Here is a 57,671-nt window from a genome sequence, read left to right as displayed (position 1 = left end):
GGACACGGCGAAACACACCCCAGGCGAAGAAGGCGACGGCGACGAGTGCGAGCACGTACATCAGCGCGCCACCGACGATGTTCCAATAGATCTCGCGCGTGGGCTCCATCGCGGTTCCTTCTCGCTCCTACGGGAGGGGATCGCAAGCTAACGGCCGGTACGGTACGCCGCTGCTCGGTCGTCGTCGCACAGCAAGGCTCGAAGCTGCTCCCCCTGGGGGAATCCCGTCGCTCGGGTGGAGGAACGAGCTTGACTCGTGCTAACTCTCGAGTAAGCTACTTTCTTGTGAGTTAATAGCGGGGCGACAGTACCTCCCATGTCGATCCAGATCGAGGAGACCTTCCAGGTCTCGGTTCCCATCGAGACCGTCTGGCAATTCCTGCTGGACCCGCACCGCGTCGTCACCTGCATGCCGGGCGCCGTGCTGGAGGAAGTGGTCGATGAACGCACCTTCAATGGCGCGGTGAAGATCAAGCTCGGCGCGATCACCACCAAGTACCGTGGGCGGGTGCATCTCAGCGATGTCGATGAACAGGCACGGCGCGTGTGCATGGTGGCCGAGGGGCGAGAGACCGGCGGCGGCACCGCCAAGGGCACGGTCACGGCCGAGCTGTCGACCCTCCCGGACGGGCAGACCGAAGTGGTCACCTCGGCCGAAGTGGACCTTACCGGTCGCGTGATGCAGGTCGGACGCGGAATGATCCAGGGCGTCTCGAGCCAACTCTTCGGGCAATTCGTTACCCGGACGCGGCAGGCGCTGGAAGTGACCGCGTCGGACGCTTCGCCCGAGGCCCCGGTCGCGGACGATTCTGTTCCCCTGCTGCGCGTGATCCTTGGCGTCATCTGGGCACCCGTTGCACGCTTCTTCCGCCGGCTCTTCGGTCGGCAGACGGGCTGAGAGAGGGACGAGCGATGCCCCGCTACCGGGTTGCTTGTGAGGCGGCGGCCCCCGTCGGATGGGGTGGTGTTCAGGGATCCGGCGTAGGAACCGATCGCGGCCCGGCCGGGCTAGCCCCGGCGAGGTTGGCATGAGCGGTGCGCTTCAGGATGTCGTCGTCATCGAGACGACCCGAGAGTTCTATGCCTCATTGGCCGGAGCGCTGTTGGGTGATTTCGGCGCGACCGTGATCCGAGTCGTGGATATCTCCGACGCCCGAACGGTCGATCACGGCCGGGACGGCATGCATCCACCGGAGCGCTGGAACTCCCTCGACGAACTCGCTCATCGCAACAAGCAGAGCCTCGCCGTGAACCTCGCTGAGCCTGCGGGTCGCGAGATCCTGGAGAAGCTCGTTGCGGGGGCGGATGTCTTCCTGACGGACGCACCGTCGGCGACCTTGGACAACGAGGGCTGCGACTACGAGAGCCTATGTGCCCTCAAGCCGGACATCGTGCTCACCCGGGCGAGCGGCTTCGGCCCGAAGGGGCCGGATCGCGATCTGCCCGCCTACGATGAGTTGGCGGCGGCCCGTACCGGTGTGATGCCGACCCTGCCCCAGCCGGGACAGCCTCCCGTCTACACCGGTGTCGGCCAGATGCACACGGCCGTGATGCTCGCGCTCGGCACGATGATTGCCCTTCACCACCGCGAAGAGTGCGGGGAAGGGCAGGTGGTCGACGCGTCCCTCTTCGGCGGGAACATGTATTCGCAGAGCCTCGACATGCAGGCCTATCTCGCGATCCGCGACGATCGCTTCCTCGAACCGCTCTCACGTCTCGATTCCGGCAACCCCATGAGCGGTCCGATGTATCCGAGTTCCGACGGCCGCTGGGTCACGCTGGCGATGCCGGATACGGACAAGTACTGGCCCGCCTTCGCCGAGATCATGGGCCTCGACGTCACCGACCCCCGCTTCGACAGCCACGAGAAACGCTGCGGGGAGAGTCGGCTCGAGATGATGCAGGTCCTCGACGAGCGTTTCCGAACCAGGCCGGGCTCCCATTGGAAGCAGGCGCTCGATGAGAAACAGCTTCCCGCCGACGTCATCGAGAAGTACGACTACCCGGCCGCGGATTCCAACGCCGAAGCCAATCGCTACATCCTGAACCTGGAACACCCCACCCACGGCGCGGTCCAGAGCCTGGGCTTCCCGATCCACATGAGCGAGAGCCCGGCACGTCTTCGCCGCATGGCTCCCTGCGTGGGGCAGCACACCGCGGAGATCCTGCAGGAACGGCTGGGCTATGCGGATGCCCGGATCCAGGAACTCGAAGCCGAGGGGATCCTGGGCGCGGAGCCTTTGGCATGAAGCAGGCACTCGAAGGCATCCGTGTTCTCGATCTGAGCCAGTGGCTGCAGGGGCCGGTCTGCGCGCAATATCTTGCGGACTTCGGTGCCGAGGTCATCCACGTCGAGCGTCCCAAGGGCGGCGACGGTGCGCGCGGCGTGCGTAGCATCAAGGCCTTGGCCATCGGCGATTGGAACCAATACTTCCTGGTCATCAACCGCAACAAGAAGAGCCTCGCGGTCGACCTCAAGAAGCCGGAAGGGCAGGAACTTTTCTACGAGTTGGTGCGCAAGTCGGATGTCTTCCTGTCGAACTTCCAGCGCCAGAATCTCGATGCCTGGGGGCTCACCTGGGAGAAGCTCCGGGATATCAATCCCCGCCTCATCTTCGCCACCAACAGTGGCTACGGCCATGCTCGCGAGATCAACCGGCCATCCTACGACATCAACGTTCAGGCGCTGACCGGCTTGATGACCCGGCAGGGCGAGCCTGGCGAGCCTCCGATCTATCTCGGCATGGGCTCCGGGGATACCTACGGTGGCCTCATGTCGGCTCTGGGAATCATGCTGGCGCTTCACGAGCGTCGGCGAACGGGCCGCGGACAATTCCTCGACGCGTCTCTCTACGGCGCACAGCTCTTCATGGCCGCCCCGACACTCCAGCCCTTCCTGGCTTCGGCGAACTCGCTCTACTCGGAGCAGCAGGCGAGGAGTCAGGCCGGGAATCCGCTCTGGAACCGCTACCAGGTAAAGGACAAGTGGGTCTTCCTGTGCCTCGAAGACACCGACGAGAATTGGGCTGCGCTATGCGAGAGCTTCGAACGGCCGGAACTGGCTAGCGACGTGAGGTTCGATAGCGCGGCGAAGCGGACGGAGCACAATGCCGAGTTGGTTGCGGTCCTCGACAGCATCCTGCAGGAGCAGGACTCGGAGGAGTGGATCGGTCGCTGCAGGTCGTCCGGCATCCCCGCTGCCCCGATCCAGAACCTGAAGGATGTTTCCGGGGACGCCCAGGCCTGGGAAAACGACTACCTGCTCAAGGTGCACTGCGGCGAGGTGAATCGTGAGGTGGACGTTCGCGGGCTGCCCATCACGCTGAGCAAGACCCCGGGACGGGTCGAGAGCCTCGGCCCTGAACTGGGCCAGGACACTGAACTCATCCTCATGGACCTGCTCGAGATGGAATGGGATCGCATCAGCGAACTCAAGGAGCAGGGAGTCATCCCGTGAGCGAAACCACGAAGGGCCCGCTCGCGGGAATTCGCGTACTCGACATGGCCACCATGCTGGCGGGGCCCTATGGCGCGACGCTGATGGGGGATCTCGGTGCGGATGTGATCAAGGTGGAATCCCATCGGGGTGACGACAGCCGCCATCTGGGTCCCGAACGCGACGGAGAGCATTCGCCCTTTCTCAGCCTCAACCGGAGTAAGAGGGCGATGGTCCTCGAGCTGAAGACTGAAGCAGGCCGAGCGGTCTTCGCGCGCCTCGCAGCGACGACGGACGTCCTGATCACGAACATCCGGGAGCCCGCGCTCTCCAAGCTGGGCCTCGACTACGAGCAGGTGCGGAAGCACCGCCCGGACATCATCTGGATCGGCGTCACGGCCTTCGGTGCCGACGGGCCCTACGCGGGCCGTCCCGGGATCGACTTCCTGGCCCAGGGCTTCGGCGGGCTGCTGGCGCTGAACGGAGAGCGCACGGGAGAACCGGTGAGGGTCACCGTTCCCATGATCGACGTGATGACCTCCCTGCTCGTCAGCACGGCCGCGCTCACGGCACTCCGAACACGGGATGAGACAGGCGAGGGGCAGCGCATTGACATCTCGCTCCTCGACGCGCTCCTCCACGCCCAGGCCAGCTCCCTGGGCACCTATCTCATCGCCCGGGAGCCGACGCCGCGAACGGGAAACCGCAGCCTCTATTTCGCGCCTTCGGGCATCTACACCTGCGGTGACGATCGCAAGGCGGTCATCACGTGTCCCTCGGAGAAGTTCTTCCGCAACCTGTGTACGGCCCTGGACGTCGAGTGGGCGGAGGATGCGCGCTTCGAGAGCATCGACCAACGCCTCGCCAACGAGGATGAGCTGGATCGCTTGATCGATGCGCGCTGCAAGGACTTCACGGTCGATGAATTGCAGAAACGGCTGGTCGCTGCGGACGTGCTCTGCGCCCCGGTCAACGGGGCGGTCGAGGTTGCGGAGGACCCTCAGGTCCGGCACAACCGGATGATCGTCAGCGTGGACCACCCCAAGCTCGGGCCCGTGGACGTCACCGGAGTGCCGATTCACTTCCACGGGACGCCCTGCGAGGTCCGCCAGCCGCCGCCGCTTCAGGGCGAGCACAGCGAGGAGTTGTTGCGCGAGCTGGGCTACGCGTCGGGTGAGATCGAGGATCTCGTCTCGAACGACGTCGTCGCTACCCATGTGGAGATCGAGGAGGCGCGAAGGCGGTGACGCATTTCCACCCTCACGATCGGGCGGTCGCCTTCCGCCTAATCTTTCTCTCCCTCGTAGTCATCGATGAGCTGTTGACGCGCCTTGCTTTCGTTCTTGCGAAGGCTCCAGAAGCGGGGAGGGCGTTTCTCGGTGAAGGAGGCCCCGCCTTCCTTCCCTTCAGGCATGTCGAACCAGTCCGGGTAGAACTGGCTGGAGATCACTCCCATCTCGGCGTACCCGTCCATTTCCTGGTCGAAGCTCGCCTTGAGGATCTCGAGGCAGCCGGGGCTCACGGAGAGGAGTTCCTCGCACCAGCCGTCGATCTCCTCCTCCATGCTGTCGAGAGGAACGACCTTGTTGACCAATCCCATTTCGAGGGCCTGTTCTGCGGGATAGCGCCGGCAGAGCATCCACATCTCGCGCGCCCGTTTGGCGCCGACCACCTTGGTGAGATACGGCACGAAGAAGCCGTCCGCGGGGCTCGACACCTTGGGCCCGGCCTGGCCGAACTTGGCGTTGTCCGCAGCGATGGTGAAGTCGCAGCAGTAGGCCATGTGGTTATGCCCGCCCAGGCAGTAGCCCTGCACGGCGGCGAGGATCGGCTTGCGGGACAGACGGATCAATCGGTTGTGGGGATATCGGTTGTAGAAGGCCTCGCGCAGGCCCCACTTCTCCCAATCGACATCTCCCCCAACGCCGAAATGCTTCCCTTTGCCGGCAACCACGATCACACCGATCGACGTGTCATGGTTGGCGTCGTAGAAAGCGCGGAACATTTCGTCGACCGTGGCGAGGGTCATGACGTTGTACTTCTCGGGCTTGTTGATGGTGACCCGAGCCACGCCTCCTTCCAGCTCCTCATGCCACTTCTTCTCGTAGAGGATCTCGTCGAACTCGAGCCCTTCGCCCTCGACCTCCTGCCAGTTGCTCCAACTCATGTGGAATCGTTCTCCTCGCTCCGTGCTCGCGATCGCTGCCAGCTTCGGGGAGACCATCATACGCTACGGCCGGAGAGGGGGCCCGCGAGTCCCGCTCCCGTCGTGGCGGAGGCGTTTGCATGAAGCCCGCTCGCTTCGAATACGCGGCTCCGGACACGCTCGGCGAGGCGGTCTCTCTGCTGGAGCGCCACGCGGACGACGACGTCAAGATCCTTGCGGGCGGCCAGAGCCTGGTTCCGTTGCTGAACATGCGCATGGCACGTCCCGAGTTGCTGGTCGATCTGAGCCGGGTCGCCGAGCTTCAGTACATCCGGGAGGAAGGCGACTGGCTGGCCATCGGCGCGATGACCACCAAGCGCGCAGTGGAGAAATCGGACCTCGTGCGAGGGCGCCAACCGGCCCTGCTCGCCGCAACCCAGCTCGTGGGGCACCCGCAGATCCGCAACCGCGGCACCGTGGGAGGCTCGATGGCCCATGCCGATCCGGCCGCGGAATACCCGGCGCTGGCCCTCGTGCTTGGCGCAGAGCTACGGGTGGTGGGTCCCGGCGGAGAGCGCACGATTGGCGCGGATGATTTCTTCATGGGTTACCTGATGACGGCCCTGGAACCCACTGAAGTTCTTACTGAAGTGCGGGTTCCAGTTCTTGCTCCGGGCACCGGCTGGTCGTTCGTGGAGGTGGCGCGCCGACATGGGGATTTCGCATTGGGCGGCGCGGCGGCCACCGTCCGACTCGACGGGAGCGGAAACTTCTCGGAGGTACGCATCGTGTTGTTCGGCATCAGCGGAGCCGCGGCTCGGCTCGGTGCGGTCGAACAACAGCTCGTCGGGCAGGGCCCGGGCGAGGCGGTCTTCCAGGAGGCCGGCGCTTGCGCCAGCCAGGACATCGAGGATCCCCTGTCGGACGTTCATGCTTCCGCGGAGTACCGGCGCAATCTGGCAGGGGTCCTGACGGTGCGAGCCCTGGGTGAAGCCGTGACGAGGGCTGGAGGCCGCGAGCCGGGCCAGGAGGAACGATGATGACGACGCCGCAGAAGATCACGCTGACGGTCAACGGCACCACGCACGAAGCGCAGGTCGAGCCGCGCACGACCCTGGCCGACCTCCTGCGCGGCGAACTCGCGTTGACCGGGACGCATGTGGGTTGCGAGCACGGCGTGTGCGGAGCGTGCACCGTGTTGCTGGAGGGCCGAGCCGTGCGCTCGTGCCTGACATTGGCAGTGCAGGTCGACGGGGCAAACTTGACCACAGTGGAAGGCCTGGAGCAGGACGGAGAACTCCACCCGATCCAGCAGGCCTTCGTGGAAGAGCACGGCCTCCAATGCGGCTTCTGCACACCCGGCTTCCTGATGACCGTCCACGAGTTGCTCCGCGAGAGCCCGGACCCGAGCGAGGACGAGATCCGAGACGCGCTCGGAGGGCAGCTCTGTCGCTGCACCGGCTACCAGTCGATCCTGCGTTCGGTGAGGTTGGCGGCGACCAAGCTCCGGAATGCGCACGTCGCAGGCACCCCCCAGCACTCCTAGATGCCTTCCGACCCTGGAGACCGCATGTCCATCCAGATTCCCAAGTCCCTCGAAGATCTTCCCAACAGCGCGCCGCGCTGGGTGGGCCGTGGCGTCCCGCGTGTGGAGGATCCGCATCTCGTCACCGGGCGCACGGAGTTCATCGACAACGTGGTCCTGCCAGGAATGCTGCACGCCGCCATCCTGCGCAGTCCGGTAGCCCACGCTCGGATCGCCTCGATCGACACCAGCGAAGCCGAGAAGCTGCCTGGCGTCTTCGCGGTAGTGACGGGAGACGACGCGAAGAGATGGAGTCATCCCGGGCCCACGGCGCCCGAGGAATGGGGCACCCTCTGCATGGCGGGTGACAAGGTGCGCTACGTGGGTGAGCCCGTGGCCGCGGTGGCGGCGGTGAACCGCTATGTCGCCGAGGATGCCATCGAGCTGATCGCTGTCGACTACGAGCCTCTCGAGGCCGTGGTCGACGCTGCGAAGGCGAAGGAGCCGGACAGCCCCCTCGTGATCGAGGAGAAGGGCACCAACGTCATGCTCCAACGGGTCTTCACCTGGGGCGATGTCGAGGAGGCGTTCGACGGCGCGGATCGTGTCTTCAAGGAAAAGTTCCGTTGGAATCGCCTGGGCGCCAATCCTCTCGAGACGTTCGGGGTGATCGCCCAATGGGATCCGATGGAGGAAAGCATCACGTTCCGGGCGAGTGTCCAATCCGCCACCCACTTCGGGCTGGGCCGGGCCGCCGTTCTGGGGCTTCCGTCCAACAAGGTGCGCGTGATCGCCCATCCCCATGGCGGGAGTTTTGGCGGTAAAGGCGGCACGCGAGGTACCGATGTAGCGGCGCTCCTCAGCCGCAAGGCCGGCGGTCGGCCGGTGAAGTGGATCGAGGATCGCGCGGAGTATCTGACGGGCGGTGGAAGCCAATCCTGGGATCGCCACTACGAAGTTTCCCTTGCGGTGAAGAACGACGGCCGCGTCACGGGCCTCGACGTCAAGCTGCTCGACGACATGGGGGCCACGGGTGAGGCCTTCGGCGCCATCAACACGGCGAAGCCGCTGGCTTCGTTCACCGGGCCTTATGCGATCCCGGTTGCACGCTACGACCTGACGATCGTTGCTACCAACAAGCTTCCCCAGGGTCCGTACCGTGGAATGGGGCCGCCGCCGCACAACTGCGTGCTGGAACAGATGATGGACATCGCGGCACGCGAACTCGACATCGACCCCGCGGAGATCCGACGCACGAACTTCATTCCGAAGGATGCCTTCCCCTACACGATCGCCAGCGGCAACGAGTACGACAGCGGCGACTACGAGGCCGTGCTCGACAAGGCGCTTGCGCTCGCGGACTACGGGAAGCTCCGCGAACGGCAAGAGCAGGCCCGGGCAGAGGGACGTTGCGTCGGCATTGGCGTGGTAAGCGCGATCGAGCCCGGTGTCTTCGACTGGAACGCTTACGCGATCGTGGGAATGCAGGGGACCGGAGTGCCGGAGGGCGCCACCGTCAGTATCGACATCATGGGGAAGATCAGCGTGCGGGTGGGCTTCGCCCTGGAGGGGCAGGGCCAGTACACCCTGGCCACCCAACTGGTGGCCGACTACTTCAACGTGGGGTTCGAGGACATCACGATCGTCCCCCTGGATACGCATTCGGCGCCCCCGGCATTCGGACCGGGTGGAAGCCGTCTGGGTGTCGCACTCACGGGTGCGGTGCTAGGCGCTTGCGAGAAGCTCAGGCTGAAACTCGCCAAGGTGGCAGCCGGGCTCTTCCAGATGGACCCTGAGCAGGTCGATCTCGTGGACGGGAAGCTCGTGGCAAGAGGGGTGCCTGGCGTCGAGATGCCGATGGCTCAAGTCGCCGGCACCATGCTGGCGCGAAGTGACCTCCTGCCTCCCGACATGGACCCGCGCCCCGAGGCAACCCATGTCTGGACGGCGCCCGGCCGCACGGAGGCGGACGAAGAGGGCAGGGCGAAGAGCTACCTCACCGCCGCCCAGGCCGTGCACATCGTGATGCTGGAGGTGGATCCCGACACGGGCCTCGTGGAGATCCTCGAGTACTGCGTCGTGGACGATTGCGGGACGCGTCTCAATCCCGCCACGGTGGAGGGGCAGACCGAGGGTAGCATCGCCCAGGGCATCGGCGCAGCGCTCCTCGAGGAGTATGTCTACGACGAGCAGGGGCAGATCCTCACCTCGAGCTTCATGGACTACCTGCTCCCGACCGTCTACGAGGTGCCGGCCACGAAGAAGGATATCGTCGTGACGCCTTCGCCCTTCACGCCACTCGGTGCCAAGGGTTGCGGCGAGGGTGCGATGCACACGACCCCCGCCGCCATTCTCTCGGCGATCAACGACGCCCTGGCCCCCATGGGTGCCCTAGCAACCGAGGTGCCGGCGAGCCCGAACCGGCTATGGACGCTGATCCGCAACGCGCAGCAACCCGCTGCGAGCGAATGAACCCGTCACAAGGAGGACGACATGGCGAGTGATGATTATTTCGTAGCGCTATCCGAGTGCCATTTCATGAATCCGGTCACCATGGCCGAAATCAGCTACTACCCGAACACCCAACGCTGGTGGGCGAGTGTCGATGGTGTGATGCGCGCCTGGTCGGGTCGCGATCTCCAGGGCGAGTGGCCCCATCCGATCGCGAGCGAGCTGATCAAGTACATGGACGAGGCGGGCGTCGACGTCTGCTTTGCTCTGCGCGAAGGGATGATGGACATCAGCGGGCACACGGTCGCCATGTCCACCAACGCGTTCATGATGCAGCAGATCGAGCCGTACCCGGATCGCATGTACCTCGAAGCCATGGTGGGCCCCATCATCCGGCGCGGCCTCGACAACGCCATCTGGGAGCTCGAGTACCTGGTCAAGGAGGGCAACGCCAAGCTTTGCAAGGTGTATCAGCCCGAGGACGACGGGCCCCTCGACGACCGGCGGATGTGGCCGTTCTACGAGAAGGCCTGCGAGCTGGACATCGCATTGACCATGCACACCGGCATGTCCTACGTGGTGCCGCAGCCCAACAACCACACCCTCCCGGGCACCCTCGATCGGGTGCTGCTCGATTTTCCCGAGCTGAAGATCATCGCCTACCACATGGGTTGGCCGAATACCGAGGAACTGATCGGACTCGCGGGCAAACATCAGAACCTGTACCTGAGCATGTCGGGGATTGCGGGTTGGTACGAGCGTTCCAGGTATCGGGGCTACCACGCAATCGGTACCGCGCTCCAGTGGGTGGATCCGAGCAAGATCGTGATGGGCCTCGACTTGCCCTTCGACGACACCAAGCGGGTGGTCGACTGGGCTCGCAACCTGCAGATCCCCGAGGAGTTGCAGAAGAACTACGGCTACCCGGAGATCACCGATGAGATGCGGGCAGGCTTCCTCGGTCTGAACCTGGCGCGGCTTGCGAAGATCGAGCCCACAAAACGGGTGTAGTGGGGGGAGGATTGGGCGCCATGGACGAGGCCTGCATCGTCGGGATCGGGGAGACCGCCTACGTGCGGAAGCCCGGCTCGGGGCTGAGCGCGCTGGGAATCCAGCTGCAGGCCGCGGTGCGCGCCATCGAGGACGCGGGGCTCACGGGCCGGCAGATCGACGGGATCATGCCGTTCCCGAACCTGGGCCACGCCGAGAGCTTCGCCGCCAATCTCGGCTGCGAGAACCTGCGCTTCCAGTCCATCGTCTGGATGGGCGGCGCCGCCCCCGTGGCTTCGCTTCGGGTGGCCGGTGCCGCCGTCCGGCAAGGCCTCGCCAACTACGTGTTGATCCCGGCCGGTTGGAATGGCTACTCGGGGGCACGGGCGCGCCAGACGGTCGCCGAGGATGTTTCGTCGCTCCCCGGCGGGGCCATCGCACGCGATTTCTATCTGCCCTTCGGCTTCTCCGCTCCGCCCCAGTGGTACTCGGTGATGGCCCGCCGGCACATGCACGAGTTCGGGACACGGCCCGAGCAACTCGGGTGCATCGCCGTGGCGATGCGCAAGCATGCCCAGACGAATCCCAACGCAGTGATGAAGGGTCGCGCCATGACCCTCGAGGATTACATGGCCTCGCCGATGCTGGCGGATCCCTACCGCTTGTTCGACTGCTGTCTCGAGACCGATGGGGCGGCGGCCGTCGTGGTGACCACGCCCGAGCGGGCGCGCGATCTCGGCAAGGAGCCGGTCTTCATCATGGGTGCAGCATCCGGACAACCTCGGCCCGCCGATGAGATCACCAACCGGAAGGACATCTTCCAGACGGGCCTGAGCCTCGCTGCACCCGAAGCCTTCGGACAGGCCGGGATTTCACCCGGCGACGTGGATTTCGCCCAGATCTACGATTGCTTCACGTTCGAGGTGCTGCAGCAGTTGGAGGAGGCTGGCTTCTGCAAACGCGGCGAGGGCGGTGCCTTCGTCGAAGGAGGCCGCATCGAACTCGGCGGCGAGCTGCCGGTCAACACCCACGGCGGGCTTCTTTCGGAGGCGCACGTCCTGGGCATGAACCACATCGTCGAGGCGGTTCGACAGCTGCGCGGCGATGCAGGCCAGCGCCAGGTTGCCGACGCCGAGATCGGCGTCGTGACGGGTTGGGGCGATTTCGGCGATGGCAGCATCGCGATCCTGCGGCGCGCGTGAGGAGCGGGAATCCATGAGTCAGGCCGAAACCGCCGTTCCCATGCCGCTCCCCGAACTCGAGGGCCTTGCCGGCGAGTTCTACGGGTATTGCAGGAAGGGCGAGCTTCGTTTCCAGCGCTGCAGCGATTGCGGTAGCTGGCGACACGTGCCCAGGGAGATGTGCGCCGACTGCGGCTCGTGGAATTGGGAGTGGGAGCGCTCTTCCGGCCGGGGAAGGGTGTTCACCTGGACCGTGGTCACGCGTGCGCTTCACCCGGCTTTCCAGGATGCGTGTCCTTACGCACCGGCCGTGATCGAGATGGATGAGGGCGTCCGGATCCTGAGCCAGGTGACGGATTGTTCGCCCGACCAGTTGCAGATCGACATGCCTGTCGAGGTGGTATTCGAAGACGCGAGCGAGGAAGTCGCGCTGCCCAAGTTCCGGCGCAGTACGTCCTGATCCGGACCGGTATGCAAGACGTCAGCAACAGCGAGGGAGTCAATCCATTGGAGTTACCTTCCACCCTTTCCTTCGAGCGCAAGGACCACGTCGCGGTCATCACCATCGACCGTGCCGATGCGCTCAACTCGCTCACTGCGGAGATGCTCACCGGCATCGAGGATGCGATGCGTGCGTTCCAGGACGATCCCGATCTCTGGGTGGCCGTCTTCACCGCGTCTGGCGATAAGGCCTTCTCCTCGGGGCTCGACCTGAAGGAGGCCGCACCCATGTTGACGGGTGGCGACACCCTCGGATTCGATGACACGACCAAGCGCCAGTTCTCCGATGTCTTCAAGCCGATCATTTGCGCGGTCAACGGTTTCTGTATTGCGGGCGGTATGGAAATGCTCCTGGGGACAGACCTCCGGATCGCCGCCGAGCACGCCACCTTCGGCCTGGGAGAAGTCCGTTGGGGCCTCGTGCCGCTCGGTGGCACTCATATCCGGCTTCCACGCCAGATCCCCTGGGCCATCTCGATGCAGCTCCTGCTGACCGGCAAACCGATCAGTGCGCAACGCGCCTACGAAGTGGGGCTGATCAACGAGGTCGTGCCTTCGGATCAACTCATGCCCACGGCGATGAAGTGGGCGGAGAATCTCTGCAGGAACGGACCGCTCGCGATGCGCACGGCCAAGGAGATTGCCGTTCGCGGCCTGGAGCTCGAGTCGGGATTCGTGTTGGAGAAGGCCCTCGGCGCTCGCGTGCTCGGGTCCGAGGACGCGAAAGAGGGACCGGCCGCCTTCGCCGAAAAACGCAAGCCGCGCTTCAAGGGAAGCTGAGATGGAAACCGACGTCGACCGCGCGCGAACTCCAGGCATCAATCGAAGGGAGTTTCTCTGGGGATCCGCAGCGACCGTCGTGCTCGCTCTCACCCAGCTCCGCTGTCGAGATTCGGAACTCGTCGATTCCGTTTCTCCCGCGGTGCCGACCCCCACGCCGAAGTACGGGGACTGGCGGGATCTCTACCGCGAGCGTTGGACCTGGGATTCCATCTCCAAGAGCACCCACTACGTGAACTGCGCCTACCAGCGAGGCTGCGCGTGGAATGTCTACGTCAAGGAGGGTGTGGTCTGGCGCGAAGAGCAGGTAGGTGACTATCCGCAGACCAACTCCGAAGTGCCCGATTTCAACCCGCGCGGTTGCCAGAAGGGGGCGTGTTATAGCGACCGCATGCACGATCCGTCGCGCATGCTGCACCCGCTGAAGCGCGTCGGGGAGCGTGGCGAGGGGCGCTGGAAGCGCATCTCCTGGGAGGAGGGGCTGCGCGAGGTGGCCGATTCCGCCATCGACGCCCTGATCGAGGATGGGCCCGGCTCCTTGATCTGGGACATGGGAAGCGCCGTCACCAACGGTTGCCATGGTCTCGGACTGACGCGCACGGTTTCCGTGCTCGACACGCCGATGCTCGAGACGAACACGGAGATCGGCGATCACTATCCCGGCGCCACCGTCACGACCGGGAAGATCTGCTTCACGGGTTCCTTCGACGATCTCTTCTACTCCGATCTGATCCTGATCTGGGGCGGCAATCCCAACTACACCCAGATCCCGAACGTCCACTTCATCAACGAGGCGCGCTACCACGGTGCGCGTGTCGTAGCGATCACACCGGACTACAACGCCTCCTGTGTCCACACGGACGAGTGGGTCCCGGTGCAGATGGGAACGGACGCAGCCCTGGGGATGGCGTTGGCGCAGGTGATGGTCGAGGAAGGGATCTACGACCGTCGTTTCGTCGTCGAGCAATCCGACCTCCCGTTCCTGGTTCGCCAGGACACCGGCCTCTTCCTGCGCGAGAGCGATCTGGAGGAGGGCGGCCGGGAAGACGCCTTCTACCTCTTCGATCAGAAGGCGGGAAAGGTGGTGCCGGCACCGCGATCGAGCCTGTCTCTCGGCGAACTCGAGCCCAGCCTCGACGGGGAATACCGGGTGCAGACGCCGGCAGGTGAGGTCGGTGTGACGCCGGTCTTCGCGTTACTGAAGAAACGCCTCGCGGAGTACACCCCGGAGGCCGCATCGAAGATCACCGGGACGCCTCCGAAGCAGATCCGCAAACTGGCGCGGGCGTTGGCGAAGGCCAAGGCGGCCAGCGCCATCACCCAGACGAATTTCTCCAAGTACTACCACGGCATGGAAATGGAACGCGGCTTGATCCTGGCCTTCACCCTGGCGGGCCAGATCGGGAAGAAGGGCGCCGGAATCGCCGCCTTTCCCTACCTCTCCATTGCGGGCCCGGATGCGCTCGCCGTGGCGGACGGCAGGCTTCCTCCAAAGCTCGGCCTCGCCGCACTCGGCCTTCAATCGCTTCCGGCGATGGCGAGGATGAAGCTGGACGGCTTCTCGGAGGAGATGATGATCTCCGCCTTGAGCCGGCTGGAGTACAAATCCGGGCGTTATCTCGCCACTCCGCTGTGGCTCTACAAGTATGGGGGGCTCGAAGAACTCTACGGAAGCGCCAAACGTTGGGATTCCTCGCTACCCCGGGAGTTCAAGGAGTACTTCGACGAAGCCGTGGAAAAGGGATGGCAGGTGGTCCCCACCACGCCCCCGCGCATCGTCTTTGAAGTCGGTGGCAATCTGCTGCGTCGCGTGCGGGGCTACGATCGGATGGTCGACGGGCTCCTGCCGAAGCTCGATCTGCTCGTGACGGTCGATTGGCGGATGAGCAACACGGCGCGCTTCAGCGACTACGTGTTCCCGGCGGCGGGCTGGTACGAGAAGGACGATCTCACCTGGGGCTCCCCCATCACTCCCTTCTGTCACGTGACCACCCGCGCGGTCGAGCCGCTCGGCGAGTCGAAGCCGGACTGGGAATTCCACTGCCTCTTCCTGAAGACGCTGCAACAGCGCGCGATCGAGCGGGGTATCTCGGAATTCGTGGACCGCGCCGGAAAGACCCGGCGTCTCGATCAGGTATACGACGAGTTCACGTTCGGCGGACGTTTCACGGAGGAGAACACCGAGGAGTTTCTCGACGAGATGCTCGGCGTGACCACGAACCTGGGTGGCGTGGGATGGGAGGAGATCAAGGAGAAGGGCTATGCGCGCTACACGGGCGTGGGCATGAGCCCCTCCCAGATCAACCACGCCACCGATATCGAACCGGACCAGACCATCACGGCGAACACCTGGCAGGTTCAGAAGAAGCAGCCCTGGCCGACACTCACGCGAAGGATGCAGTTCTACATCGATCATCCGTATTTCCTGGAGATGGGGGAGGAGCTGCCCATCCACAAGGACAACCCGAAGCTCGGTGGGGAGTACCCGCTGGAGATGACCGGGGGCCACGATCGTTGGTCCATTCACGCCTCATGGCGGGACAACAAACCCCTGCTTCAGTTGCAGCGCGGTGAGCCGCTCATCTTCCTCGGCGAGGAGGATGCTGCCGAGCGCGGAATCCAGGACGGCAACTCGGTGCGTGTCCACAATGACGTGGGCTCGTTCGAGATCCAGGCCAAGGTCACGCCGTCCGTGCGCTCGGGACAGGTGGTGGTCTACCACGGCTGGGAGCCCTTCCAGTTCAAACGTGGCAAGTCCCATCAGTCACTGATTCCGAGTCCCATGAACCCGATCCACCTGGCAGGCGGCTACTTCCAGCTTCAACCCACGCTGCTGATGGGAGAGCCCGGCTGCCCCGACCGCGGAACCCGTGTAGAAGTCGAGCGCCTGCCGGACGGCCCCGGGCACACAGGAGAACCCGCGTGACGGTTTCGTTCCGCGAGGAGTAGTCGAATGCGCGATCGAAATCCCTTCATCCTGGCAGACCTGGTGCAGACCCGCGCCGAGGAGAAGCCGGATCTGGATGTACTGACCTTCGAGCATTTCAGCCTCGACGGCGGCGCGACACCGGACGCGGTGCGCACCTATGCGGACCTCCAGATCAACGCCAACCGGATCGCTGCGAAACTGGTCAAAGGCGGTATGGAGCCGGGCGATCGCTTCGCGATCATGATGCGCAACCATCCCGAATTCGTCGAAGCCATGATCGCTGCCTCGATCACCGGCTGCATCTTCGTCCCGATCGATCCTCGGACCCGGGGCGAAAAGCTGGCCTTCCTGATGCGCAACTCGGGTTGCCGTGGCGTGATCTGTGCGGATTACAGCGCGCCCGCGCTGCAGGAGGTGCGCGGGCAGGCTGGGAACCTGGAGTGGCTGCTCGTACTGGAAGCTGGCGGTGAGGGCGCAGCACCGCTTTCGGATCTGCCGGACGCGGAATCGCTCGACGCCGTCCTGTCGATGCCTGCGGACACTGTGAAGACGCGAGTCGAGGACGTCTCGCAACCGCTCCAGATCATCTACACCTCGGGGACGACCGGGGATCCGAAGGGGATCGTAGGCGATCACATGCGTTTCGGTGGAACCGGCATGTTGGGAGGGATCTTCGGTTATGGCGAAGACGAGCGTCCCTACACCGGGCTTTCCTTCACCCACAACAACGCGCAGGCGACGGCCCTGGCTCCGGCACTGATGTCCGGCTACCGGGCCGTGTTCAGTCGGCGCTTCAGCAAGTCGAAGCTATGGGAGGTCTGTCGCAGGTACGGCTGCACGAGCTTCTCCCTGGTCGGCGGCATGGCCACGGCGATCTACAGCGAGCCGCCGCGAGAAGATGATGCGGACAACCCGGTGCGCCTGGTGGTGAGTGGCGGCATGCCCGCCGCGATCTGGGAGGCCTTCGAGCGTCGCTTCGGCGTCCAGATCTTCGAGTTCTACGGCGCCAGCGACGGCGGTGGCATGGCCTACAAGCCGCCCGGCGTCGGTCCGGTAGGCTCTTTTGGAAAACCGATGAGCGGTCTCGACATGCGCGTGCTCGATGAGCATGGCAAGGAGTGCGCACCCGGCGAAATCGGTGAGATCTGCTGTCGACCCGAAGGTGCAGGGGAGGCGAGCGTCGAGTACTTCGAGAATCCGGATGCGTCGCGCAAGAAGATCCGGGACGGCTGGAACCGCAGCGGAGACATGGGACACCGGGACGCCGAGGGTTGGCTCTACTTCGATTATCGAGCCGGCGGCGGGATCCGGCACAACGGTGATTTCGTGAATCCCGGGTTCGTGGAGAAGCTGATCGCCGAAGACGCTCAGGTGTCCGACGTATTCGTCTATGGCGTGCCCGCCGCCTCTCAGGCTCCCGGCGAGAAGGATGTCGTCGCTGCGATCGTGCCGGGGAATGCGGAGGCCTTCGACCCGGCCGCGTTGTTTGCCCATTGCCGTGCCGGCCTGGAGCCCAACTTCGTCCCCAGCTATTTCCAACTCGTGGACGAGATTCCGAAGACCGCATCCGAGAAGCCCCAGGAACGCATTCTGCTCGATCGCTTCGAGCCGCACGCTGCGGGCGTCTGCCGTCGGGATCCGTGAAACGGCGTCGGCGACCTTCAGATTTCAACCCACGAACTGCAGAACTGAACGGAACACGACAGAGGTCAACATGGAAACGCATGCGCCGATTGCAGATGCACGAATGGAAGGAACGATCGAAGTAGGTGATGGCCGCTCGATCGGAGTGGCCGAGTACGGCGACCCGGAAGGCGAAGCCATCTTCTGGTTTCACGGCACGCCGGGCGGGCGCCGACAGGTTCCGCCGCGCGCACGTGAACTCGCCTCGGAGCGCGGTGTCCGTTTGATCGGTGTGGAACGCCCGGGCGTGGGAAGCTCGACACCCCATCTGCACGGAAGCGTCGCCGAAGGTGCCCGCGACATCGAACACATCGCCGACCGGCTCAACATCGACCGCTTCGGCGCGATCGGTTTGTCCGGGGGTGGTCCCTACGTGTTGGCTTGCGCACACGAGCTTCCGGAGCGGGTCGTCGCGGGGGCCGTGCTGGGCGGCGTCGCGCCCGTCTGTGGTGATGAGGCTCCCTCCGGTGGGGCGGTGGCTCTCGCCGGCCGTTTCGCCCCGTTGTTGGAGGCGCTCCATCAACCGCTAGGTCACCTGGTCTGGGCCACCGCCTTCGCCCTCCGTCCGCTGGCTTCCCAGGCCTTCGAACTATTCATCGGCACCATGCCCGAAGGCGACCAGGAGGTCATGAGCCGCCCCGAGATGAAGCAGATGTTTCTCGACGACATGCTTCGCGCCGGGCAATCGCAGCTGCACGCTCCGATCTACGATGCGGTGCTCTTCTCGAGGCCGTGGGGTTTCTCGCTGCGGGACATCCAGGTGCCGATCCGGTTCTGGCACGGTGACGCCGACCACCTCGTGCCGTTGGATCACGGCGAGCACCAGGCGGAACTCGTTCCCGATTCGGAACTCAGGGTCCGTCCGCGGGAGGGCCATATGGGAAGCCTGGACGCAGCGGATGAGATCCTCGATGCGATTCTCGGCCTGTGGCCGAACCGCAAAGCGAGTTGAACGCCTAGATGAGCCGACGACGGGACATGGGACGCGCCGCAGCCGTTCGGCCGCTGCGCGACATACCCGCGTGGGACGACGAGGCCGACGTCATCGTGGTGGGGCTCGGTGCCGCCGGGGCCTGTGCGGCGCTCGAGGCGAGGAGCGCCGACGCCGACACCCTGGTGCTCGAGCGGGCCAGTGGAGGAGGGGGTACGTCGGCGCTCTCCACCGGCCAGATCTACCTGGGTGGTGGCACGCCGATCCAGGAGAAGTGCGGATTCGAGGATTCGCCGGACGAGATGTACGCGTACCTGATGGCGTCATGCGGCCCCGGCGCCGACGAAAGGAAGATCCGGCTCTTCTGTGACGATTGCGTGGAGCACTTTCACTGGCTCGTCGGCCAGGGCGTCCCGTTCAAGGAATCCTTCTACGGCGACGGATCCTACACGCCGACCGACGATTGCTTGAGCTACTCGGGAAGCGAACTCGCGCACCCCTACCCGGACATTGCGAGGCCGGCGCCCCGCGGCCACACCGTGCAGCAGGAGACCATCGAGGCAGGGGGCATGTTGATGCGACGGCTGCTCGATGCCGTGAATGGCTGCGGCGCGCGGATCCAGGTGGATACGTTATGCGAGACGCTGATCTTGGATGAGGAGCACAGGGTCGTGGGCGTGGTGGCGCGGGTGGATGGAAGCCTTCGCCACTACCGGGCTCGCCGTGGCGTGATCCTCACCGCAGGCGGCTTCATCAACAACACCGAGATGGTCGAGCGCTACGCGCCGCTCCTCCGGAAGTGCAAGATGCGTCTGGCCTGCGATGGCGACGACGGGCGGGGCATCCGCATGGGAATGGGCGCAGGAGCGGATGTCATTCGCATGGAGACCGCCAGCATCGTGCTGCCGTTCACGGTGCCCAAATCCCTGATCCAGGGTGTGATGGTGAACCGCCAGGGCCAGCGCTTCATCAACGAAGACGCCTATCAGACCGTCGTCGGTGAGGCGGCGCTTCACGGTCAAGGCGGGCAGGTCTACTTGATCGTCGATGACGCCATCTACGAGACACCGTTCCCGCCGACGGAGATCGCTGCCGTAGGTGAGACCTTCGAGGAGCTGGAGCGAGAGCTTGGCTTTGCGGAGGGAAGTCTCCAGAGCACGCTCGAACTCTACAACCGCGGTGCCCAGCGAGGGGAGGATCCGGTCTACCAGAAAGCTGCGGCTCACCTGGTCCCGCTGGTCCACCCGCCGTTCGCGGCTCTCGACTACTCCACCGAAACGGCGATCTGGGCCGTCTTCACCATGGGGGGGCTGCGCACGACGCCCGACGGGGCCGTCCTCACTCCGGATGGGGATGTCATCTCGGGGCTCTTTGCCGCGGGTCGGACGACCTCGGGCCTGGCCGCCCAGGGTTACAGCAGTGGGCTGTCTCTCGCAGACGGCACCTTCTTCGGCCGCCGTGCCGGCCGCGCGGCCGCAGGGGAGGGCGGGTGATCCCCGGCCTCAGTGGATGATCTGCTCTTCGACGAGCTCGCGGTAGCGGTTCTCGGGAAGACCGAGCAGTTCCTTGAAAACGAAGTCGTTGTCTCTGCCCATGATGGGGCCGGTCTCTACCCGTGCCGGGGTGCGACTCATCTTCACGTAGGCGCCGTAGATCGTCTCGTCGAAGCCCAGCGGATGCCGGACCGATAGGAAGGTGCCGCGTTCCTGGTAGTGTGGATCATCGAGGAGGTCGGCGACGTTCAGTACCGGTGCGGCGGGGACGCCTTCTCGTTGGAGCCTCTCCGCCAACTCGCGATCGTCGAAGCCGGGAGTCCACGCGGCCAGCTCCTCGTGGATCGCTTCCAGCCGCTCGAGCCTTCCCGCGCCGCTGTCGAGTTCGGGAGCCCGGGCCCATTCGGGCTTGTTCATGGCCCGAACGAGGCCGCGCCATTCTTCGTCCTCGTGCACGGCAATGCTGATCCAGCGATCTTCACCTGCACAGGGGAACACGCCATGAGGCGCAGCCGCGCCGAGGGGGTGCCGGTTGCCCAGCGTCGCTGCCACCCTTCCATTCATCTCGTAGTCCATGAAGGCCGGTCCGACCATCTGCATCACGGCTTCCTGCTGGGAGTAGTCCACGTGCTGGCCTCGACCAGTCCGGTCGCGATGTCGTAGCGCGGTGAGGACGGCAAAGGCGCCCATGATGCCGTTGTACGGGTCCGAGAACGCGTTCTCGACCGGCACCGGCGGGCCGCCGAAGTAGCCGGTCAAGCTGTCGAGGCCTGTCGTGCTGGTCAGGCTGAGGCCGTAGGTTCGGATGTCCTTGAGGGGGCCGAACAAGCCCGCCGCTGGCATCGAGAACATGACGATGTCTTGTTTGACCTTGCGGAGATCGTCGTAGCCGAGGCCGAGCCGGTCGATCACGCCGGGTCCGAAGTTCTCGATCACCACATCCGACTCTGCGACGAGTTGGCGGGCGAGATCTCGGGCCTCTTCGCGTTTGAGGTCGAGTGTCACGCTGCCGTTGCCCGCCCAGCAGGCGTGGTTCGAGAGGCTCCGATCCGGGTCGCGAACACCCCCGGCGAAAGGAGGCAGGGTCCGGAGCAGGTCCACCCGACTACGGGATTCGATCTTGTAGACCTCGGCGCCGAGGAATCCCAGGGTCTGGCCGGTCACCGGGCCTGCCCACACCCAGCCGAAGTTCGCAACGCGGATTCCCTCCAGGGGTAGCGGGGCACCCGCGCCCTTCGTCGCCGGTCCGGAGTCGACCGTGGGTTTCCCGATAGCTACCGCGGGCAAGTCGGCGAGCACATCACTGTTGTGCTGGCCTAGCAGGGGCGCGGCGCGCTCGGGTCCGCCTGGGCAGTCCGGCAGTTTGAAGGGGGCGCCGAGACTGCGGATCCGGCCCAGTTCGGCGTGCTCGAGATCGACGAGATAGCCCCGCTCAGCGAGGTGTGGATGCTGCACCGCTTCGGCCACGTCGAAGACCGCGGTGATCGGGCAACCGGCCTCCTGGCATCGGTCCATGATCTCCTGCTTGCCGTGTTCGCCGGTCCACGCTTCGATCATGGGGTAGATCGCATCGGCGTTCTGGGCACGTGTCGCCATGTCCTGGAACATCTCGAGTTGCATCCAGTCGGGATTCCCCATCACGCTCGCGAGTCCGTTCCACTGGCCGGGCTCGAGCGCCAGCATCCAGACGTGGCCGTCCTTGCACGGTACGATGGTGGCGGGCGCACCCAGCGGCATCCCTACGCCGGTCCGGTGGCCGAACTCCCCGTTCTGGACGTAGGCTCCGATGTTCTGGCCGCCGACGAAGGTCGCGGTGATCGCCTCGGCACAAGACACATCGAGCTGTTGCCCACCCCCCGCCTGCTGTCGGCCGTAGAGCGCTGCCAGTCCCCATGCCGAGGCCGTGGCTGCACCGAAGAAATCCGCGGCGAAGGTGCCGTGCTCGAGCGGTGGGTTTCCCGGCGTCCCGCAATAGCGGTGGCCAGCTGCGGTGAGGTGGAACGCGTTCAGGTCGTAGCCCTTCCACCCGGAATAGGGGCCGGTCTGGCCGAAGGGCGTGATCGAGATCATCACCAGATCCGGGTTCAGGGCCGAGAGCGTGCCGTAGTCGAGGCCCCACTCCTGCATCCGCTGAGGCGCGTTGTCCTCGATCAGGACGTCGGCGCCGGCGATGAGCTGGAGCAAGAGATCCCGTTGGTCGGAACGGGCGATGTCGAGGGTGACGCTGCGCTTGTTGGTGTTGAGGAAGTGGAAGAGGCCGCTCTTCTCGGGGTGGGGTTCGTCGTTCGGGAATGGGCCCCAACATCGGGCGGTGTCGCCCGCGGGAGGCTCCACCTTGATGACGTCGGCTCCGTAGTCGGCGAAGAGCTTTGCGCAGTAGGGCGCCGCCACACGCTGACCCAGCTCGACGACCTTGATTCCCTCGAGAGCCCCCCGGCTCATCTTGCCTCGCTCCGCGTCACGGAAGCTCGCCGGTGACTTCCTCGATGGCGGTGAGGGCTTCCTCGACCAGGTCGAAGACGATCTGGCGGGCCGGCTTCATCGCAGTGACGAAGCCCACGCCCTGACCGGCCGCCTCGGTCATCAAATCCTCCCGGCGGTTGTCGTTGGCACCCTGGATGTAGTCGGAGCTGAGGAGCATCTGATAAGGCGCGGGCAGCACCGGCGGCGCCTCGGGCTTCGCCCACTCTTCGGTCCAGGGGCATTTCAGGGTGCGCATGGTCATGCCCGAAATGCAGCGGGAGTAGGAGGTGTCGTCGGCCGTTGCGGCGAGGAGCTTCTCCTTGACGATCATGTCCACGTCGGATTCCCGTGAGGCAAGCCACAGGGTTCCCGTCCAGACTCCGGAGGCGCCCAGGCACAAGGCGGCTGCCAGGTGACGGCCGGTGGTGATGCCGCCAGCGGCGATGACGGGAATGTCGCCGGCAATGGAGACGACTTCCGGGACGATCGAGAAGGTCCCCATCGCTCCAGTGTGGCCCGCCGCGTCGTATCCCTGGGCGATGACGGCGTCCACGCCGGCTTCGATCTGGCGCTTGGCCTGCCGCGTCTTGCCAATCAGGCCGAAGATCTTGATGTTGCGCTCCCGGGCGGCGTCGAGCATGAAGGCCGGGCTACCCAGGCCCGAGCAGATCACGGGCACGCGCTCTTCGAGCAGTACCTCGAGTTGGCTGCGCGCCATCTCCTGGTTCAGACCGCCCCACTGATGAAGTGCGATCGCCCCCTTGGGATCCGGGACGTCGTACTTCTCCTTGATCTGCTGAGCGAAGGCCCGATGCGTCTCCGGGATGTTCTTCTCCAGATCCTCCAGGCTGCCCGATGATGGAACCGAGGCGGGCAGCACCAGGTCGACTCCGAAGGGCTTGCCGTCCACCCGGTCACGGATCCACTTGATGTCGGCCGAGATCTCGTCCGGCGTGTGCATGGCCTCACCGAGCACCGCAAAGGCGCCGGAGTTGATGACCGAGACCGCGACATCCTTGCAATGGGTGAAGGAGATGATCGGGTACTCGACCTCCAGCATGTCGCATAGCTTCGTTCGCAGCGGATCCTTGGCCATTGGGGGTTCCTCCTCATTCACTTTCGTTAATTCTTGAGAACCGCGGCGGTGGCGTTGCCACCCAGGCCGAGGGTCTGTGCCAGGGCGATCTTTGCGCCGGGGACCTGTCTGGCCCCGGCCTGTTCTCGGAGCTGCCAGGTGAGCTCGCAGATCTGGAACACGCCCATGGCGGTGGTTGCCTCTCCGAAGCAGAGGAAGCCGCCACTGGGGTTGATCGGCAGCTTGCCCGTGGGAAGGGTTTCTCCCTTCTCTACGAGACGCTCTGCCTCACCGGGCTGGCACAGGCCCCAGTCCTCGGGGAAGGCGAGTTCGTAGAAGACAGTGTTGTCCTGCAGCTCCACGAGGTCGAGTTCCGTCGGAGCCACTGCTGCCGACTCCAGCGCCTTGCCCACGGCCAGGCTGGCTTCACTGTGGCAGGTCGGTCCCGCCTGAGGCACCACGGTGCCGAGTCCGCGCGGGAGGCCGTCGTCGAAGCGCGCCGTGGCGACGCTGCTCGATGCCACCCAGACGGGCCGCGAGGTGCGCTTCCGGGCCACGTCTGCAGAGCAGATGACCACGGCGGCCGCGCCGTCGCTCACGGGACAGATTTCGTAGAGCCGCAGCGGGAAGCTCACCATGTTGGAGTTGAGCACGTCCTCCATGCTGAACTCCTGCCGAAAGCGGGCGTTCGTATTGTGCTTGCCGATCTGGTGGGCCTTGACGGCGATCCGGGCCAGATCCTCCTCGCTGGTTCCGAAGTCCTGCATGCGTCGCCGGCAGAGAGCGGCCCAGAAGGCGGGGCCGGGCATGCCCACGCAGAGCTGTCGCAAGTGCTCGGGATCGGTGTCCTCCTCGAGGCCGGAGGTCTGGATGAAGCCCTTGGGCATCTTCTCGCCACCGACGACCAGGACGCAATCGTGCACGCCACTGGCGACCAGGGTCCAACCGATGTTGAACGCATTGCCGCCAGCCGCGCATCCCGCTGAAAGGTTGTAGACGGGAATGCCGGTGGATCCCATCTCTTCGACGACATCGTTGCCGTTGAGGCCCCATCCTTTTCCACCGGAGAAGCGGGAACTCGCTGCGGCGACGGCCTCCACTTCGCGCCATTCCACGCCGGCGTCTGCGAGCGCGGCGTCGGTCGCCACACGGCACATCGAGGTGACGGACCGGTCCGCGAACTTGCCCCAGGGATGCATCCCCACGCCCAGCACTGCTACGTCTCTCATGGCGAGTCCTCTCTCCGACTGCGCGGCTTCAACTGCCGCCCGACTCGAGTGGCTTGAACTTCCAGGTCGTCACGTCGCGTCCCTCGTCATCCTGGTAGATGGGCTCGATCGTGAGTTCCACCTCGGCGTCCAGCTGCAGGGAATCTGGGTCATCGACACTCATGCGCGCGACCACCCGGAGGCCCTCATCGAGATCGACGACGCCCACGGCGTAGGGCGTGTAGGGCTCCTCGTAGCGAGCGGGTAGCGGCGGCGGGTAGTTCTGGATCGCGCAGCTCCAGAGCCGGCCCCTGGGGCCGAAGTCGGCGTCTTCCATTCGGCTCTCGTCGCACACCGGGTTGTGACAGGCGGCCGATCGAGGGAAATAGGGCGTGCTGCACGTCGCGCAACGCGAGCCCAGCAGGCGCGGGCCCGCCGGCGTTTCGGCGAACAGCCCTTCCGTCACGGGAATCTGCTCGTGCGTCGTCATTGCCTTGCCGCCCGGATCAGCTCGGGGAGGATCTCCAAGCAATCGCCCACGAGGCCGTAGCTGGCGTAGCGGAAGATCGCAGCGTCCGGATCCTTGTTGATCGCAACGATCGTCTTGGCGGCCGAGCATCCGGCCATGTGCTGGCTCGCACCCGAGATGCCGGCGGCGAGATACAGAGCCGGCCGGGTGATCTTGCCAGTCAGGCCCACCTGCTGGGAGGAGTCCACCCAGCCCTCGTCCACGATGGGCCGAGATGCGCCGGCCAGCCCGCCGAGCGCCTCGGCGAGTTGCTCGATCAACTTGTAGTTCTCGGGCCCGCCCAGGCCGCGCCCGCCGGAGACGATGATGTCGGCGTCCTCGAGGCGTGGGCCTTCGGTTCGGGCCTGCTCGATCACGCGGATGCGCTCGTTGACTCCGCTGAGGTCGACCTGGATCGATCGACACCCTGGCTGGGTCGGCCCCCCCTCGGCAGGCTCGGGAAGCAGCGCATTGGCGCTGAGCGCCACCACATACGACGCTGCGCCGGACAGCTCGTAGACCATCTGGGTATCGCCACCGTAGGCCGAGGCGGTGGCCTGGAGGCCTCCGCTTTCGCCGACGGAGATGTCGACACCGTTCATCAAGACGCCGGCGCCCACGCGTCCGGCCAGTCGCGGGGCCACGAGACGGGTGTCTGCCGCCTGGCTGAAGAGTATGAGCGCCGGCGACTCCTGCTGGCAGTAGCCAGCGAGGGCATCCACATAGGCGTCCGGTGCGAAACCTTCGAGCGCCGCGTCTTCGATCTGGTCGACGTCGTCCGCGCCGAAGCGTCCGGCCGTCTCCAGGCATTCCTCGGGGAGCGGACCGAGCACCAGCAAGTGGAGCCTTGCTCCTGTGGCGCTTGCCACCTTTCGGCCAAGGGTGAGCGCTTCCTCTGTACCTACAGGGAGTCCTCCCTGGCCCAGGTTCCACATGCACACCACAACCGGTTTCGTTTCCATGACCTTCTTCTCTTCCTTGGCTTGCTGTCGTTTTGCTTCGGGTTCCCGCGCGTCAGCTGATCACGCTCTCCTGTCGCAGGCGCGCGATCAGGGCTTCGGCCAGCGCGGCTGGTGTCTCGCCCGGCAGGAACTCGCAGTCGCCAGAGACGGTCGGGACGAACTGGCGCTGGGCCGCGACCCGGGGTTGGAGCGCCTCCGGGGAGAGGGAGAGACCTTCCGCTGTGATGATCTCGGGCTTCATCCGCCGCGCCGCCATCTTCTTGGCCGCCGTCGGGTAGCGCGGCTCTCCGAGCTCGTTGCTCACGGTGACGACGGCCGGGCAGGACACCTCGACGACTTCGTCACCGTCCGGGGTGACCCGGGTGATCCGAAGCGTGGGTTCGTCGGACGCCGGTGCGAGCTCGATTGCACGCGCGTTGGTCACGAGCGGCATCCCGAGGGCTTCGCAGATCAGAGCGGGTACCACGCCCTGATCATCGTCGGAGGCCTGTCTTCCGCAAAGGACGAGGTCCGCATCGCCGCTCGAGCGAACATAGGCGGCCAGCAACGCTGCGACGACATGGTAGTCGGGCGAGGGCTCTTCCATCGGGAGGGAGGCGATCTCGTCGACCCCAAGGGCTGCGGCGTGCTTCAGGATGGTCGTGGAATCCGGGCCTGCCGAGACCGCACCGATGCGACATTCGGCGCCGGCGTCGCGCAGTCGGAGCGCGGCCTCCAGTGCTTGCTCGTCGAAACCGTTCATCAGACGCGGAATCGTGGTCTGGGTCAGGGACTTTCCGTCCTCACCGATCTCGAGGCGCCCGGCCAGGGCGTAGTTGTTGACCGCATCGGGGTCGAGTACTTCCTTCACGCAGACGACGATTCGCATCTCACTTCTTCCTTTGTCCGCCCGGGAGGCAGTCCGGCAGGGTCCTGCCCTCCGCGTCGATTAGAAACAGGCTTTCGGATTCGCACCACACCGCATCCGCCGGGTAGTCGGGCGGCTTGTGTGAGAGGTCGGTCAGGAGATACCAACGCCAGGGCGGATCGCCGTGGTCGACGTACTCGCCGGTGAGGCTTCCTGCGAATTCCTCCCGGCCGGCGTAGCGCGTGCCCGGAATCATTCCGCCGCCGTCGCATTCCGCACGTGCCCCCGCAAGCGACGGTTCTACGCCGTGACTCGTAGGCATCGCCAATGTTCTCGTCCTCTCCATTCGCGCGCCGGGCTCTCCGACGCGCCGCTAGTAGCCCTTGAATTTCGCCTTGCGCTTCTCCAGAAAGGCACTCGTGCCCTCCCGCGCGTCGGCTGTGTGCGCGGACATGGTCGCGGCCACGGCCTCGTAGTCGATCATCTCGTCCAGTGTCGAGTTGAGGGACTTGTGGATGAAGCGGCGCGCGAGGTCGATGGCGACGCTCGGCCCTTCGGCGAGCGTCTTCGCGTACTCGAGGGCCTTCGGTAGCGCCTGTCCCTCCTCGACGAGCTCGTCGATGAGGCCTTCGCGGTGCGCCTCTTCGGCCTTCAGGCTCCGGCCTGTCTCGACCATCATGAGCGCCGTGGACAATCGCGTGACGCGCGGAAGGAAGTAGGTGATGCCGCAGTCCGGGGCGAAGCCGAGCCGAACCATGGCAGCGCACCAGCGTGTGGTGGTGTCCGCGATGCGGCGGTCGCAGGCGAGAGCGAAGGCGAGGCCGGCGCCAATGACAGGGCCCGAGCAAGCCGCGATCACCGGCTTGTCTACTTCGACGATCATACGGGTGAATTCTCCCAGCGGGCCGGCGGGCGTCTTGCGCTGATAGCGCTCCAGCGGAAGATCCGAGAGCCCCGGCAGGCCGCGATCCTCCGATCCGCCGCTGATCCACTCTGCGTCGCCGCCGGATGAGAAGGCTCTGCCGGCGCCGGTCAGCACCAGGACCCGCACGTCGTCGCGATGCCGCACCTCACGGAAGAGTTCGACGAGATCCCGGCCCAGCTCCCAGCTGATGGCGTTCAAGCGCTCCGGACGATTCAAGGTGACGATGCCGACGCCCTCGTCGACTTCGAAGAGGAGGTGATCCTCGGATGTCATGGTGTTCGCCTTTTCTGTTGCGATGTCACGCCGTCTACGCCTGATGCAGTGCCGCGATGGTTTCTTTGAGCCAGGCCTCATCCCGCCGCAGCTCGGCCGAGAGATCCAGCAGGACGGTCGAGAAGATGTCGGAGCAGCGCTCTCGAATCCGGGGCACCAACTCGTCGCGCGTGCCAACGATGGCCCACTCCTCGAGCATTTCGTCGGTGATCTGGTTCGGCATTTCCTTCCACCCGCCAGCTCGGGACAGCCGGTGGAGCTCCTGGCCGACGCCCTCCCAGCCGTGGAATTCGAGTACGGCGTGGTAGGTAGGCGTGGAGGCATAGAAGGCGATGTGTTGCTTGAGTGCCTGCTTGGCCGCCTCGACGCCGGCCGCGTCGTTGGCGATCGCAAGGAAGGGCGCCCCGATCAGGTCGATCTCGGAAGGCTTACGACCGGCTTTCCTGGCACCGTCCTCGATCGCCGGCAGGACGACCTCCCGCGTGTAGCGGAAGGTGGCAATGGGGTGAAGACGCAGGCCGTCGCCCAATTCACCCGCGAGGCGAGCCATGTAGGGATTGACGGCGGCCAGGTGGATCGGGACGTTTGGATGCTCGATCGGGCCCGGGTTGAAGAAGGGGTTCATCAGCGAGAAGCGGTAATGCTCGCCCTCGAAATCGGGTTTGGCGCCGGTCTGGAAAGTCTCGAACATCGCCTTCACGCAGAGCAGGTACTCGCGTAGACGAGGGCCGGGGGCCTCGGTCCAGTTCGACGCGTAGCGCCGCTCGACGTGGCCCTTCACCTGGGTGCCCAGCCCGAGTTGGAAGCGCCCGCCGGAGAGGTTCTGCAGGTCCCAGGCGAGCTGTGCCGTCACCATGGGGCTGCGCGGAAAGGCGATGGCGACGTTGGTGCCGAGTTGGATGTTCTCGGTGTGCTCCGCCGCGACGACCAACGGAAGAAAAGGGTCATGGCCGGCCTCCGGCGCAGTCAAGCCGTCGAAGCCCAGTTCTTCGCATCGGCGGGCCGCTGCCGCGATGCCCCGGATGTCGGTCATCCCCTGGCCATCACCGGCGTACTGGTCGGTGTCGGGCCCCAGAATCACGGTCTGGACGCGGAAGGCCACGCTCAGTCCTCCGTCGCATCGGTGGCGGCGATGTATCCGAAGGTGGTCGCCGGCCCGATCGTGGCACCAGCTCCGGGATAGCTGCGGCCCATCATGGATGACGAGCAGTTGCCAATCGCGTAGAGCCCCGGGATCACGTCCCCCGCCTCGGTGAGCACGCGTGCCCGAGCGTCGACCGTGAGTCCACCCTTCGTGCCGAGTTCGCCGGGGAAGGCTTCGATCGCGTAGAAGGGGCCTTTCTCGATCGGACCGATGCACGGGTTCGGCTCGACCTTGGCATCGCCGTAGTAGCGGTCGTAGATCGTTTCGCCGCGGCCGAACTCGGGATCCTCCCCCGTGCGGGCGTACTCGTTGTTCCTCGCCACGGACTCCTTGAGCCCCTCGGCGTTCACACCGAGCTGCGCTGCGAGATCATCGAGCGTCTTTGCCTTCTTGAGGTAGCCATTTTCGAAGAGCTTGCGTGCCATCCAGTCCGGGTGTGCGGAGCCCTGCAAGAGCGGGCCACAGATGTAGTTCTTCCGATAGGTGGCGTCGAACACGAAATAGGCCGGTACGCAGGGGGATTCGGGGCTGTCCTTTTCGTACATGGCATTCACGATGTCGAGGTAGGGGGCCGCTTCGTTCGTGAACCGGCGGCCCGCCTTGTCCACCAGGATGCTTCCGGGCAGGGACTTCTCGATCACGAGAAAACGCGCCAGATCCTCGCCAGGGACGACGGTGGTCGGCCCCCACCAGGCGTCGTCCATCAGGTCGACTCCGGCGCCAATCTTCCTGCCCATCTCGATCGCGTCCCCGGTGTTATGCGGGTTGCCGCAGGTCCACTCCTTGCGGGTGGGACCCGGCAGGTACTTCTCGCGCATGGCCTGGTTGCCCTCGAAGCCACCCGCGCCGAGGATCACGCCGCGGGTCGCTCCGATGCGGGTCTGCTGGCCGTCCTTTTCCACAACGACGCCTGTCACGCGTCCATCTTCGACGATCAGCTCGCGTGCGGGCGTCTTCAGCCAGAGCGGGATGTCCCGATCCATCAGCGAGAGGCGAAGCATCCCGATCAGCGCGTTGCCACCCGACGGATTCCGGTCACGCGGAGATCGCAGGCGCCAGCGGAAGTCCGTGAGGTACTTGAGGATGAGCTTCGCGAAGAGCATCATTCCGCCCGGCTGTCCGGTCATGGTCATGCGCGCCTCGACGGCCGTCATCCCGAGACGTCCCAAGATCTGCATCTGCGGGTTCTGGTTGCGCATGTTGACGAAATCTTCGCCCAGCTGGCGGGCGTCGAAGTGCTCCGGTTCGACCGAGCGCCCGCCCGGCTTGCTACCCGGAACCCGGGGATAGTAGTCGCAGTATTCGGGCAGGGAGATGAACTTCGCGCGCGTTCGATCGACGAGGTACTTGAGTGCTTCGGGGCCATTGTCCAGGTAGGCGTTCAGTCGATCGTCGGAAACAGCACCGGCGGTCGTGCCCTTCAGGTAGCTCCAGGCCTCCTCTCGGGTATCCGGAACACCGGCGTCCGCCATCAGGTGGTTGTTCGGGATCCACAGCAGGCAGGACGACATCGCGGAAGAGCCGCCGTAGCGGTCGGTCTTCTCGATCAGGAGCGCGTTGGCCCCCTGGTCGTGAGCCCGCAGAGCCGCCGTCATGGCCCCGGCACCTGAGCCGATGACCAGGACGTCGACAGTGTGATCAAAGCTCGTCGATCTGGCTTCCATCATGACCTCGTTCGTCCCATGTCCCTTCCGGAGCTCGCCGCCCCGGGAGCGGATCACTCGTGATCGTTTTCGCCTTGCCCGTCATGCGGCTGGATTCCCAGCAGGTGACGTGCGACGCCTGCCAACTCGTCCCGATATTGCGCGAGGCGTTCGGCGGGGGGTTCGGTTTCTTGTCCACCTGTCAGGTGCGCTCCGCTGGTCAGCCAGATCGCGGCGCCCGAAAGGATGTTCGCGACATGGACGGCGCTGATCGGGCGGAACTCGCCGTCGCGCTGCCCCTGCTCGATGGCGTCCAGGAAGGCCGCGTACATGGGCGCCGCCAGGCGATCGACCTCGGGGCGCAGCGTATCCTCCGCCGAAGCGACCTCCCGTATGAACAGCCGACCCAACGTGGGGCGCTCTGCAGCGCACTCGAACCACGCCTGGATGACCCGCTCGATCCGCTCGGCGTTGGAGCCTGGCACGCTCACGGACGCCTGGATCTGCTCGGTGAGGGGCCCGAAGGCCGCCTCGAGGACGGCGTCGTAGAGTGCTCTCTTGTCGCGGAAGTGGTAGATGATGGCCGCGCGGGTGATCCCGACGCGCTCCGCGATATCCGCCAGGCGCGCTGCCGCAAAACCGCTGCCGGCGAACTCGGCCTCCGCTGCCGCCAAGATCAGACCCCGGGTCTCTTCGGTGACCTGGGCGGTGCGGCGGGGAGCAGCGGGGGAGCTGACTCTCATGCTAGTAGCTTACTCTTGAGTTAGGATACGTCAAGGCCGGTCGTTGTGCGGCGAGACGAGGAGCTTCGAAGGTCAGGGGGAATTCATGCCGAGCGGGCCCAACGGCGCGCTGAGCGGGCGGCGAGTCCTGGAACTCGCCGGCGAAGAGGGCGCCTACTGCGGAAAGCTGCTGGCGGATCTGGGCGCTGACGTCATCAAGTTGGAGCCCCCCGGCGGCGACCCGAGTCGAGGCACGCCTCCCCGGATCCAGGCCGGGTCCGGTCGCGAGGAGAGCCTCTCCTTCCTCTACATGAACACCAGCAAACGCGGTGTGGCGCTGGACCTGCAGCAGCCGGAGGGACGTGCGCTCTTCGAGAAGCTCGCGAGCAGCGCGGATCTCGTCATCGAGACCCTCGCGCCGGGCACCCTCGAGGGTCTGGGGCTGGGCTATGAGAACCTCCGCCAGGCGAATGCCCGCCTGGTCCTCACTTCGATCTCCGGGTTCGGGCAGACGGGCCCGCATCGGGGCTTCCGCTCCTCGGATCTCGTGGCCAGCGCCCAGGGCGGGGCGATGCATGTCACCGGAGAGGAGGCAGATCCGCCGGTGCGCATGGCTGGCAGCCAGGCGCACGTGGCGGCGGCCACTGTGGCGGCGGCCAGCAGCTTGATTGCCCTGCTCGCTAGTTCGGGGCGCGGCGAGGGGCAGCACGTCGACATCTCCGTACAGGAGGTGGTCGCCTCGGTCTCGCACATTTGCGGCGTCGGGAAGTGGCTCGACGACGGGATCGTCTCCAAGCGCCAGGGAACCGGCCTGTTCGCCTCGGTCCCCTCCGGTGCCTATCCGTGCAGGGACGGAAGCATCTACCTGATGGTGAATCGACCGCTGCACTGGACCGCCCTGGCGGAGTGGGTCCACGAGGTGACCGGCAACGAGGAGATCCTCGATCCGATGTTCGAGGGGCCTTCTTCGAATCGGTTGCCCTACCGCGAGTTCCTGGATTTGTTCATTTCGGATCTGATGTCGCGACTCCGCGTCGAGGAGGCCTACCGCGAGGGACAGAACCGGCACATCGCCGTTACGCCCGTTCATTCCGCCGCTGCGGTGGCGAAGGATCCCCATCTCGCCTCGCGGGGGTTCTTCGAGGAGGTCGACCATCCAACCGTGGGTCGTCTTACCTATCCGGGCGCGCCCTATCGGCACTCCGAGACGCCGTGGCGCATCTACCGCCCAGCCCCGTCTCCGGGGCAGCACAACCGGGAGGTCTACTGCGACGAACTCGGCCTCTCCGAGGCGAAGTTGCGAACGCTCCAGGCCGGAGGCGTGATCTGATGTCCCAGGGCGATCGACCCTCGAACGAGCCGCGCCAGGCGCTTGCAGGTCTGCGCGTCGTCGAGTTCTCCGCCGCCATGGCGGGTCCGTGGATCGGCCGATTCCTGGCCTGGTGCGGTGCCGAGGTGATCCGGGTGGAATCCAGGAAACGTCCCGACGTGGTGCGGCTCTACGTTCCGCCCTGGGATCGCGAGCTGGGCATCCAGCCGCGGCTGTCGCCCTGGTTCACCGATTGGAACGCGGGGAAACGCTTCGTGACCCTGGATCTCCGCCAGCCTCTCGCTGTGGAATTGGCCAAGCGCCTCGTAGCTCGCAGCGACATCGCGATCGAGAACTACAGCGCAGGTGTCATGGACAAGCTCGGGCTGGGCTATGAAGAACTCCAGCAAGGGAATGGCGAGCTCGTCATGCTCAGTTCGTCTGGCTTTGGCGATACGGGCCCGTGCAGACGCTACGTGACCTGGGGGCCTAACATCGAGGCCCTGTCGGGAATGAGCCGACTCTCCGGATTCCCCTCCCGGGAGTGCACGCTGACCCAGTACGCGTACCCCGACGCGATCAGCGCCCTGCATGGATTGGTCGCCGTGCTGGCCGCCCTCGACCATCGGCGTCGGGGGGGCGGAGGGCAGTACATCAACCTCTCCCAATACGAGGCGACCGTGGCCGGCTTCGGTCACGTGATGATGGAGTATCTCGCCCTGGGCCAGGAACCGGAGAGGATGGGCAATCGCTCCCGGAGTGCCGCGCCCCATGGCTGCTACCCGTGTCGCGGCGAGGATCGCTGGTGCGCCATCTCTGTTGCGACGGACTCCGAATGGGAGCACCTCTGCCGCGTGTTGGGCAAGCCGGAGTGGCAGAGCGAGCCGCGCTTCGCGTCGCTCGCCGCACGGATGGAGCATGCCCAGGCGCTGGACGACGTGATCGCCGCACGCACCCGCGTGCGCAAGGACTACGAGTTGATGACTGCGCTCCAGGAGGCCGGAGTTGCGGCCGGCGTGGTCCAGAACGTAGAGGACCTGGCCCGGCACGATGCGCACCTTGCTGCCCGAGACTTCTTCGAGCAGATCGAGCACATGGCGAAGGGGGTGGTGACGGCCACCGGCATTCCGCTCGGCTTGAGAGGAACGCCAGGGCACAGTGGAAGGGCAGGCGCCGGAGTAGGCGAGGACAACGATTTCGTCTTTGGCTCGCTGCTCGGCATGACGCCAGACGAGGTCGAGCGGGCCGTGGCGGCTGGCGCCATCGAGCCCGCGGATGAACCCTGATCTCCCATTCTTTATGGGGCTGTTGACGAACTTGTAGGGTGAAATCTCAACTTTGACCTTGCATTAAACTTGGATCGTCATCTAAGATTGTGATTGTCTCGATGGTGCAGGGGCAATCGTGTCGGAAACCGCCAGTGAAGGACGCCGCGAGCGAAAGAAGCGCCAGTTGCGTCTCCATATCTACGAGACGGCGCGCCAGCTCTTCCTGAAGAACGGCTACGACGCGACGACCGTGGCGCAGATCGCCGAGACGGCGGATGTCGCGCCGGCCACCTTCTTCAACCACTTCGACAACAAGTCCGCCGTCCTCGCCGAGATGACGAGCGAGGTCTCCGAGCACCTCCTGACCCTCGTCGATCAGCAGCTCAAGCGCCCCGTCTCGGCCTCCGAGCGCATCCAGGGCTTCGCCGGGGCCGTGGCCACGGATGTTTCCGAAGCCCGTGGCCTCGCGCGGGAGGTCCTGCTCGAACTCATGCGGGGCCGCACGCGCCCCGGAGAGGATGCTCCCTATCTATCCGCGGTCCACGAGCCCTTCGCCGTGGTGATCCGCGAGGGGCAGGCCGCCGGCGAGGTGCGCACGGATCTCGAGGCGACCTTCCTGGCCGAGATGGCCCTTGGCGCGTTGAACGTGGCGCTCGGGCACTGGATGAACGACCCGGAGTTTCCGCTCGAAGAGTGGATTTGCCAGGCCGCCGCGTTCGTCTGTGAAGCGATCGAGCCACGCACTCCCCGACGGAACCCCAAGAGAGGGGATTCGTCGCGCTGACGAGGAGAACTCGACATGCGAGCCCACCACGTCCCTTCCGCCGAACTCGAGGTGCTCCTCGATCCGGACGCAACCGCGTGGAAGAGCGCGGGCGGCGAGGAGCTGAAGCTCGAGGGAACACCCCTCGGCATGCAGCTCACCGCTCACATCCGCGCAGCGTGGGCGGGTCGGAAGATCGGCTCCGTCGAGCAGGTTTCCGTCGCAGCGGTTCACGATGGGCAGGTTCTCGCCTTTCGCCTCGAATGGAGCGCAGCCAACGGGGGCGTGGAACCCAGCGACAATCACGAGTTTCCGGACGGGGCGGCCGTGGTTCTGCCGAGCAGCCCAGAGGCTCCGATCATCACGATGGGAGCTCCCGGCGTGGCGGTGAATGCCTGGTACTGGCGGGCCGACGGCGAGGGCGCCCGGCACGTCGTCGCCGAGGGCCTCGGCTCGAGTCGCACCCTTGACGTCGAACTCGTGCGGGGCCGGGGAGCCTGGAAGGACGGACGTTGGCGGGTGGTGATCGCCCGTGCCTTGCGCGTCGATACGCCGGAGCCCATCGCACAGCTCGAGCCCGGTACCGAAACGGGTTTCGGCGTTGCGGTGTGGGATGGGACTCAAGGCGAGCGGGCCGGGATCAAGGCCTTCTCCGGACCACTTTGGCTGGAACTCCAACTCGACGCCGTTCCCGAGACCACGAGGTAAGTCATGGACAAGCCCGACCGTCAACTCGCAATGGTGATGGACCTGAACAAGTGCATCGGCTGCCAGACCTGCACGATCGCCTGCAAGCGGCTCTGGACCCGCGACGAGGGCATGGACTACCAGTGGTGGAACACGGTCAATACCATGCCGGGTCGCGGTACACCGCGAGACTGGGAGCAGATGGGCGGGGGCTTTCAAGACGGCAAAGCCCGGCCGGGAAAGCTTCCGTCGCGACGCGATTTCGGTGAGGCCTGGGAGTTCAACCACGAGGAGGTCTTCCACGGCGGCAAGGGCGATTCCGTTCACCTGCAGGTGAAGGGCGAGGAGCCGGATTGGGGCCCGAACTGGGATGAGGATCAGGGCGCGGGCGAATACCCCAACGCCTACTACTTCTACCTGCCCCGGATCTGCAATCACTGTACGCATCCCGCCTGCCTGGAAGCCTGCCCCCGCAAGGCGATCGAGAAGCGGCAGGAGGACGGCGTCGTCCTGATCAACGAGGACCGCTGCCGCGGATACCGCTTCTGCATGGAGGCCTGCCCTTACAAGAAGATCTATTTCAACCACGCGGAGAAGGTCTCCCAGAAGTGCATCTTCTGTTTTCCGCGCATCGAGCAGGGCGTGGCCAATGCGTGCGCTCGGCAGTGTCCGGGTCGCGTCCGCTTCGTCGGCTATCGCGACGACGAGGAAGGCCCGATCTGGAAGCTCGTCGACAAGTGGAAGGCTGCTCTTCCCCTGCATCCGGAGTACGGCACGGATCCGAACGTCTTCTACGTGCCTCCTCTGGCACCACCTCGCTTCGATGAGAAGGGTGACGTCGACGAATCGAAGCCGCGAATTCCGGATGAATACCTGGTGTCGCTCTTCGGCCCGAAGGTTCTGGATGTTCTCGCGTTGATGAAATCGGAGATGGCGAAGACCCGGGCGGGCGAGAAGTCCGAGCTGATGGATCTGCTGATCGCCTACCGCTGGAAGGACATGTTTGGCGGCTTCGATCGCGATCCGGCGACGATCGAATGGGTCAAGAGCTGAAACACCGGGCCGGCATCAGCCGGCGCCGGTTCCTGATCGCCGGTACAGCGGGTACCGCGAGCCTCGCCCTGGGGCTTCGCTGCCTCAAACCCGGCGACGCCCCGGCCCCGGCCGGTTCGCCCGGTGCGCCGGCGCCGCCTCCCTACGGCGACTGGCGCGATGTCTACCAGGAACGCTGGCGCTGGGACAAGGTGGTCCGAAGCAGCCACTTCGTGAACTGCTGGTACCAGGCCCACTGCGCCTGGAACGTGTACGTAAAGGAGGGAATGGTCTGGCGTGAAGAGCAGGTGGCCGACTATCCCCAGACGAACGCCTCCGTGCCGGACCCGAATCCCCGCGGCTGCCAGAAGGGGGCCTGCTTCAGCGAACGCATGTACGACCCCGGGCGGGTTCGCCATCCACTGAAGCGCGTGGGGCCGCGCGGATCCGGCCGGTGGAAGCGGATCTCCTGGGAGCAGGCCACCGATGAGGTGGCGGACGCCATGCTCGACACGATCGAGCAAGACGGCTCGGACCGCGTGATCTGGGAGTTGGGTCCCCTGTATACCGAGGGCACGATGACCGCGGGGCATCAGCGTCTCTCGGTGTTGATGGACTCCACCAACCTGGACATGAACACCGAGATCGGTGACGGGCATCGGGGTGCGGCCGAGACCTTCGGGAAGATCTCCTTCGAGCGATCGGCCGACGACTACTTCTACTCGGATCTGATCCTGATCTGGGGGAGCAATCCTCTCTACACCCAGATTCCCAATGCCCACTACCTAACGGAGGCGCGCTACAAGGGCGCCCGCGTCGTCTGCATCGCACCCGACTACAGCGCCTCGTCGATCCACTCCGATTTCTTCGTACCCGTGGAACCCGGCACCGACGCGGCGCTCGGTCTCTCCGTCGCCCAGGTGCTCGTCGAGGAAGAATTGATCGACCGGGACTTCCTGGTCGAGCAGACCGATTTCCCGATGCTCGTGCGTGATGATACGCGCCGCCTGCTTCGCACGGCCGATCTGGAGGAGAGCGGAAGCGACGAAGAGCTCTACCTCTGGGACCGGGAGCGGGGAGCGGTGGCTGCGCCGAGAAGGAGCCTGCGCCTCGATGGGCTCCACCCGGAGCTGGAAGGTCGTTTCGAGGTAACGCTGAAGGACGGCAGTCGGGTCGGTGTCTCGACGGTCTTCTCGCTGTTTCGCGAGCGCCTCGCGGGCTTCCGTCCGGAAGACGCCTCGAAGATCTGCGGGACGCCGCCTGCGCTCATCCGCAAGCTCGCCCTTCAGCTTGGACACGCAAAATCAGCGGCCATGGTCACCACCAGCAACATGGCGAAGTACTACCACGGCAACCTGATGGAGCGCGTGCAGGCCCTGGTCTTCGTACTCACGGGCAACTACGGCAAGAAGGGCAGTGGCTTCGTCGGCTTCCCCTGGCTCGATCACGATTCCATCGAGCCCTTCGTGCGCGACATGTTCTCGCTCTCGGACATGATGAACACGACGGCCCTCAAGATCATCGGGGGCATGGTCGTCGATACGGCGCGCATGAAGCTCGACGGCTACAGCGAGGAGATGATCGTCCACGAGCACAGCCGCAGCGTGATCTCCGAAGGAAGAATGACCTCGGGGGCGATGTTCTGGTACGTGCACGGGGGCCTGCTCGGTGCGAGCGAGAAGTTCGACCAGTGGGATCCCTACCTGAAGCGGCCGGTGCGGGAGGTGCTCGAGGAATCCCTGGAGAAGGAGTGGCAGTACGTCTGGCCGAAACCCGGGAACGATCCCAGGATGATGTTGGTCATGGGGAGCAACCCGCTTCGCAGGATCCGGAGCTACCCGCGAATCCTGGAGCACCTCTGGCCGAAGCTACACACGGTCGTGACGCTCGATTTCCGCATGACGTCGACCGCGCTCCAGTCCGACTACGTGCTTCCGGCGGCCGGCTGGTACGAGCGAAGCGAGCACAAGTGGGCGACTCCGCTGATGCCCTACATCCACTCCGGCGAGAAGGCGACTTCCTACTACGAGGCGAAGTCCGATTGGGAGATCATCTCCCGCCTGGCCAAGGCCGTCGACGAGCGGGCGAAGGCCCGGGGAACGGAGAGCTTCGTCGACCGTCGGGGAGACGAGAGGCCACTCCACAACCTCTACGACAAGTACTCCCAGGGCGGTCGCTTCGGCCCCACCGACGACGAAGAGGTCTGCGCGGACCTGCTGGACAAAGCCACCAATCTCGGCGGCTTGAAATGGCCCGAGCTGAAGAAGAAGGGTTTCGCGCGCTTCGAGGGAATCGGGAAGAGCCCTGGGAGCGTCGGCAACGCCACGTCGATCCCGGCTGACGACACCATTACGCCCCTGACCGATCACGTATTCGACAAGGTGCCGTATCTCACGCTCTCACGGCGCATGCAGTTCTACCTCGACCAGGAGCTGTACCTCGAGATGGGCGAGGAACTCCCGGTGCACAAGGATCCTCCGATGGCGGGTGGGAACTACCCGCTGATGCTCACCGGCGGCCACGCCCGTTGGAGCATCCACTCGAGCTGGCGGGATGACAAGCTGATGCTCCAGCAGCAGCGGGGCGAGCCGGTGATCATCATCGGTACCGAAGACGCGGTGGATCGAGGGATTCGCGACGGGGTGCAGGTTCGCGTCTTCAACGATCTCGACGAGTTCCAGATCATGGCGAAGGTGACACCGGGCGTCCGCAAGGGGCAGCTGATCGTGTACCACGCGTGGGAGAACTTCCAGTTCAAGAACGGCAAGGGCTTCCAGAATCTGATTCCGAGCCCGCTCAACCCGGTCGAACTCGCCGGAGGGCAGTACCACTTGCGCCCCATGGTAATCGCCTTGCAGCCGAGCCACACCGATCGCGACACGCGCGTGGAGGTCGAGACCCTATGAGTGATGCAGTTTCCCGAGGGATGTCGAGGCGGAAGTTCATGGTGGGGACCGGAGTCGGCGCGGCAGCCGTGGGTCTTGGCCTTTGTCATTTGCGTCAGCGAGAGGGCAGCGAACTACCGATGGGCCCTGCGCCCGAGCCGAGGTCGCCCGTCGATGTCGTTCAGTACGGCGACTACACCGATGTCTGGCGCGAGCGTTGGACCTGGGACCGCGTTGCCAAGGGGACCCATACTCGGGCCAACTGCATCGCCGCGTGCTCGTGGGATGTGTTCGTCAAGGACGGAATTGCGTGGCGCGAGGAGCAGCATGCTGTCTATGAGGCGCCGCGCGACGACGTGCCCGACGGCAATCCCCGCGGTTGCCAGAAGGGCGCCTGCTACACGGATCTGCAACTGGCCAGTTCCCGCGTGGTCCATCCGCTCAAACGGGTCGGGCCGCGCGGGCAGGGCAAGTGGAAACGGATCTCCTGGGATCAGGCCCTGGACGAGATTTCGGACAAGTTGATCGATGCGGCGATCGACCAGGGCACCGAGTCGATCATCTACGACCACGGCACCACCAACGCGGGCTACGGCCCGGAGACTGCCGGTGAGATTCGCTTCACCGAGGCGGTCGGTGCCACGATTCTGGACTCCTGGTCCGGTGTGGGTGACATGCCCATGGGCGCGGTGCAGACCTGGGGAATGTACAACTGCGAGGGAACCTCGGACGATTGGTTCCGCTCCGACTACATCGTGGTCTGGGTGGGGAACCCGGCCTACACGCGTATCCCCGAGATCCACTTCATGCACGAGGCGCGCTACAAGGGCGCCAAGCTCGTGGTGATCGCGCCGGACTACAACGCGACCAGTGTGCACGCGGACCTGTGGATCAACCCGAAGCCCGAGACGGATGCTGCGCTCGGCCTCGCGGCGGCGCAGGTCATCGTTGCGGAGGACCGATACAACGAGGAGTACGTACGTGAGCAGACGGATCTCCCGTTGCTCATTCGGCGGGACGATGGGCGCTTCCTGCGTCACGCGGACCTCGAGAAGGGTGGCGACGACAGCCGCTTCTACGTCTGGGACGAAGCCAAGGGCAAACTGGCCGTGGCTCCGGGTTGTGCCGGCGACGGGGAAGGAGGGCGCTCGCTGGCGCTCGGCAAGTTGCGTCCGGCGCTGGCAGGGAGCTTCAAGGTTCGCCTGGCTGATGGACAAGAGGTGGAGGTGCGGCCGGTCTTCGAGCAACTTCGAGAACGGTTGGCCGAATACACGCCGGACAAAGCGGCCGAGATCACCGGGCTCCCGCCCGCGTTGATCCAACGCTTCGCGCGAGATCTGGCAGATGCTCCGACCGCGATGATCTTCGCATCGTGGGGTGCCTGCAAGCATCACCACAGCGATCTCTTCCAGCGGGCGATGATCCTGCTCATGGCGCTCACGGGAAACCAGGGAAAGCCCGGCGGCGGCCTGCGGGTGGCGGCTTGGTGGGGCCTGGATGGACTCGATCGCATGGGCGGGGCGCCTCCGGGAATCCTGGACATCGTGAAGATCCTGCCGAAAGCCATTCGTGGACTCACCCCGCGTGACTACGAGGACATCTTCACCGAGTACAGCGAGAAGGCACCCAATACTCCGCTGATGCCGTTCCTCTACGTCCACGGCGGCTACCGCGAGATGTGGTCGCGCCCGGATCTCGCCGACCCCGCGCTGCCCCGGCCCTTCGACGACTACGTGCGCCAGTCGATCGACCAGGGCTGGACCCGGATCCATCCGCCGGAGGACCGGGAGCCGCGCGCGCTGATCTTCACCGGCTCGAACCCGTTGCGGCGCTGGCCTGCGCCGCAGCATGCGCTCAAACATCTGTGGCCGAAGCTCGATCTCACGGTGGCCGTGAACTTCAGGATGAGCACGACCGCTCGCTTCGCCGACTATGTGCTGCCTGCAGCCGCTTACTATGAGAAGCATGGCATCAAGTACGCCCAGACGTATCTGCCCTACATCGTGGTCTCCGACAAGGCCACCGAGCCCGAGGGCGAAGCCAAGTCTGAGTGGGAGATCTTTGGTCTTCTTTCCGAGCGCGTGGCTGCCCGTGCGACCGAACGCGGGGTGAAGAGCGTCCGTGGACTCCACGATCGTCCTCACGATCTCACCCAGGCCTACGAGGTCTACACCACCGATCGGCACTACGATCCCCATGATCCCGAAGATCCGATCAAGCTGATGGACGATATCTTCAAGGCGAGCCCGAGCGTCGGAGGCGTCCGTGCGAAGGAGGCACTACGTCTGGGCGCGGTCCCGATCACCGGGCCCGCACGGCCCACACCGATCTATGCGACGAGCAGCGACTTCGACCCGAAGGACACCCACTGGCCCCACCGCTGGTTCGTCGAGGACAAGGTGGCCTGGCCTACGCTGACCGGGCGCCAGCAGTTCTATCTGGATCACCCCTGGTACATGGAGGCCGGTGAGCACCTGCCCGTTCACAAGGATCCGCCGAGTGCGGGAAGCCCCTACCCGCTGCGCATCAACGGGGGCCATACCCGCTGGAGCATTCACGCGATCTGGCGGGATCACGAGTTGATGCTGCGCCTCCAGCGAGGGGAGCCGGTCTGCTTCCTGAGTCCCACGGATTGCGAGCCGCGCGGAATCGCCGACAGTGACGGGGTGCGGGTGTTCAATGATGCAGGCGCCTTCGAGGCCAACGCCAAGGTGGCGCCCGGGGTGCAGCCGGGCGAGGTGATCATCTACCACGCCTGGGAACCCCATCAGTTCAAGGGCTGGAAAGGCCAACAGGAACCGGTCGAGGCTCCCTGGAAGCCGATCCACATGGCAGGGGGATACGGGCACATCCACTATCGGATGTTCTACGGTTCTCCAAGTCACGCGCCACGCGGAGCGCCCGTTGAGGTGGAGCGGCTTCCCGCCGGGAAAGAGATAAGTACGCTGCCGCCGTCCAAGGCGTCGGTGCATTCGTGAAGCGAGGAGTGCCTGCATGACCGACGAGAGCCTGAAGACGGCCGAGACCGCCGAGGTGAAGCATGCGGTTGCGCGCAGCCTCGCCTACAGCGTGTTTGCCCGAATGCTCGAGTATCCGGATGGCGAGCAGCACGACGCGATCAGCTCGGGCTCGCTCGCAACGCAACTGCGAGACGCCTTGCTCGTCCTGGATCCGGCCGTGGACGAAGTGGCGGACTGGCAGGCCCTGCGTGATGTGGGCGGCGAAGACGACCTCCCCGTGGAATTCACGCGGCTCTTCGATGTGGGAGCCGGGGCTCCTCCTTGCCCCCTTCACGGCGGTCTGTATTTCGGGAATCGGATGAAGACGATGGAAGAGGCGCTGCGCTTCTACAACTTCTTCGGCCTGACTCTGTCAGAAGCGCCCCGCGAACTTCCGGACCATCTCACCACCCAGCTCGAGTTCCTCCACTTCCTCGCCTTCCGCGAGGCGGAGGCGCTCGATGCGGGCACCGATCCGGGACCGTGGCAGAAGGCGGAGCGTGATTTCGTCGAACGGCACCCTGGACGCTGGGTCCCCGAGCTTCAGAAACGCCTCGCGAAGGAGGAGCCGATGCCCTTCTTCCGCGAACTCGTCGCCAGGCTCACGGCGTTCCTGGGGGCCGAGGCCCAACAAATCGGACGAGTCGCCGCAGAGGCCTGACGGGATCGGGAGGCGGCGAGTCCCGCTTCAGCCCGGCACGCCCGTACCGAAAACGTTAATCGCGCGGTTGAACGGTGCGCGATGCTCGGGATCGTATCCGGATTTCGCGGGGACCGTTTCGTCCCAGAGCACTGCAGCGTTTGGTTCCGGGAGCAGAACTCGAAGCTCCCGGCGGGCGTCGTCATCGAGCGCGCGCCACGCTCTCGAGAGTTCCTCGAGGCACCAGACCCGGTAACGCGATGTCGGGAGGCGGGTGTAGCGACAGCCCTGGATCTCCTGGTCGTAGTGTTTCAACCCTTGTCCGTAGGCGATGGCGTTCTCACGAAGTTGCACAAGGTGGGTTTCGCAGGCTTCCACGAGAAACGCGGCGAGTGGCGCGTCGGCTTTCTCGAGGAGTTCGGGTGTGTTCGCCGTGGCGCGGAGGTTCCACATACGTGCCACCCATTCGTAGACGCGCGGCGCCCGGGTTCGCATGATCTCTTCTGGCGTCGGGTCTTGCCCGAAGTGCCGGAACATCGGTCCCATGAGCGCAAAGTCGGCGATCGTCGGCGCGTGGCCGAGCACGAACGACCGCTGGGCGAAGATGGCTTCGAGCTGGTCGAGCGCGGTCAGGTAGGCCTGCTCCACGTGAGCCCGTGTAGAACCATCGACACCGTCGCCTTTGACGAACCCACCGTACTGCCGTCGCGTGATCATCGAGCGCCTGAGAAAGCGCGGGAGCCACCACATGTGGGTGGTGAGTTCGTCGGCCAGCACGCCGCTCGCGTACTGGTGATCCTGGACGTAGCTCCAGCGATAGTGCATCGCAGGACGCCAGAGCCATTCGTCCGCGTAGTCCTCCAATAGGAGGGCGATGAAACGCATCGCCGGGTCACTCGGGTAGATCGATGGCGCTTCCTGTTGGGTTTCGAACCACGCCAGCACGGGTGTCGAATCCGAGAGCCAGCGCCCGTCCTCGAGTTGGAGGACGGGCATCTGGACTACACCAGCCCCGGCGAGAAGTTCGGGTTCATTCCCGACCGTCGGAAGGAGTTGGTACTCGAGCGACCGGAAGCGGAGATACGTCTCGAGTTTGCCCGTGTAGTAGGAGATCCGTGAGCCGAAGACGCGAATCATGGCTTCCCTCTCGCTGTGCCGACCCAGTCTGCCACAAGTCAGGTAAGGCGGTGAAGAGAGACGCTACCCCCGGGAACGTGTGCGGTTCACCTGGACACCTCATCGACGCAATGCGGGAAGGATCTTCGCCAGCCTGCCGCCACGGGCAATGATCTGTCCCCGTGTCGCGCGCCAGACGTGTTCCACCACACCCTGGCCGCGCCGCTCTTCTCCCTCCGCGTGGAGCGTGTACGCCACGTGGGTCTCCTCGATCCAGACCTGATCGCGCAGGATCGGAAAGGCACCCAGGGCTTCAGCGTGAAGGCGGTGGGTCCGACCGCTCGATTCGATCAGCTCGATCTCGGCTCGTCGCGTCTGATGTTCCCGGCGGCCCCACGAGTACTGGATGCGGGCACGCTCGATCGGATGGTTGGCACCGTCCCGGAACACGAAACCATTGTCGAGCCGCTCACCGTTTTCAATCGTCTGCATGAGGTTGAAGCTCCAATCGGGACCGATCTGCCCCGCGAGCCATTCCCAGCCCTCCAGTTGCTCCCAATTGCGTACACCCCATGACTTGTCGCGCTGGCCGAGAGCATTGATCTCGTGGCGTTCCGAACCGAAATGCGTCCAGCCCGTCACGCGCCCCGACTGCTCGAAGTGTGCGCCGGTCATCGTCCGGGCCAGCTTCGCCCCATGGGCACCGTAGTCGAAGGCGGGGGTGTGAGCTTCGAAGATCACGTCCATTCCCCGCTCTCCTTCGATCTGCAGCCGCCAGCTTCGCAACGGCTCGAGCATCGTGACGACGAGATCACCGGCTCGCATGCCTCGGCCCGGATCCTCTTCGCGACAATCTCCTTCGTGATCGAGATCGGAGGGCCCGTAGAAGAGCTCCAGTTTGCCGTCCCTCAACGAGATCGCCAGGCCGTCGGTTTTGCGGGCATGGAAGCGGTATCCGGTGCGCGCGAGTGTGAAACTCCGGTGCTCGGGATCTGCCCAGTTGAAGTAGAAGCTTTCCTGCCAGGCGGGGTCGGGCCCGACCTCGTGCAGCCACTCATCACGTTCTTCGATCATCTCCGATTCCCTTTCCGAACGTGGTGCGATGGTCGCGATGTCGCTCCTGCTGACCGCGGAATCAAATCCAGCCCAGCCAGGCTCCGAATACCAGGAGGCAGAGAGCGTCGAACGCGAAGATCGCGCCGACGGTCTTGGCCTGTCGGCGGACGTCTCGCATATCGTGAACCCAATAGGCGATGAGGTAGAAATGCAGGTAGCCAAACAAGAATATGGGAATGGGGCTGTGCGCACTCCACCCACTCCAATCCCACGTCAATGCATCGACGGCGTTCAGGAAGATCTCGACGACCACGCAGAGAAATGAATTCACGGCTGCCAGGAAGAGCCGATTGGGAATACCGAGGATCTTGACCGACTTGTCTTTCGGCAGCAGCTTTGCGCCGTAGATTCCCATGATCGCGAACATCAGGCAGATCTCGATGTTGAGGCCGATCAAGATCACGAAGGCGCTGTCGCCGGGGGTGGCCCACATGGGCGCGAATTGCGTGAAGTGGAAGACGAGCCCGTTCCAGATCTCGTTGAACCAATCCATCCCCCAGAACGCGAGCCCCGCGAAGAGGACGTTCCAGTTCCGGCGCTCGACCTCGACGGAGTAGACGTAGAACACGAGGACGAGAATCGGAATCACGTACCACTCGAAATGGCTGCCATCGCGCAACCGATCGAGGGCTTGACTAGCAAATTCGGTCGGCATGAGATCCTCCGGAGTTCGCGGGCGATGTGTCTGGTTCTACGTCAATCGATCCGCACGGCAGAGTTGTTAGCCTTGATGATGCCACTTCGCCGGGGTTCGCAGCTCGACAGGGGGTTCGAACCAGAGCGGTGGTCAAGTCGCCGACGTTTCCTGGATCGGGCCGCGGTCATTCGCTTCCTGCGCGGTCTCGAGTGAAGGGGGTCGGCCACGGTTGCTCGAGGCTGTGTTGGATGAAGTGCTCGACGAGCAGGCGCAGATCTTCCAGGTGCGAAGGCTCCAGAGGATCCGAGAACCAACGTTCCCAATCGATCGGGCCCGTGGCGAAGTAGCCGAAGATCATCCACATGAAGCTTCGCAGAAATGTCGTCGCCGGAAGAGCCGGATCCACGATGCCCTTCTTCTGGGCATCTTCGAGGAGGGCGCGTAGGGGAGCATGGATCTCCAGGGAAGTCCTGATCTCGAGGGATCGGATCTCGTCCGCGGGATCGAGCCAACGTCGCAGGTAGAGTCGTGGTCGCTCGGGGCGAAGGACCATCAGGTCGATCATCGCGTTGGCCATGCCTTTCAGGACATGGACGACCTGTCCGACCTCGATGATCTCCGGCTCCTCGAGCACCTGGAGCTGTTCCTTGAGAACCTCCATCTCCTCCCGATAGAAGTCTTCGAGCACGAGGCGGAAAAGATCGGCCTTGCAGCCGACGTGGTAGTGGACGGTGGCGATGTTGGCTCCGACCTCCGCGGCGATCGCCCGCGTCGTCGTCCCCTCGAATCCGCGTTCCGCAAACAACCGGGCCGCTACCGCGAGAATGCGTTCACGGGAGGCGGGATCCCTGGGCCTCCCCATCAGCTCGCGTTCACGAATGTGTTGATGAGCGCGTCGCGCTTTTCCACTGGGAGGAGATCGAGCAGGGAGTTCATCCGCGCCATCTGCTTCGGCAGCCCGTCGCCGGTGAGGCCTGCCAGGCCCGCGAGCTGCACGAAGATCTGCTCGAGGGGCTGATCCTTGATGGCGTTGACCTTCTCCGCCATGGCCGCCCGATCGAAGCCGGGGCCGCGCTCGCGGAGGGTCGCCACCGCTTGGCGAAGGTCCTGAAGCAGCTGATCGATATGGGGCACATTCGAGCTCGTCACGCTCACGTGGAGGTTGGCGGGGCCTCCGCCGCACGCGAACTGGGGAAGCAGGGCCCAACCTCGTGCTTGCATTTCGTCATCGAGCTCGAAGATGTTGATCTCTTCGGAGCCCAAAGTGAACATGCACATATCGGGAACGGCAAGGGCCTCGATCCCATCGATCTCTTCGATGCCGTCGAGGAGCGCACGTGTGGCATCCCAGCTCTCTCGTACGATCTGCTCGTAACCCTTTTCCCCGAGATGGCGCATCACGGCCCACGAAGCCGCGATCGGCCCCGTCGATTTGCTGCTCAGAACGGTGGGGTTGATGACGGCGTATTCGGTCGTGCCACTACAGACGAAGAGGGCATGCTTGCGCAGCTCCCGGTTCCGATAGAGGAGCACTGAAGCGTTCTTCGGCGCGTAGCCGTATTTGTGCATGTCAGCGGAGATGCTCGTTACGCCCTCAATGGAGAAATCGAAGGCGTGCGAGACTTCGCCGAGGCGGCGCATGAACGAAAGGTAGATCCCGCCTACGCAGGCATCGACGTGAAACAGGATTCCGCGCGCACTGGCCTCGGCCGCCATCTCGACAATGGGATCGATCGTGCCATGGGAGAAGTTCGGTGCCGAGCCAACTCCGAGGATGGTGTTCGGCCCGAGCGCAGCCTGGAACGCCTGCGCGTCGGCGCGGAAGTCCTCGCGATGAACCGGTGTCATGACGGCGCGCAGCCCCAGGTAGTGGGCGGCCTTGTGAAAGGCAGGGTGAGCTGTCACCGGGAGAACGATTTCCGGATCCACGATTTCCGGGCGATGCACTCGCGCGTGATCCCGGGCCGTCTTGACCGCGAGCAGGATGCTCTCGGTACCGCCGCTCGTCATGTTGCCCACGACCTCCGCATCGCCCTGGAGCAGATCGGCGACGGATCGGACGACGTCCCGTTCCAGGTGCCCCGCACTCGGGTACATGTTGATGTAGAGCGCGTTCTGGGTGAGGAAGCGGGTGTAGGCCTCGGCGGTGAGCCGGTAGGCCTCCTCTCCGGGATCGTAGAGGCCGGTGAGGACGCGTCCGCTGTGCCAATCGACGTCACCCTCGGTCAGTTCTTCGAGACTGGCCATGACCTGATCACGGGTCTGCCCATCGCGTTTCAACGCTCCCACGGCGGCTTCCTCCTGGTTCGTACCGATTCAGTGCTTCCATCAAACGATTGATAAACAATATCACGAGAAGACACCCACCCGCAAATCATCCGACGGCGCGGCTGCAACCGGCTGCCCCGGACCTACCATCCTGCCAGCACCCGAAAACCCGATCTGGCGAGGAGCCCCCGCATGAATCTCAAGCTATCCGGAGTCAATCTGTCCCCCTTCGTGCGCAAAGTGCGCGTGGCGTTGGCCGAGAAGGGCCTCGCCTACGAACACGAACCCGTGATGCCCTTCGGTCTGCCCGCCGAGTACGTGGCCAAGCATCCGCTCAAGAAGATCCCGCTGCTCGAGGACGGCGACAAGGTGATCCCGGACTCGTCGGCCATCTGCGCCTACCTCGAGGCCATTGCACCGACCCCGGCTCTCTACCCGGGTGATGCCTATGACCTGGCGCGCGCGATCTGGTACGAGGAGTTGGCCGATGAACCCATCAGCGCGGGTGCCGGTGCGTTCTTCCGCGAGAACCTGCTCGCGCCCCTCATGTTCGAACGCGAGACCGACCAGGAAACAGTCGATCACGCCCGCGACGAGATCCTGCCGCCGCTCTTCGACTACCTCGAAGCAGAACTCGTAGAACAAGACTACCTGGTGGGAAACACGTTCTCGATCGCCGACATCGCCGTCGGATCTCAGGTCGTGAACCTCCGCCACGGTAAAGGCGACGTGGACGCGGGCCGCTGGCCGAGCCTCGCCGCCTGGGTCGAACGCGTGCATGGGCGGCCCAGCTTCAAGGCACTGATCGAGGAAGAACAGGCCGGACTCAAGGCCATGGGAGGGAAATAACGTACCTGGCGCAGAATGCTGGGCCGGTACACCGTGGCACGACAGACTCCCAGAGTCGCTACCGGCGCCGGAGTCTCAGGCGGTTGCGCAGCGGCGTGAGGTCGTTCCCAGGTAACGTGCCAGAAGGCGGTTGATCTCCACGGCTCGTGGGACGAACCCGACGCCTTCGACGAGTTCACCGACGTACTTCAGCTGATTCGGACTCCCACCCGGCGGCCAGGCCGCACCGCGCATCAGGACGCAGGGGTGCTTCCTCGGCCTCGGAGACGTCGCGCCAGCAAACGGGCAATGGACCCGAGCTGGGCCCGCCAGGGAGCACCGCTCTCATACACGTGACGGCCGATACGGTGCATGCGCTCCAGCTCCTCGTCACTCATCGGACCCTTCTCGAGGCAGTCGAGGTTCTGCCTGAGTTCCTCCATGTTCGCGGGCCCACAGCACGTGAGGTGGACTCGGGGGTGGGAGAGGACGAAGCGGCAGCAGTCTGCGGCGGTTGGAGGGGCCTCCCCCGGCGGCATCCGCCCGGGATCCATCAGGCTTCCCCAGCGGTTGCTCGTGAAGCTGACGATCCCCGGCCCCCCTTCGTCGGGCAGGTGGTCGAAGACCTCCGTCTCGGCTCCCCGATGGGCCGCGTTGTAGCGCAGGTGATAGATGTCGATCGGGTGACCATCCTTTTCGAGCTCGGGAATCAGCGTGCGTCGATGTGTGGAGAGGGCCAGAAAGCGGAGCTTCCCTTGCTCCCGGAGCTTCATGGCCTGCTCCACCAGCTCGGGGGCTGGCGCCTTCGTGTGGTTTCCGAGGAGCAGCACGTCGAGGTACTCCAGCCCGAGCTGACGAAGTGCATCTTCGACGCCGTTCGAGATCGAAGCCGGCTTGCGCGTGACGGCATGCATGACGATGACGAGATCCTCTCGACCCTTGCGCGCAACGGCCCGAATCCCCCGGGCCATCGCTTTCGTGCGCAACGCGCCCCACCAGAGGTAGTTGACGCCCCGCTCGACGGCCTCCTCGAGCATGGCCTCGTCGGTGCCGTAGCTTGCGGCGACCCCGAGACGGGTCACCGAGAGTCCCGTGCGTCCCAGCGTCGCTCTTTCGAATCCCACGGTTTCCTCCCACGTCTCGCCCAACCCGGACCTCTACCCACTCCTCGTCGGGAGGGGTCCCTCATCATACGGCCCTTCGCGCACCCACTGCCATCGGCTTCAAGGGGTCAGCCCTCGTGACACTCCGCGGATCCGCTACTCCGCCGTACCGAAGAGGGTGTCCGGAATCGTGGTGAGGAAGGCGTAGTTGCCCGCGAGATCTCTGCGGTGGTGCTTGTCGTGCTTCACCGCCAACCACCCCATGGTCCGCAGGGGAAAGTGCTGGAAGTTCAGCCCTGCGTGGTTGACCACGTTCAGCACGGTGTAGCCAATGAAGACCACCGCGAAGCTCGGGACGCTGACGCCACCCACCAACGCAATGGAGACGAGGAACGCCCCGAGACCGAGGCAGGTCTCCAGCGGATGAAGGAGCAGACTATCGACCCCGCGCGGATGCCTCGTCTGGTGGTGGACTTCATGGACGGCGCGGAGGATCTTCCACTCGTGGAAGGGGTAGCGATGAACGCCGTAGTAGATGAAGTCGTAGATGATCACGACCCCGACGATCTCCAGGGGGATGCGCCAGAGCGCGACATCGCCTGTGTACATGAGATAGTCGGAGAAGAAGAACGCGCATGTGAACATGAACCCCACCGAAACTGCGGAGTTGAGCTTGACCGAGCGCTGCAACGCGGCGCCGTCGACGCCTCGCTCGGGGTCCTCGCTGATGATGGCGTCCTTCATGGCCGGCGAATTGAAGGCGAGCTTCAGCCCCCGGAAGGTCAGATAGGAGGCCGTGTATCCCAGGAGGATGATGATGAAGATTCCCATGTCGATCTCCTTGGGTTGAGCGGGGCGCCGAGGGACGGGATCGTGCTCCCTCGGCTTCAGCGAGTGTGAGCGAAAGCCTAATTCATTTTGCATATTGTGTGCAATGTAAAATCCACCTAGTCTTTCCAGGTGGGTGACTCACCGCGCCGTATCAAGCTGCCTGCCCCGCCCGCCAGGCCCCGCCCGCACGCCGAGCGCCGGGCCGAAACGCGCGCCGCGATCCTCCAGGCGGTGAGCGAGAGCGTTGTAGAGGTGGGTTTCACGCGGACGACCGCGGCCGAGATTGCGCGCCGGGCCGGCGTCACCTGGGGTGCGGTCCAGCACCACTTTGGGGGCAAGGACGGCATGCTGAGGGCCGTCCTCGAGGACTCCTTCAACCGCTTCGTGGAGCGAGTCGAGAGCGTTCCGCGAGAGGGCCCGCTCGAAAAGCGGGTGTCGCTCTTCGTCGACCGGGCCTGGGAGCACTACTCGAGCACCGACTACCAGACCACGCACGAAATCCTGCTGTACTTTCGCGCTCGGGAAGACATCGAGGAAGCACCGACCTGGTCGGCCATCATGGCCAAGGCGTGGAACGAAGTCTGGCGTGAGATCTTCTTCGACACGACGGTTTCGCGTCGGCACCTCGTTCTCACCGCCCGATACGCCCTCGCAACGCTCTCCGGGCTCGGCAGCCTGCTGCTTCTCTCGGGCGATCCGGCCGACTCGTTGGCGCGTGATCTCGATATCCTGAAGCGCGTGCTGATCGACGAACTTCGAGACGAGGAAGGCTGACGCACGCTGTTGAACGTCTCTGCGACGCTCGACATGAATTCCATCACGGAGAAGTCCCTGGCTGCATCCAAGCGCCCCGTAATCGTCGGTGTTGGTCAGCTGGTTCAGCGCGACGCCGAACTGGGTGACGCTCTCGAACCGTTGAAGATGCTCGAGCAGGTGACGCGTCAGGCTGCGCAGGACGCGGAGATCACTGACGCGACCCTCGCCGGTCTCGATACCGTCGCCGTCGTGAGCGTGGCCGGTTGGCGCGCAACGAATCCGGCTCGTCTGCTCAGTGACGTGATCGGCGCGAAGCCCAGTGCCGAGTTCACGACCGAACTCGGTGGCCAGATCGGCGTCACGGCTGCCAACCAGCTGGCGGAACGAATCACGCGCGGCGAGACGAAGATCGGACTGCTCGCGGGCTGCAACAATCTGCGCACGCTTCGTCGGGCGATCGCCATCAAGCGGGATCTCGGCTGGGTGAAGGGAGGCGGCCCAGCACCCGAATGCATCGGCGAAGTTCGTCCAGGAAACACGGATCTCGAGCGCCAATACGGCATGGAGACGCCGCCAGATATCTATCCGATCTTCGAAAATGCACTGCGTGCGCGCCGTGGACTCAGTCTGAGCGAGCACGCCCAGAAAATGGGAGAGCTGTTCAGCGCCTTCTCGAAGGTCGCAGCCGCAAATCCGCATGCCTGGTTTCCCACGTTCCGGGATGCTGCCGAACTCACGACTCCGACGGCGAAGAATCGCATGATCGCGTTTCCCTATCCGAAGTATCTGAACGCGATCTTGAACACCGATCAGGCAGCCGCGCTACTGATCATGTCCGAGAGCGCGGCTCTGGAGGCCGGTGTTCCGCGAGAAAAGCTGGTCTACTGGTGGGGCGGGGCGGAGGCCGTCGAGAAGGCATGGAATTCCAGCGAACGGCCCGATTTCGCCAGCTGTCCTGCCATGCTGGACGCCTCTCAGAGTGCGCTTCAAAACGCGGGTATTCAGATCTCAGACGTCGATCTGATCGATTTCTACAGCTGTTTCCCGGTCGCGGTCGAGACGGCCATTCGCCAGCTGGGATTGAGTGAAGACGATCCGCGCGGATTCACCGTGACGGGCGGACTGCCCTACGCGGGCGGGCCTGCCAGCGCCTACACACTTCACTCGCTGGCGACCATGGCCGAGCGTATTCGCGGCGGGAGTGACACGATCGGCCTGGTGACGGGCAATGGCTGGTATCTGACCAAGCATGCGGCGAGTCTCTGGGCGTCCTCACCCAAGACGGGAAGTGTGCCCACGCGCGGCCTCTGCGACGATCTGCCCTCTGCAGAGCAGGACTGTACCCCGCGCCCGGTGGTGCCCGATGTACAAGGCGATGCCGTCGTCGAAGCCTACACCGTGGTGTACGGCAAGGATGGTTCGCCGGAACGGGGCATCGTGCTCGGTGCCGCCGAAGGGGGCGCTCGCTTCCTGGCCAACACACCCACCGATCGAGGACTTCTGGAGGCCTTCGTCTCCAGCGAGCAGGTGGGCCGCCCCGGAATCCTCAAGGACGTGGCGGGACTTCAACAGTTCGAACCCGCCTAGCGAGTTTCGGCGCTGGGATCAGCGAGCGGAGGCCCTACGCGCGCTCGTAGGTGCCCATCAGACGATTCATCCCGAGCACATCCGGCTCGATCGTGTCGAGCAACTCCCGCAGCGTGAGGCCCGCCTCGAGATCGGGTTCGCGGCTGAGCGCAAGCAGCCAGAAGAAGTAGCGGTGCGTCCCGTGGCCCTCCGGGGGCATCGGACCGCCATAGCCCGGCTTGCCGAAGTCCGTTGGCCCTGTCGCATGCTCAGCTACGCCCTCCGGCAGGCTCGTCGCCGTGCCCGGAATGTTGTAGAGCACCCAATGGACGAATCCGTAGCCTCCGGACGAGACGACCGGCGCATCGGGATCGTGACAGATCACTGCGAACGAACGGGTTCCGTCGGGAACGGTGCTCCAATCGAGCGCCGGGGAAGTGTCGTCCCCCTCCCCGCTGTGCCTCGTCGGAATGGGTCCTCCCTCTTTGAAGGCCGAACTCGATAGCTGCAGGTCTGAAAGTGCGAATTTCATGGGCTTCTCCTCTCTTGTAGTCGTCCGCGGTTGGGAGCCTGCACCGATTTCCGCTTCAGCACAAGCACGCCATGCTCTATCCGGATCAGCGGATCAGCGGATCAGCCAGAGAGGGTAGGGGGTATGGCGTGCGGACAACGAAATCGGATCTCCCATGGTGTACATTCCAGGGCGCGCCCGGCAGGAGACGCGATCATGAATCTATCGACTCGAACTGCCAGCTCTCGAGCGGCCGCTCCGTTCTCGGTTCCGGCTGGAGTTGTCGTGGAACCCCGTCGTTTCGACTTTCGCGATCTCGACGCGATCCCGAAGTACTGGTTCGCCGACAACGCGATCATCACCCATATGGAGAACGCTTTTTCGTTTCTGATCCCCCCCGGAGAAGCATTCTTCATTCGGTCGGTCCGGAACTACCAGGACCGTGCCAAGGATCCCGCGCAGAAGGCGCTGATCGAAGCCTTCGTTCAACAGGAAGGACTGCACACCAGGGCCCACAATGAGTTCAACGCATCGCTTGCTCGGTTCGGTGTGGACGTTGCGCGCGAGACCGCGTATGCCAGACGGACCGTCGCGCGGATGGAGAAGTTCCTGCCGAAGAAGATGAGGTTGGGAGTGACCGTCTTTCTGGAGCACCTGACGGCCGTTGGCGCGCACACGGTATTTTCTGAGCCTGTGGTCGCGGAGAGCATGCACCCCGAGGCGCTCCGGTTCTGGCGCTGGCACGCTGCCGAGGAGCTCGAGCACAAGGCCGTAGCCTTCGACCTCTTTCGCGAGGTAGGGGGAGGGTATTGGCTGCGGGTGCTGTCGGCTGTCGCGGCCATCGCGCTGTTGGCGGTCCCGCTCAACCGGCTCGTCGTTCGCATGTCGCGGGAAGATCCCCAACCGGTCAGCGAAGACATGCGAAAGAGCGCGCGTGAACTCAACCGAAAGATCGCCGGCCCTCAGTTGCGAATGATCGGCAAGTACTTCCGTCCGGGCTTTCATCCGTGGAACGAGAACGACGAGCCGTATCTGCGAGGGTGGTATCGGAACCCCGACGTCAGTGCTGCGGGCTAGCCTCTTCTCTTCCGCCATGGACGGGGCGACCCATGGGCACCTATCGTTCGGCTCCTAGAGAGGAGAACGAATGGCGGGCTGGGCTTCGGATCTCGGATTGTTGTTGGAAGAAAGGAAGCAGCGCATCGACGAGGGGTGCTCGATCGGGGATGACCTCCTGGCCCGAATCGATGCGCTCGATCCCATCGAAGACGCCTGGAATTCGGAGGCCATCGACCCTCTCTACGATGAGCTCCTGGCTCTTTCGGCCGACCCGGAACTCGAGGCGCGGGAGCCCAACGATCTCGAAGCCATTCGCAGCCTGCGGCCGAGCGATCCGATCGAGATCCTCCCGTGGGTGATGAGCGAAGCAGCCTTGCGCGATCGATTGCACGGCGCATGGACGGGACGTTGTTGTGGTTGCGCATCCGGCAAGCCGGTGGAACTGATGGGGATGCAGGGTGGCCGAAAGGCCATCAAGTCCTATCTGCAAGGCGCGGACGCCTGGCCGCTGCAGGACTACATCCCAGAGCGTTCGGGAGAAGTGCAGGCGCTGTGCAAACTCTCGACCCGCGAGAATATCGCCTTCATGGAGCCGGATGATGACATCCACTACTCGCTGGTCGGCCTCGCTGTGCTCGAACAATACGGCCCGGAATTTCGCTGGCATGACGTCGCCACATGTTGGACCGCGCGCATTCCGTTCATGGCGATCTGTACTGCTGAGACCCAAGCCGTCTTGAACTTCTGGAACGGCTCGGCACGCCTGGCTCACAATCGGATCAATACCACTCCGGAAGTGACCCGCATGCACCGGAACCCCTACCGGGAGTGGATCGGTGCCCAGATTCGCTCGGATGGCTGGGCCTGGGCATGTGCGGGAAAGCCGGGGCTCGCAGCCGAGTTCGCCTGGCGGGACGCCCACTGGACCCACACCCGCAATGGCATCTACGGCGAGATGTTCTGCGCGGCAATGCAAGCGGCCGCATTCGTAGAAGACGATTCGCAGAAGCTCGTCGATATCGGGCTCTCTCAGATCCCGGCGGAGTGCCGGCTCGCCGAGGGTGTTCGGCAGTGTCTCACGTGGATCGAAACGTGTTCGGATTGGGAGGCGTGCATGGAGCGCCTCGAGGCGCGCTACCCCGGGATGAGCCCGGTGCATACGATCAACAATGCGCTGATCTGCGTTCTTTCGCTCTTCTACGGGCAGATGGATTCACGCATCAGCACGACGATCGCAGTGATGGCGGGGCTCGATACGGACTGCAATGGTGCGACGGTCGGGTCGATCGTCGGTGCGGCCGCGGGCCGAAGCGCATTCGACGAGTCATTCGCAGCGCCACTCAATGATCTCGTCAAACCGGCGATGATCGGTTTTTCGGATACGACGCTCACTGATCTCGCAGAGCGTCATCTCACGGTCTGGAAACGTGTCGACGAATACGCTCGGAGAATTGGATAGCGCACAGCCCGATTCCCGGACATCGACAGCAAGAAGAACACTGAATCGTCGCATCTGATAGGTTGCATCGTGTCGGATCGATCTCTGGCGAGTCGCGACCCCGAGCCAAGCGCGATTCGAAGGAACTCGAGTTCCAAGAACTCCGATCCGAACGCCATTCGAGCGCAAGATTCGAGAGCCGCGATCCGTCAGTCCAAGAAATCGCGCCTCTCCGCAGCTCGCACGCCCAGGTTTCCATAGCGGTGGTAGTCGATGCACAAGCTCTGTTCGCGCACGACGTGGAGGAGTTCGATTCGGCCCACGCCAAGGGGGGGCTCGGTCGCCAGAAACGATCCGACTTCCGCCGCTGCTTGCTGTACGAGTTCGGGAACCCGATCCGGCGCCGCGAAGCGAACGCGGTCGACCTGTCCGAACCGGATGGCCGCGGCAAGGGTTGCGTCATCTTCTTCGACGAACTCGATGGCGGCGGCCCAGTCTTCCGTCGCATCATGAAGCGCATCGATGAATGGAAACACGCTGCCGGGCGGGGTGCTGATCGCCATCGCGCATGAGACAGACCGGCCCGCGAGGACCCGAGCAAGGATGTCGAAGGGCTCATCTTTCTCGTGGATGCGGATTCGAAGGCGCTCAATGGGGCGATAGCGACGAATATTGTCCTGGCCGATGAGTCGGAACGTGTCATGGGAACAGCCGAATTCTTCGTCGAATGCCTGGGCATAGCTCGCAGCCGCATGTCGCAGCTGATCTGCCTGGCTTTGTGACAAAGCAGCGGTGCGCTCGAGACTGTCGAGGAGATCTGCGACGCGATCATCGAGAACGGCAAGCTCTCGCGCCGCGCCAGGCACCGATGTCTCCTCGAACCTCATCAGTGCAGTCACGTAGTTTGTAGACGCTCACTCAGAAGCGTAGAAATCTGATCATTTGGCCGGGGGGCGACGCAGCCCGCCGTTCCGGATTCCGATTCAGATCTTCCGGGTCGAAAGGTCCTTGACCCAGGGCGAACGCCCTCCCGGCTCGACCGG

At 64.6% G+C, this 57,671-nt stretch carries 51 protein-coding genes (1 of these 51 running past the window's edge); 28 read left to right on the top strand and 23 right to left on the bottom strand.

What is annotated here, in order from left to right; genetic code table 11:
* Window positions 1-109: the beginning of a 4Fe-4S dicluster domain-containing protein gene (locus GY937_06775; protein MCP5056417.1), read on the bottom strand. 1,961 nt of this gene lie to the left of the window's left edge; only the first 109 of its 2,070 coding nucleotides appear in the window; its start codon is at window positions 107-109; the stop codon falls past the left edge of the window.
* 207 nt (window positions 110-316) lie between these two features.
* Between GY937_06775 and GY937_06770 the strand changes: the two genes are divergently transcribed.
* The 4 genes from GY937_06770 (at window position 317) to GY937_06755 (ending at window position 4,683) form a co-directional block, all read left to right on the top strand.
* Window positions 317-898 carry an SRPBCC family protein gene (locus GY937_06770; GenBank protein ID MCP5056416.1) on the top strand — a complete coding sequence of 194 codons (582 nt, stop codon included), beginning with the start codon at window positions 317-319 and terminating at the stop codon, window positions 896-898.
* 130 nt (window positions 899-1,028) lie between these two features.
* Entirely contained in the window at window positions 1,029-2,249 is a 1,221-nt protein-coding gene (locus tag GY937_06765) for a CoA transferase (protein ID MCP5056415.1), read from the top strand.
* Window positions 2,246-3,457, top strand: coding sequence for a CoA transferase (locus GY937_06760; protein MCP5056414.1), 1,212 nt, complete (start codon window positions 2,246-2,248; stop codon window positions 3,455-3,457). The genes GY937_06765 and GY937_06760 overlap by 4 nt, the downstream gene beginning before the upstream one ends.
* A complete protein-coding gene (locus tag GY937_06755; protein ID MCP5056413.1) occupies window positions 3,454-4,683 on the top strand; it encodes a CoA transferase in 1,230 nt (409 codons plus the stop codon). Before GY937_06760 ends, GY937_06755 begins: the two co-directional genes overlap by 4 nt.
* Before the next feature lie 38 nt (window positions 4,684-4,721).
* Here GY937_06755 and GY937_06750 read toward each other — a convergent pair whose 3' ends face one another.
* Window positions 4,722-5,603 (bottom strand): 1,4-dihydroxy-6-naphthoate synthase, encoded by an 882-nt coding sequence (locus GY937_06750; protein MCP5056412.1) that lies wholly within the window; start codon window positions 5,601-5,603, stop codon window positions 4,722-4,724.
* A gap of 119 nt (window positions 5,604-5,722) precedes the next feature.
* Here GY937_06750 and GY937_06745 point away from each other — a divergent pair, with 119 nt between their 5' ends.
* The 11 genes from GY937_06745 (at window position 5,723) to GY937_06695 (ending at window position 20,046) form a co-directional block, all read left to right on the top strand.
* Window positions 5,723-6,622, top strand: a complete 900-nt coding sequence (locus GY937_06745) for a xanthine dehydrogenase family protein subunit M (GenBank protein MCP5056411.1) — start codon at window positions 5,723-5,725, stop codon at window positions 6,620-6,622.
* Window positions 6,622-7,128: a (2Fe-2S)-binding protein gene (locus GY937_06740; protein MCP5056410.1), complete on the top strand. Its 507-nt coding sequence runs from the start codon at window positions 6,622-6,624 to the stop codon at window positions 7,126-7,128. The genes GY937_06745 and GY937_06740 overlap by 1 nt, the downstream gene beginning before the upstream one ends.
* A 24-nt stretch (window positions 7,129-7,152) precedes the next feature.
* Complete coding sequence (locus tag GY937_06735; protein ID MCP5056409.1) at window positions 7,153-9,579, top strand: xanthine dehydrogenase family protein molybdopterin-binding subunit; 2,427 nt, start codon at window positions 7,153-7,155, stop codon at window positions 9,577-9,579.
* 21 nt (window positions 9,580-9,600) lie between these two features.
* The gene (locus GY937_06730) at window positions 9,601-10,569 is read left to right on the top strand and encodes an amidohydrolase family protein (GenBank protein ID MCP5056408.1); all 969 of its coding nucleotides are present in this window, start codon (window positions 9,601-9,603) and stop codon (window positions 10,567-10,569) included.
* Between the two features lie 11 nt (window positions 10,570-10,580).
* Complete coding sequence (locus tag GY937_06725) at window positions 10,581-11,750, top strand: transporter (protein MCP5056407.1); 1,170 nt, start codon at window positions 10,581-10,583, stop codon at window positions 11,748-11,750.
* Between the two features lie 13 nt (window positions 11,751-11,763).
* Complete coding sequence (locus GY937_06720; protein ID MCP5056406.1) at window positions 11,764-12,189, top strand: Zn-ribbon domain-containing OB-fold protein; 426 nt, start codon at window positions 11,764-11,766, stop codon at window positions 12,187-12,189.
* A gap of 11 nt (window positions 12,190-12,200) precedes the next feature.
* Entirely contained in the window at window positions 12,201-13,010 is an 810-nt protein-coding gene (locus GY937_06715) for an enoyl-CoA hydratase/isomerase family protein (GenBank protein MCP5056405.1), read from the top strand.
* A gap of 1 nt (window position 13,011) precedes the next feature.
* Entirely contained in the window at window positions 13,012-15,936 is a 2,925-nt protein-coding gene (locus tag GY937_06710; GenBank protein ID MCP5056404.1) for a molybdopterin-dependent oxidoreductase, read from the top strand.
* Window positions 15,937-15,963: 27 nt separating this feature from the next.
* Complete coding sequence (locus GY937_06705; GenBank protein ID MCP5056403.1) at window positions 15,964-17,583, top strand: ATP-dependent acyl-CoA ligase; 1,620 nt, start codon at window positions 15,964-15,966, stop codon at window positions 17,581-17,583.
* A 70-nt stretch (window positions 17,584-17,653) separates the two neighbouring features.
* Window positions 17,654-18,574: an alpha/beta hydrolase gene (locus GY937_06700; GenBank protein ID MCP5056402.1), complete on the top strand. Its 921-nt coding sequence runs from the start codon at window positions 17,654-17,656 to the stop codon at window positions 18,572-18,574.
* Window positions 18,575-18,600: 26 nt separating this feature from the next.
* The gene (locus GY937_06695; protein MCP5056401.1) at window positions 18,601-20,046 is read left to right on the top strand and encodes an FAD-dependent oxidoreductase; all 1,446 of its coding nucleotides are present in this window, start codon (window positions 18,601-18,603) and stop codon (window positions 20,044-20,046) included.
* A 9-nt stretch (window positions 20,047-20,055) separates the two neighbouring features.
* Here GY937_06695 and GY937_06690 read toward each other — a convergent pair whose 3' ends face one another.
* The 11 genes from GY937_06690 to GY937_06640 are packed head-to-tail and all read right to left on the bottom strand — an operon-like array spanning window position 20,056 to window position 31,837.
* Window positions 20,056-22,488, bottom strand: coding sequence for a CoA transferase (locus tag GY937_06690; protein ID MCP5056400.1), 2,433 nt, complete (start codon window positions 22,486-22,488; stop codon window positions 20,056-20,058).
* Window positions 22,489-22,504: 16 nt separating this feature from the next.
* Window positions 22,505-23,605, bottom strand: coding sequence for a nitronate monooxygenase (locus GY937_06685; GenBank protein MCP5056399.1), 1,101 nt, complete (start codon window positions 23,603-23,605; stop codon window positions 22,505-22,507).
* 26 nt (window positions 23,606-23,631) lie between these two features.
* Window positions 23,632-24,813, bottom strand: a complete 1,182-nt coding sequence (locus tag GY937_06680; GenBank protein ID MCP5056398.1) for a transporter — start codon at window positions 24,811-24,813, stop codon at window positions 23,632-23,634.
* A gap of 28 nt (window positions 24,814-24,841) precedes the next feature.
* Window positions 24,842-25,282: a hypothetical protein gene (locus GY937_06675; protein ID MCP5056397.1), complete on the bottom strand. Its 441-nt coding sequence runs from the start codon at window positions 25,280-25,282 to the stop codon at window positions 24,842-24,844.
* The gene (locus GY937_06670) at window positions 25,279-26,262 is read right to left on the bottom strand and encodes an electron transfer flavoprotein subunit alpha/FixB family protein (protein ID MCP5056396.1); all 984 of its coding nucleotides are present in this window, start codon (window positions 26,260-26,262) and stop codon (window positions 25,279-25,281) included. Before GY937_06670 ends, GY937_06675 begins: the two co-directional genes overlap by 4 nt.
* Before the next feature lie 52 nt (window positions 26,263-26,314).
* Window positions 26,315-27,130, bottom strand: coding sequence for an electron transfer flavoprotein subunit beta/FixA family protein (locus tag GY937_06665; protein MCP5056395.1), 816 nt, complete (start codon window positions 27,128-27,130; stop codon window positions 26,315-26,317).
* Between the two features lies 1 nt (window position 27,131).
* A complete protein-coding gene (locus GY937_06660; GenBank protein MCP5056394.1) occupies window positions 27,132-27,431 on the bottom strand; it encodes a hypothetical protein in 300 nt (99 codons plus the stop codon).
* Window positions 27,432-27,482: 51 nt separating this feature from the next.
* Window positions 27,483-28,307 (bottom strand): hypothetical protein, encoded by an 825-nt coding sequence (locus GY937_06655; protein MCP5056393.1) that lies wholly within the window; start codon window positions 28,305-28,307, stop codon window positions 27,483-27,485.
* A 34-nt stretch (window positions 28,308-28,341) separates the two neighbouring features.
* Window positions 28,342-29,409, bottom strand: coding sequence for a TIGR03617 family F420-dependent LLM class oxidoreductase (locus GY937_06650; protein ID MCP5056392.1), 1,068 nt, complete (start codon window positions 29,407-29,409; stop codon window positions 28,342-28,344).
* A gap of 2 nt (window positions 29,410-29,411) precedes the next feature.
* Entirely contained in the window at window positions 29,412-31,172 is a 1,761-nt protein-coding gene (locus tag GY937_06645) for an FAD-binding protein (protein MCP5056391.1), read from the bottom strand.
* On the bottom strand, window positions 31,169-31,837 hold the full coding sequence (locus tag GY937_06640) for a TetR/AcrR family transcriptional regulator (GenBank protein ID MCP5056390.1): 669 nt from the start codon (window positions 31,835-31,837) through the stop codon (window positions 31,169-31,171). Before GY937_06640 ends, GY937_06645 begins: the two co-directional genes overlap by 4 nt.
* 85 nt (window positions 31,838-31,922) lie before the next feature.
* On the opposite strand from GY937_06640, the gene GY937_06635 reads away from it, so the two are divergent.
* The 8 genes from GY937_06635 to GY937_06600 all read left to right on the top strand — a co-directional run bounded on the left by GY937_06635 (window position 31,923) and on the right by GY937_06600 (window position 43,420).
* Window positions 31,923-33,146, top strand: a complete 1,224-nt coding sequence (locus tag GY937_06635) for a CoA transferase (GenBank protein MCP5056389.1) — start codon at window positions 31,923-31,925, stop codon at window positions 33,144-33,146.
* Entirely contained in the window at window positions 33,146-34,411 is a 1,266-nt protein-coding gene (locus GY937_06630; protein ID MCP5056388.1) for a CoA transferase, read from the top strand. The genes GY937_06635 and GY937_06630 overlap by 1 nt, the downstream gene beginning before the upstream one ends.
* 118 nt (window positions 34,412-34,529) lie before the next feature.
* A complete protein-coding gene (locus GY937_06625; GenBank protein ID MCP5056387.1) occupies window positions 34,530-35,177 on the top strand; it encodes a TetR/AcrR family transcriptional regulator in 648 nt (215 codons plus the stop codon).
* Window positions 35,178-35,192: 15 nt separating this feature from the next.
* A complete protein-coding gene (locus tag GY937_06620; protein MCP5056386.1) occupies window positions 35,193-35,864 on the top strand; it encodes a hypothetical protein in 672 nt (223 codons plus the stop codon).
* Between the two features lie 30 nt (window positions 35,865-35,894).
* Window positions 35,895-36,896 (top strand): respiratory nitrate reductase subunit beta, encoded by a 1,002-nt coding sequence (locus GY937_06615; protein MCP5056385.1) that lies wholly within the window; start codon window positions 35,895-35,897, stop codon window positions 36,894-36,896.
* On the top strand, window positions 36,881-39,781 hold the full coding sequence (locus tag GY937_06610) for a molybdopterin-dependent oxidoreductase (protein MCP5056384.1): 2,901 nt from the start codon (window positions 36,881-36,883) through the stop codon (window positions 39,779-39,781). The genes GY937_06615 and GY937_06610 overlap by 16 nt, the downstream gene beginning before the upstream one ends.
* Complete coding sequence (locus tag GY937_06605) at window positions 39,778-42,738, top strand: molybdopterin-dependent oxidoreductase (protein ID MCP5056383.1); 2,961 nt, start codon at window positions 39,778-39,780, stop codon at window positions 42,736-42,738. The genes GY937_06610 and GY937_06605 overlap by 4 nt, the downstream gene beginning before the upstream one ends.
* Window positions 42,739-42,754: 16 nt before the next feature.
* Window positions 42,755-43,420 carry a hypothetical protein gene (locus GY937_06600; GenBank protein ID MCP5056382.1) on the top strand — a complete coding sequence of 222 codons (666 nt, stop codon included), beginning with the start codon at window positions 42,755-42,757 and terminating at the stop codon, window positions 43,418-43,420.
* Between the two features lie 27 nt (window positions 43,421-43,447).
* Here the strand turns inward: GY937_06600 and GY937_06595 are convergent, their stop codons facing one another.
* From GY937_06595 to GY937_06575, 5 genes are all read right to left on the bottom strand, one after another.
* Window positions 43,448-44,536 carry a glutathione S-transferase family protein gene (locus GY937_06595; GenBank protein MCP5056381.1) on the bottom strand — a complete coding sequence of 363 codons (1,089 nt, stop codon included), beginning with the start codon at window positions 44,534-44,536 and terminating at the stop codon, window positions 43,448-43,450.
* 99 nt (window positions 44,537-44,635) lie between these two features.
* Entirely contained in the window at window positions 44,636-45,589 is a 954-nt protein-coding gene (locus GY937_06590; protein ID MCP5056380.1) for a hypothetical protein, read from the bottom strand.
* Between the two features lie 61 nt (window positions 45,590-45,650).
* A complete protein-coding gene (locus tag GY937_06585; GenBank protein ID MCP5056379.1) occupies window positions 45,651-46,286 on the bottom strand; it encodes a hypothetical protein in 636 nt (211 codons plus the stop codon).
* 166 nt (window positions 46,287-46,452) lie between these two features.
* Window positions 46,453-47,130 carry a TetR/AcrR family transcriptional regulator gene (locus tag GY937_06580; protein ID MCP5056378.1) on the bottom strand — a complete coding sequence of 226 codons (678 nt, stop codon included), beginning with the start codon at window positions 47,128-47,130 and terminating at the stop codon, window positions 46,453-46,455.
* Window positions 47,130-48,515 carry an aspartate aminotransferase family protein gene (locus tag GY937_06575; protein MCP5056377.1) on the bottom strand — a complete coding sequence of 462 codons (1,386 nt, stop codon included), beginning with the start codon at window positions 48,513-48,515 and terminating at the stop codon, window positions 47,130-47,132. Before GY937_06575 ends, GY937_06580 begins: the two co-directional genes overlap by 1 nt.
* Before the next feature lie 213 nt (window positions 48,516-48,728).
* Between GY937_06575 and GY937_06570 the strand changes: the two genes are divergently transcribed.
* Window positions 48,729-49,385, top strand: coding sequence for a glutathione S-transferase family protein (locus GY937_06570; GenBank protein MCP5056376.1), 657 nt, complete (start codon window positions 48,729-48,731; stop codon window positions 49,383-49,385).
* A gap of 75 nt (window positions 49,386-49,460) precedes the next feature.
* Here the strand turns inward: GY937_06570 and GY937_06565 are convergent, their stop codons facing one another.
* The 3 genes from GY937_06565 to GY937_06555 all read right to left on the bottom strand — a co-directional run bounded on the left by GY937_06565 (window position 49,461) and on the right by GY937_06555 (window position 51,298).
* Window positions 49,461-49,619, bottom strand: coding sequence for a hypothetical protein (locus GY937_06565; GenBank protein ID MCP5056375.1), 159 nt, complete (start codon window positions 49,617-49,619; stop codon window positions 49,461-49,463).
* Complete coding sequence (locus tag GY937_06560; GenBank protein MCP5056374.1) at window positions 49,619-50,488, bottom strand: aldo/keto reductase; 870 nt, start codon at window positions 50,486-50,488, stop codon at window positions 49,619-49,621. The genes GY937_06565 and GY937_06560 overlap by 1 nt, the downstream gene beginning before the upstream one ends.
* Window positions 50,489-50,623: 135 nt before the next feature.
* The gene (locus GY937_06555) at window positions 50,624-51,298 is read right to left on the bottom strand and encodes a sterol desaturase family protein (protein MCP5056373.1); all 675 of its coding nucleotides are present in this window, start codon (window positions 51,296-51,298) and stop codon (window positions 50,624-50,626) included.
* 129 nt (window positions 51,299-51,427) lie between these two features.
* Here GY937_06555 and GY937_06550 point away from each other — a divergent pair, with 129 nt between their 5' ends.
* Together GY937_06550 and GY937_06545 are read left to right on the top strand one after the other, a co-directional pair.
* Window positions 51,428-52,072, top strand: a complete 645-nt coding sequence (locus GY937_06550; GenBank protein ID MCP5056372.1) for a TetR/AcrR family transcriptional regulator — start codon at window positions 51,428-51,430, stop codon at window positions 52,070-52,072.
* 9 nt (window positions 52,073-52,081) lie between these two features.
* Window positions 52,082-53,641, top strand: a complete 1,560-nt coding sequence (locus tag GY937_06545) for an acetyl-CoA acetyltransferase (protein MCP5056371.1) — start codon at window positions 52,082-52,084, stop codon at window positions 53,639-53,641.
* Between the two features lie 34 nt (window positions 53,642-53,675).
* On the opposite strand, the gene GY937_06540 is transcribed toward GY937_06545, so the two are convergent.
* Window positions 53,676-54,152: a YbhB/YbcL family Raf kinase inhibitor-like protein gene (locus GY937_06540; GenBank protein MCP5056370.1), complete on the bottom strand. Its 477-nt coding sequence runs from the start codon at window positions 54,150-54,152 to the stop codon at window positions 53,676-53,678.
* A gap of 195 nt (window positions 54,153-54,347) precedes the next feature.
* Here GY937_06540 and GY937_06535 point away from each other — a divergent pair, with 195 nt between their 5' ends.
* Window positions 54,348-55,208 (top strand): metal-dependent hydrolase, encoded by an 861-nt coding sequence (locus GY937_06535; protein MCP5056369.1) that lies wholly within the window; start codon window positions 54,348-54,350, stop codon window positions 55,206-55,208.
* Between the two features lie 70 nt (window positions 55,209-55,278).
* Window positions 55,279-56,649 carry an ADP-ribosylglycohydrolase family protein gene (locus tag GY937_06530; protein ID MCP5056368.1) on the top strand — a complete coding sequence of 457 codons (1,371 nt, stop codon included), beginning with the start codon at window positions 55,279-55,281 and terminating at the stop codon, window positions 56,647-56,649.
* A gap of 188 nt (window positions 56,650-56,837) precedes the next feature.
* Here GY937_06530 and GY937_06525 read toward each other — a convergent pair whose 3' ends face one another.
* Window positions 56,838-57,494, bottom strand: a complete 657-nt coding sequence (locus GY937_06525) for a hypothetical protein (GenBank protein MCP5056367.1) — start codon at window positions 57,492-57,494, stop codon at window positions 56,838-56,840.
* Window positions 57,495-57,671: the final 177 nt, after the last annotated feature.

This window comes from bacterium, assembly GCA_024228115.1.
GTDB lineage: Bacteria > Myxococcota_A > UBA9160 > UBA9160 > UBA6930.
The sequence above is the reverse complement of the archived record's forward strand: the minus strand, read 5'-3'. Positions and strand labels throughout refer to the sequence as shown.

What these genes read in the sequence shown, in the direction of transcription:
- GY937_06770 (MCP5056416.1), top strand. Translation starts at nt 317, where the DNA reads ATGTCGATCCAGATCGAGGAGACCTTCCAGGTCTCGGTTCCCATCGAG.
- GY937_06765 (MCP5056415.1), top strand. Translation starts at nt 1,029, where the DNA reads ATGAGCGGTGCGCTTCAGGATGTCGTCGTCATCGAGACGACCCGAGAG.
- GY937_06760 (MCP5056414.1), top strand. Translation starts at nt 2,246, where the DNA reads ATGAAGCAGGCACTCGAAGGCATCCGTGTTCTCGATCTGAGCCAGTGG.
- GY937_06750 (MCP5056412.1), bottom strand. Translation starts at nt 5,603, where the DNA reads ATGAGTTGGAGCAACTGGCAGGAGGTCGAGGGCGAAGGGCTCGAGTTC.
- GY937_06745 (MCP5056411.1), top strand. Translation starts at nt 5,723, where the DNA reads ATGAAGCCCGCTCGCTTCGAATACGCGGCTCCGGACACGCTCGGCGAG.
- GY937_06740 (MCP5056410.1), top strand. Translation starts at nt 6,622, where the DNA reads ATGACGACGCCGCAGAAGATCACGCTGACGGTCAACGGCACCACGCAC.
- GY937_06735 (MCP5056409.1), top strand. Translation starts at nt 7,153, where the DNA reads ATGTCCATCCAGATTCCCAAGTCCCTCGAAGATCTTCCCAACAGCGCG.
- GY937_06730 (MCP5056408.1), top strand. Translation starts at nt 9,601, where the DNA reads ATGGCGAGTGATGATTATTTCGTAGCGCTATCCGAGTGCCATTTCATG.
- GY937_06720 (MCP5056406.1), top strand. Translation starts at nt 11,764, where the DNA reads ATGAGTCAGGCCGAAACCGCCGTTCCCATGCCGCTCCCCGAACTCGAG.
- GY937_06715 (MCP5056405.1), top strand. Translation starts at nt 12,201, where the DNA reads ATGCAAGACGTCAGCAACAGCGAGGGAGTCAATCCATTGGAGTTACCT.
- GY937_06710 (MCP5056404.1), top strand. Translation starts at nt 13,012, where the DNA reads ATGGAAACCGACGTCGACCGCGCGCGAACTCCAGGCATCAATCGAAGG.
- GY937_06705 (MCP5056403.1), top strand. Translation starts at nt 15,964, where the DNA reads ATGCGCGATCGAAATCCCTTCATCCTGGCAGACCTGGTGCAGACCCGC.
- GY937_06700 (MCP5056402.1), top strand. Translation starts at nt 17,654, where the DNA reads ATGGAAACGCATGCGCCGATTGCAGATGCACGAATGGAAGGAACGATC.
- GY937_06695 (MCP5056401.1), top strand. Translation starts at nt 18,601, where the DNA reads ATGGGACGCGCCGCAGCCGTTCGGCCGCTGCGCGACATACCCGCGTGG.
- GY937_06690 (MCP5056400.1), bottom strand. Translation starts at nt 22,488, where the DNA reads ATGAGCCGGGGGGCTCTCGAGGGAATCAAGGTCGTCGAGCTGGGTCAG.
- GY937_06685 (MCP5056399.1), bottom strand. Translation starts at nt 23,605, where the DNA reads ATGGCCAAGGATCCGCTGCGAACGAAGCTATGCGACATGCTGGAGGTC.
- GY937_06680 (MCP5056398.1), bottom strand. Translation starts at nt 24,813, where the DNA reads ATGAGAGACGTAGCAGTGCTGGGCGTGGGGATGCATCCCTGGGGCAAG.
- GY937_06675 (MCP5056397.1), bottom strand. Translation starts at nt 25,282, where the DNA reads ATGACGACGCACGAGCAGATTCCCGTGACGGAAGGGCTGTTCGCCGAA.
- GY937_06670 (MCP5056396.1), bottom strand. Translation starts at nt 26,262, where the DNA reads ATGGAAACGAAACCGGTTGTGGTGTGCATGTGGAACCTGGGCCAGGGA.
- GY937_06665 (MCP5056395.1), bottom strand. Translation starts at nt 27,130, where the DNA reads ATGCGAATCGTCGTCTGCGTGAAGGAAGTACTCGACCCCGATGCGGTC.
- GY937_06660 (MCP5056394.1), bottom strand. Translation starts at nt 27,431, where the DNA reads ATGCCTACGAGTCACGGCGTAGAACCGTCGCTTGCGGGGGCACGTGCG.
- GY937_06655 (MCP5056393.1), bottom strand. Translation starts at nt 28,307, where the DNA reads ATGACATCCGAGGATCACCTCCTCTTCGAAGTCGACGAGGGCGTCGGC.
- GY937_06640 (MCP5056390.1), bottom strand. Translation starts at nt 31,837, where the DNA reads ATGAGAGTCAGCTCCCCCGCTGCTCCCCGCCGCACCGCCCAGGTCACC.
- GY937_06635 (MCP5056389.1), top strand. Translation starts at nt 31,923, where the DNA reads ATGCCGAGCGGGCCCAACGGCGCGCTGAGCGGGCGGCGAGTCCTGGAA.
- GY937_06630 (MCP5056388.1), top strand. Translation starts at nt 33,146, where the DNA reads ATGTCCCAGGGCGATCGACCCTCGAACGAGCCGCGCCAGGCGCTTGCA.
- GY937_06620 (MCP5056386.1), top strand. Translation starts at nt 35,193, where the DNA reads ATGCGAGCCCACCACGTCCCTTCCGCCGAACTCGAGGTGCTCCTCGAT.
- GY937_06615 (MCP5056385.1), top strand. Translation starts at nt 35,895, where the DNA reads ATGGTGATGGACCTGAACAAGTGCATCGGCTGCCAGACCTGCACGATC.
- GY937_06610 (MCP5056384.1), top strand. Translation starts at nt 36,881, where the DNA reads ATGGGTCAAGAGCTGAAACACCGGGCCGGCATCAGCCGGCGCCGGTTC.
- GY937_06605 (MCP5056383.1), top strand. Translation starts at nt 39,778, where the DNA reads ATGAGTGATGCAGTTTCCCGAGGGATGTCGAGGCGGAAGTTCATGGTG.
- GY937_06600 (MCP5056382.1), top strand. Translation starts at nt 42,755, where the DNA reads ATGACCGACGAGAGCCTGAAGACGGCCGAGACCGCCGAGGTGAAGCAT.
- GY937_06595 (MCP5056381.1), bottom strand. Translation starts at nt 44,536, where the DNA reads ATGATTCGCGTCTTCGGCTCACGGATCTCCTACTACACGGGCAAACTC.
- GY937_06590 (MCP5056380.1), bottom strand. Translation starts at nt 45,589, where the DNA reads ATGATCGAAGAACGTGATGAGTGGCTGCACGAGGTCGGGCCCGACCCC.
- GY937_06585 (MCP5056379.1), bottom strand. Translation starts at nt 46,286, where the DNA reads ATGCCGACCGAATTTGCTAGTCAAGCCCTCGATCGGTTGCGCGATGGC.
- GY937_06580 (MCP5056378.1), bottom strand. Translation starts at nt 47,130, where the DNA reads ATGGGGAGGCCCAGGGATCCCGCCTCCCGTGAACGCATTCTCGCGGTA.
- GY937_06575 (MCP5056377.1), bottom strand. Translation starts at nt 48,515, where the DNA reads ATGGCCAGTCTCGAAGAACTGACCGAGGGTGACGTCGATTGGCACAGC.
- GY937_06570 (MCP5056376.1), top strand. Translation starts at nt 48,729, where the DNA reads ATGAATCTCAAGCTATCCGGAGTCAATCTGTCCCCCTTCGTGCGCAAA.
- GY937_06565 (MCP5056375.1), bottom strand. Translation starts at nt 49,619, where the DNA reads ATGCGCGGTGCGGCCTGGCCGCCGGGTGGGAGTCCGAATCAGCTGAAG.
- GY937_06555 (MCP5056373.1), bottom strand. Translation starts at nt 51,298, where the DNA reads ATGGGAATCTTCATCATCATCCTCCTGGGATACACGGCCTCCTATCTG.
- GY937_06540 (MCP5056370.1), bottom strand. Translation starts at nt 54,152, where the DNA reads ATGAAATTCGCACTTTCAGACCTGCAGCTATCGAGTTCGGCCTTCAAA.
- GY937_06535 (MCP5056369.1), top strand. Translation starts at nt 54,348, where the DNA reads ATGAATCTATCGACTCGAACTGCCAGCTCTCGAGCGGCCGCTCCGTTC.
- GY937_06530 (MCP5056368.1), top strand. Translation starts at nt 55,279, where the DNA reads ATGGCGGGCTGGGCTTCGGATCTCGGATTGTTGTTGGAAGAAAGGAAG.